Annotated in this window: 53 protein-coding genes (2 of these 53 running past the window's edge); 28 read left to right on the plus strand and 25 right to left on the minus strand. The window is 68.0% G+C overall.

Annotated features, from left to right (window positions below; all coding sequences use genetic code 11):
• On the plus strand, nt 1-400 hold the end of the coding sequence (locus FBZ89_RS21050; protein ID WP_145751873.1) for an efflux RND transporter permease subunit. 2717 nt of this gene lie to the left of the window's left edge; only the last 400 of its 3117 coding nucleotides appear in the window; the start codon falls outside the window, past its left edge; its stop codon occupies nt 398-400.
• A 164-nt stretch (nt 401-564) separates the two neighbouring features.
• Here the strand turns inward: FBZ89_RS21050 and FBZ89_RS21055 are convergent, their stop codons facing one another.
• From FBZ89_RS21055 to madL, 3 genes are read right to left on the minus strand one after another with little or no spacing between them, the layout of a single operon-like run.
• On the minus strand, nt 565-1287 hold the full coding sequence (locus tag FBZ89_RS21055; RefSeq protein WP_145751875.1) for a GntR family transcriptional regulator: 723 nt from the start codon (nt 1285-1287) through the stop codon (nt 565-567).
• A 6-nt stretch (nt 1288-1293) separates the two neighbouring features.
• A complete protein-coding gene (gene madM / locus FBZ89_RS21060) occupies nt 1294-2058 on the minus strand; it encodes a malonate transporter subunit MadM (RefSeq protein ID WP_040846233.1) in 765 nt (254 codons plus the stop codon).
• A 12-nt stretch (nt 2059-2070) separates the two neighbouring features.
• A complete protein-coding gene (gene madL, locus FBZ89_RS21065) occupies nt 2071-2496 on the minus strand; it encodes a malonate transporter subunit MadL (protein WP_040846234.1) in 426 nt (141 codons plus the stop codon).
• Nucleotides 2497-2667: 171 nt separating this feature from the next.
• On the opposite strand from madL, the gene mdcA reads away from it, so the two are divergent.
• From mdcA to FBZ89_RS21110, 9 genes are all read left to right on the plus strand, one after another.
• Nucleotides 2668-4314 (plus strand): malonate decarboxylase subunit alpha, encoded by a 1647-nt coding sequence (gene mdcA, locus FBZ89_RS21070; RefSeq protein ID WP_145751877.1) that lies wholly within the window; start codon nt 2668-2670, stop codon nt 4312-4314.
• 11 nt (nt 4315-4325) lie between these two features.
• Nucleotides 4326-4640, plus strand: a complete 315-nt coding sequence (gene mdcC / locus FBZ89_RS21075; RefSeq protein ID WP_145751879.1) for a malonate decarboxylase acyl carrier protein — start codon at nt 4326-4328, stop codon at nt 4638-4640.
• Nucleotides 4637-5548, plus strand: coding sequence for a biotin-independent malonate decarboxylase subunit beta (locus FBZ89_RS21080; RefSeq protein WP_145751881.1), 912 nt, complete (start codon nt 4637-4639; stop codon nt 5546-5548). Before mdcC ends, FBZ89_RS21080 begins: the two co-directional genes overlap by 4 nt.
• Nucleotides 5535-6257 (plus strand): biotin-independent malonate decarboxylase subunit gamma, encoded by a 723-nt coding sequence (locus FBZ89_RS21085; protein WP_145751883.1) that lies wholly within the window; start codon nt 5535-5537, stop codon nt 6255-6257. The genes FBZ89_RS21080 and FBZ89_RS21085 overlap by 14 nt, the downstream gene beginning before the upstream one ends.
• Complete coding sequence (mdcG, locus tag FBZ89_RS21090) at nt 6250-6876, plus strand: malonate decarboxylase holo-[acyl-carrier-protein] synthase (protein WP_145751884.1); 627 nt, start codon at nt 6250-6252, stop codon at nt 6874-6876. Before FBZ89_RS21085 ends, mdcG begins: the two co-directional genes overlap by 8 nt.
• Nucleotides 6873-7742, plus strand: a complete 870-nt coding sequence (gene mdcB, locus FBZ89_RS21095; protein ID WP_246172408.1) for a triphosphoribosyl-dephospho-CoA synthase MdcB — start codon at nt 6873-6875, stop codon at nt 7740-7742. Before mdcG ends, mdcB begins: the two co-directional genes overlap by 4 nt.
• Nucleotides 7739-8689: an acyltransferase domain-containing protein gene (locus tag FBZ89_RS21100; RefSeq protein WP_145751886.1), complete on the plus strand. Its 951-nt coding sequence runs from the start codon at nt 7739-7741 to the stop codon at nt 8687-8689. The genes mdcB and FBZ89_RS21100 overlap by 4 nt, the downstream gene beginning before the upstream one ends.
• A 69-nt stretch (nt 8690-8758) precedes the next feature.
• On the plus strand, nt 8759-9355 hold the full coding sequence (locus FBZ89_RS21105; protein WP_145751888.1) for a nitroreductase family protein: 597 nt from the start codon (nt 8759-8761) through the stop codon (nt 9353-9355).
• 261 nt (nt 9356-9616) lie between these two features.
• Nucleotides 9617-10882: an MFS transporter gene (locus tag FBZ89_RS21110; RefSeq protein WP_186457486.1), complete on the plus strand. Its 1266-nt coding sequence runs from the start codon at nt 9617-9619 to the stop codon at nt 10880-10882.
• Between the two features lie 81 nt (nt 10883-10963).
• On the opposite strand, the gene wrbA is transcribed toward FBZ89_RS21110, so the two are convergent.
• Nucleotides 10964-11566 (minus strand): NAD(P)H:quinone oxidoreductase, encoded by a 603-nt coding sequence (gene wrbA / locus FBZ89_RS21115; RefSeq protein ID WP_145751892.1) that lies wholly within the window; start codon nt 11564-11566, stop codon nt 10964-10966.
• A 215-nt stretch (nt 11567-11781) separates the two neighbouring features.
• Here wrbA and FBZ89_RS21120 point away from each other — a divergent pair, with 215 nt between their 5' ends.
• Both FBZ89_RS21120 and FBZ89_RS21125 read left to right on the plus strand, forming a co-directional pair.
• Nucleotides 11782-12639, plus strand: coding sequence for a TauD/TfdA dioxygenase family protein (locus FBZ89_RS21120; protein ID WP_145751894.1), 858 nt, complete (start codon nt 11782-11784; stop codon nt 12637-12639).
• 150 nt (nt 12640-12789) lie between these two features.
• Nucleotides 12790-13668, plus strand: a complete 879-nt coding sequence (locus FBZ89_RS21125) for an oxidoreductase (protein WP_145751896.1) — start codon at nt 12790-12792, stop codon at nt 13666-13668.
• A gap of 75 nt (nt 13669-13743) precedes the next feature.
• Here FBZ89_RS21125 and FBZ89_RS21130 read toward each other — a convergent pair whose 3' ends face one another.
• From FBZ89_RS21130 to FBZ89_RS21160, 7 genes are all read right to left on the minus strand, one after another.
• The gene (locus FBZ89_RS21130; RefSeq protein WP_145751898.1) at nt 13744-14448 is read right to left on the minus strand and encodes a cysteine hydrolase family protein; all 705 of its coding nucleotides are present in this window, start codon (nt 14446-14448) and stop codon (nt 13744-13746) included.
• A complete protein-coding gene (locus FBZ89_RS21135) occupies nt 14448-15278 on the minus strand; it encodes a TauD/TfdA dioxygenase family protein (RefSeq protein WP_145751900.1) in 831 nt (276 codons plus the stop codon). The genes FBZ89_RS21130 and FBZ89_RS21135 overlap by 1 nt, the downstream gene beginning before the upstream one ends.
• Before the next feature lie 6 nt (nt 15279-15284).
• Complete coding sequence (locus FBZ89_RS21140) at nt 15285-16394, minus strand: LLM class flavin-dependent oxidoreductase (protein ID WP_145751901.1); 1110 nt, start codon at nt 16392-16394, stop codon at nt 15285-15287.
• An 18-nt stretch (nt 16395-16412) separates the two neighbouring features.
• Nucleotides 16413-18731, minus strand: coding sequence for a TonB-dependent receptor (locus FBZ89_RS21145; RefSeq protein WP_246172410.1), 2319 nt, complete (start codon nt 18729-18731; stop codon nt 16413-16415).
• A gap of 251 nt (nt 18732-18982) precedes the next feature.
• Nucleotides 18983-20263, minus strand: a complete 1281-nt coding sequence (locus FBZ89_RS21150; RefSeq protein WP_186457487.1) for an MFS transporter — start codon at nt 20261-20263, stop codon at nt 18983-18985.
• Between the two features lie 187 nt (nt 20264-20450).
• Nucleotides 20451-21848 carry an amidohydrolase family protein gene (locus FBZ89_RS21155; RefSeq protein ID WP_145751905.1) on the minus strand — a complete coding sequence of 466 codons (1398 nt, stop codon included), beginning with the start codon at nt 21846-21848 and terminating at the stop codon, nt 20451-20453.
• An 11-nt stretch (nt 21849-21859) separates the two neighbouring features.
• Nucleotides 21860-23161, minus strand: coding sequence for a zinc-binding metallopeptidase family protein (locus FBZ89_RS21160; RefSeq protein WP_145751907.1), 1302 nt, complete (start codon nt 23159-23161; stop codon nt 21860-21862).
• A gap of 276 nt (nt 23162-23437) precedes the next feature.
• Between FBZ89_RS21160 and FBZ89_RS21165 the strand changes: the two genes are divergently transcribed.
• The 4 genes from FBZ89_RS21165 (at nt 23438) to FBZ89_RS21180 (ending at nt 27675) form a co-directional block, all read left to right on the plus strand.
• Complete coding sequence (locus tag FBZ89_RS21165) at nt 23438-24517, plus strand: acetamidase/formamidase family protein (protein WP_145751908.1); 1080 nt, start codon at nt 23438-23440, stop codon at nt 24515-24517.
• A 48-nt stretch (nt 24518-24565) separates the two neighbouring features.
• A complete protein-coding gene (locus FBZ89_RS21170) occupies nt 24566-25753 on the plus strand; it encodes an aromatic ring-hydroxylating oxygenase subunit alpha (RefSeq protein WP_145751910.1) in 1188 nt (395 codons plus the stop codon).
• Nucleotides 25754-25900: 147 nt separating this feature from the next.
• A complete protein-coding gene (gene ygiD, locus FBZ89_RS21175; RefSeq protein WP_145751912.1) occupies nt 25901-26692 on the plus strand; it encodes a 4,5-DOPA-extradiol-dioxygenase in 792 nt (263 codons plus the stop codon).
• 14 nt (nt 26693-26706) lie between these two features.
• Nucleotides 26707-27675, plus strand: a complete 969-nt coding sequence (locus FBZ89_RS21180; RefSeq protein WP_145751914.1) for a PDR/VanB family oxidoreductase — start codon at nt 26707-26709, stop codon at nt 27673-27675.
• A gap of 98 nt (nt 27676-27773) precedes the next feature.
• Here the strand turns inward: FBZ89_RS21180 and FBZ89_RS21185 are convergent, their stop codons facing one another.
• Complete coding sequence (locus FBZ89_RS21185; protein ID WP_145751916.1) at nt 27774-28799, minus strand: AraC family transcriptional regulator; 1026 nt, start codon at nt 28797-28799, stop codon at nt 27774-27776.
• Nucleotides 28800-28955: 156 nt separating this feature from the next.
• Nucleotides 28956-29945 carry a helix-turn-helix domain-containing protein gene (locus FBZ89_RS21190; RefSeq protein ID WP_211115302.1) on the minus strand — a complete coding sequence of 330 codons (990 nt, stop codon included), beginning with the start codon at nt 29943-29945 and terminating at the stop codon, nt 28956-28958.
• Nucleotides 29946-30174: 229 nt separating this feature from the next.
• On the opposite strand from FBZ89_RS21190, the gene pobA reads away from it, so the two are divergent.
• From pobA to FBZ89_RS31960, 4 genes are all read left to right on the plus strand, one after another.
• Nucleotides 30175-31380, plus strand: coding sequence for a 4-hydroxybenzoate 3-monooxygenase (gene pobA, locus FBZ89_RS21195; protein ID WP_186457488.1), 1206 nt, complete (start codon nt 30175-30177; stop codon nt 31378-31380).
• Nucleotides 31381-31438: 58 nt separating this feature from the next.
• On the plus strand, nt 31439-31579 hold the full coding sequence (locus tag FBZ89_RS21200) for a hypothetical protein (RefSeq protein ID WP_246172412.1): 141 nt from the start codon (nt 31439-31441) through the stop codon (nt 31577-31579).
• 266 nt (nt 31580-31845) lie between these two features.
• A complete protein-coding gene (locus FBZ89_RS21205; protein ID WP_145751919.1) occupies nt 31846-32604 on the plus strand; it encodes a pentapeptide repeat-containing protein in 759 nt (252 codons plus the stop codon).
• A 40-nt stretch (nt 32605-32644) separates the two neighbouring features.
• On the plus strand, nt 32645-32767 hold the full coding sequence (locus FBZ89_RS31960; RefSeq protein WP_281292036.1) for a hypothetical protein: 123 nt from the start codon (nt 32645-32647) through the stop codon (nt 32765-32767).
• An 82-nt stretch (nt 32768-32849) separates the two neighbouring features.
• Here FBZ89_RS31960 and pcaG read toward each other — a convergent pair whose 3' ends face one another.
• Both pcaG and pcaH read right to left on the minus strand, forming a co-directional pair.
• A complete protein-coding gene (gene pcaG / locus FBZ89_RS21215; RefSeq protein ID WP_145751921.1) occupies nt 32850-33452 on the minus strand; it encodes a protocatechuate 3,4-dioxygenase subunit alpha in 603 nt (200 codons plus the stop codon).
• Between the two features lie 3 nt (nt 33453-33455).
• Complete coding sequence (pcaH, locus tag FBZ89_RS21220) at nt 33456-34202, minus strand: protocatechuate 3,4-dioxygenase subunit beta (RefSeq protein WP_145751923.1); 747 nt, start codon at nt 34200-34202, stop codon at nt 33456-33458.
• Nucleotides 34203-34359: 157 nt separating this feature from the next.
• Here pcaH and FBZ89_RS21225 point away from each other — a divergent pair, with 157 nt between their 5' ends.
• A complete protein-coding gene (locus tag FBZ89_RS21225; protein ID WP_145751925.1) occupies nt 34360-35292 on the plus strand; it encodes a LysR family transcriptional regulator in 933 nt (310 codons plus the stop codon).
• Here FBZ89_RS21225 and pcaC read toward each other — a convergent pair.
• The 3 genes from pcaC to FBZ89_RS21240 all read right to left on the minus strand — a co-directional run bounded on the left by pcaC (nt 35289) and on the right by FBZ89_RS21240 (nt 37897).
• Nucleotides 35289-35678 carry a 4-carboxymuconolactone decarboxylase gene (gene pcaC, locus FBZ89_RS21230; protein ID WP_145751927.1) on the minus strand — a complete coding sequence of 130 codons (390 nt, stop codon included), beginning with the start codon at nt 35676-35678 and terminating at the stop codon, nt 35289-35291. The two genes, FBZ89_RS21225 and pcaC, sit on opposite strands and share 4 nt — an antisense overlap.
• Before the next feature lie 11 nt (nt 35679-35689).
• A complete protein-coding gene (gene pcaD / locus FBZ89_RS21235) occupies nt 35690-36469 on the minus strand; it encodes a 3-oxoadipate enol-lactonase (protein ID WP_145751929.1) in 780 nt (259 codons plus the stop codon).
• 81 nt (nt 36470-36550) lie between these two features.
• Nucleotides 36551-37897, minus strand: a complete 1347-nt coding sequence (locus FBZ89_RS21240; RefSeq protein WP_145751930.1) for a 3-carboxy-cis,cis-muconate cycloisomerase — start codon at nt 37895-37897, stop codon at nt 36551-36553.
• Nucleotides 37898-38207: 310 nt separating this feature from the next.
• On the opposite strand from FBZ89_RS21240, the gene FBZ89_RS21245 reads away from it, so the two are divergent.
• Both FBZ89_RS21245 and FBZ89_RS21250 read left to right on the plus strand, forming a co-directional pair.
• The gene (locus FBZ89_RS21245; protein ID WP_145751932.1) at nt 38208-39230 is read left to right on the plus strand and encodes a rhamnan synthesis F family protein; all 1023 of its coding nucleotides are present in this window, start codon (nt 38208-38210) and stop codon (nt 39228-39230) included.
• Between the two features lie 134 nt (nt 39231-39364).
• The gene (locus tag FBZ89_RS21250; protein WP_186457489.1) at nt 39365-40435 is read left to right on the plus strand and encodes a rhamnan synthesis F family protein; all 1071 of its coding nucleotides are present in this window, start codon (nt 39365-39367) and stop codon (nt 40433-40435) included.
• Between the two features lie 14 nt (nt 40436-40449).
• Here the strand turns inward: FBZ89_RS21250 and FBZ89_RS21255 are convergent, their stop codons facing one another.
• From FBZ89_RS21255 to FBZ89_RS21270, 4 genes are all read right to left on the minus strand, one after another.
• Complete coding sequence (locus FBZ89_RS21255) at nt 40450-42039, minus strand: tetratricopeptide repeat protein (RefSeq protein WP_186457490.1); 1590 nt, start codon at nt 42037-42039, stop codon at nt 40450-40452.
• Nucleotides 42040-42169: 130 nt separating this feature from the next.
• Complete coding sequence (locus FBZ89_RS21260) at nt 42170-43537, minus strand: HlyD family type I secretion periplasmic adaptor subunit (protein ID WP_246172414.1); 1368 nt, start codon at nt 43535-43537, stop codon at nt 42170-42172.
• A complete protein-coding gene (locus tag FBZ89_RS21265) occupies nt 43497-45701 on the minus strand; it encodes a peptidase domain-containing ABC transporter (RefSeq protein WP_246172416.1) in 2205 nt (734 codons plus the stop codon). Before FBZ89_RS21265 ends, FBZ89_RS21260 begins: the two co-directional genes overlap by 41 nt.
• Nucleotides 45702-45890: 189 nt before the next feature.
• Entirely contained in the window at nt 45891-47129 is a 1239-nt protein-coding gene (locus FBZ89_RS21270) for a glycosyltransferase (RefSeq protein ID WP_145751938.1), read from the minus strand.
• Between the two features lie 224 nt (nt 47130-47353).
• On the opposite strand from FBZ89_RS21270, the gene FBZ89_RS21275 reads away from it, so the two are divergent.
• The gene (locus tag FBZ89_RS21275; protein ID WP_145751940.1) at nt 47354-49162 is read left to right on the plus strand and encodes a class I SAM-dependent methyltransferase; all 1809 of its coding nucleotides are present in this window, start codon (nt 47354-47356) and stop codon (nt 49160-49162) included.
• 163 nt (nt 49163-49325) lie between these two features.
• On the opposite strand, the gene FBZ89_RS21280 is transcribed toward FBZ89_RS21275, so the two are convergent.
• Nucleotides 49326-50357, minus strand: a complete 1032-nt coding sequence (locus tag FBZ89_RS21280) for a zinc-binding alcohol dehydrogenase family protein (RefSeq protein WP_145751941.1) — start codon at nt 50355-50357, stop codon at nt 49326-49328.
• 141 nt (nt 50358-50498) lie between these two features.
• Here FBZ89_RS21280 and FBZ89_RS21285 point away from each other — a divergent pair, with 141 nt between their 5' ends.
• Nucleotides 50499-51362, plus strand: a complete 864-nt coding sequence (locus FBZ89_RS21285; protein ID WP_211115303.1) for a LysR family transcriptional regulator — start codon at nt 50499-50501, stop codon at nt 51360-51362.
• 3 nt (nt 51363-51365) lie between these two features.
• Here FBZ89_RS21285 and FBZ89_RS21290 read toward each other — a convergent pair whose 3' ends face one another.
• Nucleotides 51366-51887 (minus strand): MarR family winged helix-turn-helix transcriptional regulator, encoded by a 522-nt coding sequence (locus FBZ89_RS21290; protein ID WP_342780639.1) that lies wholly within the window; start codon nt 51885-51887, stop codon nt 51366-51368.
• Nucleotides 51888-52125: 238 nt separating this feature from the next.
• On the opposite strand from FBZ89_RS21290, the gene FBZ89_RS21295 reads away from it, so the two are divergent.
• A complete protein-coding gene (locus FBZ89_RS21295; protein ID WP_145751943.1) occupies nt 52126-52548 on the plus strand; it encodes an organic hydroperoxide resistance protein in 423 nt (140 codons plus the stop codon).
• A gap of 102 nt (nt 52549-52650) precedes the next feature.
• Here FBZ89_RS21295 and FBZ89_RS21300 read toward each other — a convergent pair whose 3' ends face one another.
• Entirely contained in the window at nt 52651-53691 is a 1041-nt protein-coding gene (locus tag FBZ89_RS21300) for a Gfo/Idh/MocA family oxidoreductase (protein ID WP_145751944.1), read from the minus strand.
• A gap of 318 nt (nt 53692-54009) precedes the next feature.
• Here FBZ89_RS21300 and FBZ89_RS21305 point away from each other — a divergent pair, with 318 nt between their 5' ends.
• Together FBZ89_RS21305 and FBZ89_RS21310 are read left to right on the plus strand one after the other, a co-directional pair.
• Nucleotides 54010-54411, plus strand: a complete 402-nt coding sequence (locus tag FBZ89_RS21305) for a DUF4870 family protein (protein WP_145751946.1) — start codon at nt 54010-54012, stop codon at nt 54409-54411.
• A 307-nt stretch (nt 54412-54718) separates the two neighbouring features.
• Nucleotides 54719-55293, plus strand: the 5' end (the start) of a protein-coding gene (locus tag FBZ89_RS21310) for a hybrid sensor histidine kinase/response regulator (protein WP_186457491.1). 1489 nt of this gene lie beyond the right edge of the window; only the first 575 of its 2064 coding nucleotides appear in the window; its start codon is at nt 54719-54721; its stop codon lies beyond the right edge, outside the window.

Here is a 55293-nt window from a genome sequence, read left to right on the forward strand (position 1 = left end):
GCTGTGGGCCCTGGGCTACAACATCAGCGTCGCGGTGGCCGTGGGCTTCATCGCGCTGGCCGGCGTGGCGGCGGAGACCGGGGTGGTCATGCTGATCTACCTGGACCACGCCTGGTCGGCCACCTTGGCCCGGCGGGGGCTGGAGGGCGCCCCGGCGTCAGCCGCCGACCTGCGGGCCGCCATTCTGGAAGGGGCCGTGGAGCGGGTGCGGCCCAAGATGATGACGGTGGTGGCCATCATGGCCGGCCTGCTGCCCATCCTGTGGAGCACCGGCGCGGGCTCCGAGGTCATGCGCCGCATCGCCGTGCCCATGGTGGGCGGTATGGTCTCCTCCACCGTCCTGACCCTGCTGGTGATCCCGGCGTTGTATGCCTTGGTGAAGCGGCGCTCGGTCGGATAGGGGCGCAGGGGGTGAGGGCGCGGTCGTCAAGACCGCGCCCCGCTTCCAAGAGGCTTCAGGCCCGCTTGCGGCCGGTGAGCATGGCCCGGCATTCCAGTGGAAAGACGATCGGACATTCTGGCCCGCGGCGCCCGGCTGGACGAGGCCATGCCGGGTACCGGCTATCACCGCCCGCCGGCACCGCCGGGATCGTTGGACACCTGGCCGATATGTTCCCCGATATAGCGTTCCAGCGCCGTGGCCGCGTTCAGCATGTGGGCGCGCATGCGGCGGGCGGCCGTCTCCCCATCCCCCTCGGCGATGGCGGCCATGACGCTGTCGTGTTCCTGGCGGGAATGGGCCATGCGGTCGCCGTGGCGCAGCTGGGTCCGGCGGAAGGCGTTCAGCCGCTTGCGCACCGCCATCGCCTGTTCCGCCATGAAGCTGTTGTGGGTGGCCCGGTAAAGGGTTTCGTGGAATTCCCGGTTGAAGGCGTCATAGGCATCGACGTCGCCCCGCTGCACCATCTCCAGGGAGTCCCCGTGCAACCGCATCAGGCGGCTGCGTTCCAGCGGAGTCATGCGATGCGTGGCGAGGCGCACGCACATGGCCTCGATCTCCGCCGTGGCCTCGAACATGTCCATGATGCGCTCGGGCGTCAGGCGCGTCACGACCACGCCCCGCCGGGGACGCATCTCCACCAGGCCGCTGACGGCCAGCTGGCGCAACGCCTCGCGCACGGGCGTGCGCGAGGCGCCGAACCGGTCAGCCAGATCCTGCTCGTCCAGTTGCATCCCGGCGGGCAGGTCGCCCCGGGCGATCTCGTCCGTCAGCGCGTCACGGATCCGGTCCGAGAGCAGCGCCCGTTCCTCGGACAGGCCTTCCGTCAGGTCGACGACCGCGCTCATGATGTCTCAGCCCCCCACGATGCCCCGGACGATAAGATAAAGGATCGACGGGGCGACAAGGCAACCTAGACCTGTATGGAAGGTGGCCGTCAAGGCGCCGTAGGGCACCAGCCGCCGATCGGTCGCCGCCAGCCCGCCGGACACGCCGCTGACCGTTCCCATCAGGCCGCCGAAAACCATGGCGCTGCGTGGGTTGTCCAGGCCGATGGCCTTGGCCACGATCGGCGTGCCGACCATGACCAGCACCGCCTTGAAGACGCCGGTGGCGATGGACAGGGCCATGACCGCCGAGCTGGCCCCCAGGGCGGCCCCGGTCACCGGGCCGACGATGTAGGTGACGGCGCCGGCGCCGATGGTTGTGATGGACACGGCGTCGGTGTAGCCGAAGGCGACCGCGATGAGGGAGCCGACGATGAAAGGCAGGATGGTGCCCAGCGCCAGGGCCAGCGCGCCGACCGCGCCCGCCTTGCGCGCCTGGACCACGTCCACCTCGAACGCCGTGGCCACGATGGCGAAGTCGCGCAGCATGGCACCGCCCATCAGGCCGATGCCGGCGAAGACCGGGATGTCCACGACGCCCTTGTCACCGCCCGTCCACAGGCCGGCGGCGAAGGCGGCCGCAAGCCCGATGACGATGGCGATGGCCGAGCCGTGGACCCGGCCGAACAGAAGACGCTTCGAAATCGCGTTCGACAGCCACATCACCAGGCCGACGACGGCGAACGCGGTCAACAGCGCGTTGGCGGACAGCGCGTGCTTCAGGATTTCCATGACCGTCCTCCGTCAGACCGTGGGCTCGCCGGCGGACGGCGTGCGCGCCCTGGCCTTGGCTTCGATCTCATCCATGGTTTCCCCCTTCTTGCCGATACGGCTGATCAGGGCGACGGTGGCGAAGCAGACCAGCACGGCGGCCACACCGGCGATGAGCACCAGCGGCCCGCTGCGCGCCGCCACCAGCACGTTCTGCTGGGCCGCCATGGCCACCACGATGGGAATGTAGAGGGCGCCCCAGAACTCGACCCCGAACTTGACGCCGGCGGTCATCAACCCGCGGCGGGTGAGCCACAGCCGCGCGGCGATCAGCAGCAACATGGCGATGCCCACACCGCCGACATTCGCCTTGACGCCCAGGGCCGACCCCAGCAGGTCGCCCAGGAAGCCGCCCAGAAGGGTGCAGATGGCCAGCAGCGCCACACCGGAGATGGTCATGGGCGACCTCCCCCGCACACCGGTCGATCAAAACGCAAAGCCGCCATCATATCCCTCCCGTGCATGCAGACTCTCTCGGTCCGCAGTTTTAAAAATACACGATATTGAATTTTTCGCAATTGAGGATACATTGACCTCGACAAATCCACCTTGCGCATACGAAGGTCGATCATGCGGGATTGGAACACCAAGGGCCGGGACAGACAGGCGCGGCTGGAAGCGGGCCAGCGCCTGGCCACGGGCAAGATCGTCGCCGCCCAGGACCTCATCACCTTCCTGGAGGCGATCCTGCGCCCCGGCGACCGGGTCTGCCTGGAGGGGGACAACCAGAAGCAGGCGGACGTGCTGGCCAAGGCGCTGGCCAAGGTGGATCCGGCCAAGGTCAACGGCCTGCACATGGTGCAGTCGGGCGTGGTCCTGCCCGAGCATCTGGACATCTTCGAAACCGGGATCGCCCGGCGGCTGGACTTCTCATACTCCGGCCCGCAGTCGGCGCGGATCGCGCGCATGATGTTCGGCGGCCAGATCGAACTGGGCGCCGTCCACACCTACCTGGAGCTGTTTGCCCGCTATTTCATCGACCTGACGCCCCAGGTGGCGCTGATCGCGGCGGTCAGCGCCGACAAGGACGGCAACCTGTATACCGGCCCCAACACGGAAGACACGCCCACCGTCGTGGAGGCCACCAGCTTCGGCAAGGGCCTGGTGATCGCCCAGGTGGGTGAGATCGTCGACCAGGTCCCGCGCGTCGACATTCCGGCCGATCAGGTTCATTTCGTGGTCGACGCCGGCCGTCCCTTCTATGTCGAGCCCCTGTTCACCCGCGACCCGGCGGCCATCACCGAAACCCAGATCCTGACGGCCATGCTGGCCATCAAGGGACTGTACGCCCCCTACGGCGTGCGCCGGCTGAACCATGGCATCGGCTTCAACACCGCCGCCATCGAACTGCTGTTGCCCACCTATGGTGAGCGGCTGGGCCTGAAGGGCAAGGTCTGCACCCATTGGGCGCTGAACCCCCACCCCACCCTGATCCCCGCCATTGAAAGCGGGTGGGTGGAGCAGATCCATTGCTTCGGGTCCGAAGTGGGCATGGAAGACTACATGCGCGCCCGGCCGGACATCTTCTTCACCGGTCCCGACGGGTCGTTGCGGTCCAACCGGGCCTTCTGCCAGACCGCCGGCCTTTACGCCTGCGACATGTTCATCGGCTCCACCCTGCAGATCGACCTGGCGGGCAACAGCTCCACCGTCACCGGCGGCCGGGTCGCCGGGTTCGGCGGCGCGCCCAATATGGGATCGGACGCCCGCGGCCGCCGCCATCCCAGCGCCCCCTGGCTGCGCGCCGGGCAGGAGGCGGATCCGGACGGTCCCCCGCCGCTGCGGCGCGGTCGCAAGCTGGTCGTGCAGATCGGGGAAACCTTCGGCGACGGCAACGCGCCAATGTTTGTGGAGCGCCTGGGCGCGCTGGAGCTGGCCGACAAGCTGGACCTGGATCTGGCGCCGGTCATGGTCTACGGCGACGACGTCACCCACATCGTCACCGAGGAAGGCATCGCCAACCTGCTGCTGTGCCGTGACAAGGATGAACGGGAACAGGCCATTCGCGGCGTCGCCGGCTATACCGAGGTCGGCCGTGCCCGCGACCGCAAGATGGTGGAACGGCTGCGCCAACGCAAAGTCATCCAGCGCCCCGAAGATCTGGGCATCGATCCGCTGGACGCCGACCGGGGCCTGCTGGTCGCCCATTCCATCAAGGACCTGATGATCGCCTCGGGCGGGCTCTACCGGCCGCCCAGCCGCTTCCGCAATTGGTGAGGCCCCGCCCCATGGAAAACCTGCGCTACGAACTCAGCACCACCGGGCCTGCCGGCGGCACCCGCGCCGTCGCCCTGGTGGGCGTCGTCGCCTCCGGCAATCTGGAAGTGCTGCTGGAACGGGGGGAGGCGCCCGACCGGTGCGTCATCGACATCGCCACCCCGGCCCACGGCTTCGCCGCCCTCTGGCAGGCGGTGACGGCGGACTTCGCCGCCCGCATGGCGGCGGGCGGGCTGCGCATCACAATCAACGACGGCGGCGCGCGGCCGGACACGGTGGCGCTGCGCCTGGCCCAGGGGGTGCGCCTGATGGAGAAGCCGGAATGACCAGTCCCTCCCCCACCCGCCACAGCTGGTATGAGGAGTCGGCCCGGGGCCGCCTGGCCCACCTGCTGGACCCCGGCAGCTTCACCGAATTCCTGGGCCCCGAGCGGCGGGAGTTCAGCCCGCATCTGGGCCTGTTCAACCTGCCGCACCAGCTGGACGACGGCATCATCGTCGGCAACGGCAAGCTGGATGGCCGGCCCGTTCTGGCGGCCGCGCAGGAGGGCCGCTTCATGGGCGGCGCCATCGGCGAAGTGCACGGCGCCAAGCTGACCGGGCTGCTGCGTGCCGCCCGCCAGATGAAGCGCGACGTGGTCATCCTGTTCGACACCGGCGGCGTACGCCTGCAGGAGGCCAACGCCGGCGAGCTGGCCATTTCGGAAATCATCCGCGCCACGCTGGAGACCCGGGCCGAGGGCGTGCGCGTCATCGGGCTGCTGGGCGGTCGCGCCGGCTGCTACGGCGGCGGCAGCCTGATCGCCGGCTGCTGCTCCGCCCTGGTCATCTCCGAACAGGGCCGGCTGTCCGTCTCAGGCCCGGAGGTCATCGAGACCAACAAGGGCGTGGAGGAGTTCGATTCCCGCGACCGGGCGCTGGTCTGGCGCACCATGGGGGGCAAGCATCGCTATCTGATCGGCGGCGTCGACCTGTTCGTCGATGACGACGTCGCGGCCTTCCGCGCCGGCGCGGTGGCGGCCCTGGAACGGCCCGCCGCCCTCAACCAGGCGGTGCTGGCGGCCGAGCAGGCGCGGCTGGAACGCCGGCTGGCGCGCTTCGGCGACGCGGCCGATGGCGCCGAGGTCTGGGCCCGGCTGGGCGTTCCCCATCCCGCCACGGTGCCGGACCTGGACACAAGCGCCTTCCTGACCATCGCGACCAGCAAACGGGAGGGCGCCGATGCGGCCCGTTGACATCCTTTCCTCGCTTTTCCCGGCCGGTCACCAGGTGACGGAGGCGGGCGGCCTCCTCAGCGGCAACGGCCGGCTTGATCCGCAGATCACGGTGGATGTCGTCGGCATCAGCGGCAAGACCTACCCCGGCGTTGACGAGGCCCTGGCGCTGGCCGGCCGCATCCTGTCCATCGCCGACCGGCCGGACCCGGCGCCCCTGTTGTTCCTGGTCGATTCCGGCAGCCAGCGGATGAGCCGCCGCGATGAGCTGATGGGCCTCAGCGAGACTCTGGCCCACCTGGCCAAGGCGTTGTGGCGGGCGGAACAGGCGGGCCACCGCACGATCGGGCTGCTGTACGGCGGCAGCGCCGCCGGCGCCTTCATCGCCACCGCCCTCGCCTGCGGATCGCTGGTGGCCCTGCCCGGCGCCTGGCCCGAGGTCATGGATCTGCCGTCCATGGCGCGCGTGACCAAGCTGTCGCTTGACGTGTTGAAGGAGAAGGCGGCCGGCACCCCCGTTTTCGCGCCGGGCCTGGACAACCTGTTCGCCACCGGCGCCATCGCGGAGATATGGGACCCGGCGCGGCCGCTGTGCGATCAGTTGAAGGCGCTACTGGCCGCCACCCGGGATGATGACGGGCGGGCGGGGTGGGGCCTGGAACGAGGCGGCCGGGTGAAGGCAGCCGCGATCGCGCAGGAAGTGCAACGGCTGGCGCTGGCCCATGGTTGACCCCGCCGCCCTGCGCCGCCACGACCTGGTCCACCTGTCCCCCGAGGCGTGGCGCGGCCAGGTGGCCGGCCTGGTGGAGGAGGTTGCCGATTGGGCGGATTTGGGCCGTCCAGCCATCTTCCGGCAGCGTGTCTGCGCGGACCCCGATGGCACCGTCCCGCTGGGCCTGCCCTTGCCGCCGGGCATGGGGCGCAAGCGGCTGACCCTGTCCTGTCCGCCCGCCGCCGTGGCCCGGGTGGCGCCGCCACCGCTGCTGCGCGACGCCCGGTCTTCGGCACCCGCCGCCTGGCGGCCGGTGATCGAGGCCTTGCTCAGCGAAGATCCGTCCTGGCGCTGTTTTGGCAGCCTGGCGTGGCAGCACCTGACCGGCCTGCCCTATCTGACCGATGCGTCCGACCTGGACCTGCTGATCGCGTGCGCCAGCGGCGCGGACGCGGCCCGGATCACGGCGGTGCTGGGCGGCATCGCGGCCTGGGCCCCCATGCGCCTGGACGCGGAACTGGTATCCGGGGATGGCGCCGCCGTGCAATGGCGGGAGTGGCTGTCGGACGCCCCGCACCTGCTGGCCAAGACCCGATCCGGGCCGGCCCTGGTCGCCCGGGAGGCGCTGTTCCCATGACGATGCCGCAGACAGCACCGGCCCGGCCGGCCTCCCCCATCCTGCACCCTGAACACCGCACCAGCCCGGACTGGATCGGCGGGCAGGCGGCGCGGGCCCTGATCCTGGAAGTGGAGACCTGGCCCAAACCCGGCCTGGTCAGCCATATCGACACCGGCGCGCACCGGGACATGGATGCGGCCCTATTGCGCCTCAGCGCCCGGACGCTGGAGCCGTACTTCGTCGCCTTGGCCGAGGCCGGTGCCGCCGACGCCGGCATGGCCCGCCTGCGCCTGATCGGGCTGGAGGCGGAGGCGGCGATGCGCCAGGCCACCGGTAATGTGAACACCCATCGCGGGGCCATTTTCGGCCTGGGCCTGCTGGCGGCGGCGGCGGGGTTGGCCGGGGCCTGCGACTGGCGACAAACCCTGGGAACCCTGGTCGCCGCGCGCTGGGGCCGCGAAATCACCGCCACACCGCAGGAAACCGCCAGCCATGGCGGCATCGTGGCGCGCCGCTATCGCGCCGGCGGCGCCAGGGAAGAGGCGGCCGCCGGCATGCCGTCCGTTTATGATGTCGCGCGCCCGGCCCTGCGCGAGGCGCGCCGCCTGGCGGCGGGTGATGAGGAGGCCGCGCGCGTCCATGCCTGCATGGCGCTGATCGCCACTGTGGAGGACAGCAACCTGCTGTATCGCGGCGGTGTCGACGGGCTGGCCTTCGCGCGGGCGGCGGCCCAGCGCTTCCTGCGCGACGGCGGCGTCGGATGCCGGCACTGGCGCTGGGCGGCCAAGGCCATCCATGACGACTTCGTCGCCCGCAATCTCAGCCCCGGCGGCTGCGCCGACCTGCTGGCCATGGCGCTGTTCACCGAGGCGCTGGAATCATGAGCCTGGCCCTGCTCTGCTCCGGCCAGGGCCGGCAGGATCGCGGCACCTTCGCCTTGCTGGCGTATGAGCCGGCGGCGCGTCCCATCCTGGATGCCGCCACCCGTCTGCTGGGCGCGCATCCCGCCGAGTTCTGCCGGACGGCACCGGAGGAGGCGCTGCACGCCAACCGGGAGGGGCAACTGCTGTGCGTGGCCCGCGCCCTGGCCGCCGCGGCCGCCCTGTTCCCGGACGGGGCGCCACCGGAGACCATCGTCGCGGGGTACAGCGTGGGCGAAATGGCGGCCTGGGGCATCGCCGGCGTGTGGCCGCCCGCCGACACCCTGGCGCTGGTTGACCGGCGGGCGCAGGCAATGGACTTGGCCGGCGGACCGGACGACCAGCTTGCCCATGTGCGGGGATTGGCGCGCGAAACGGTGGAGCGGCTGGCCCGGCGGTTCGACTGCGCCATCGCCATCGTCAACCCCGGCCGGTTGTTCATCGTCGGCGGAACCCGGGCGGCGACGGAGGCCTTCTGCGCCGCCGCCTTGGACGCCGGTGCCGCGCGCGCCGGCCCGATGAGCGTGCGCGTCGCCTCGCACACGCCGCGCCTGGCCGGCGCGGTGGCACCCTTCGCCGCGGCTCTGGCGGCGACACCCACCCAAGCCCCCGCCCTGCGCCTGATGACCGCCAGCGGCGCCACGCTGGTGACGCGGCCGGGCCAGGCGCTGGCCGGGTTGGCCGCGCAGCTGGCCGAAACCATAGACTGGGCGGCCGTGCTGGAGGCCCTGGCCGAACGCGGCGTGACCACGGTTCTGGAACTGGGGCCCGGCCGCGCCCTGGCGGACATGGCGGCGGCGGCCCTGCCCACCGCCGACGTGCGGGCTTTGGATGATTTCCATGGCCTGGCAGGCGCGCGGGCGTGGCTGAAGGGTCACCTGGGCCCATGTACGTCCGGCGTCGGGGAATGATAAGTCTCCATGATTCAGCGACCGCGCCGGGCTCTTGCGCCCGGCCATTGAATGGAGGCTTTCCCGGACATGACGACGGACGTACCTGAGCGCATCGCCGACCACCCCATCGACCCCGACATCCTGGCGCGCTGGTCGCCCCGCGCCTTCGACGGGTCCACGCTGGACGACGCGACGCTGGCCACCCTGTTCGAGGCGGCGCGCTGGGCGCCGTCGGCCTTCAACGCCCAGCCCTGGCGCTTCGTTTACGCCCACCGCGACACCCCGGAATGGGAGGCGCTGCTGTCCGCCCTGGTACCGCGCAACGCCGCCTGGGTGCAGCACGCCTCCGTCCTGCTGTTCGTCCTGTCCGATACCCTGTTCCTGGCGCCCGGCCAGACCGAACCGGTGCCGGCCACGACCAACAGCTTCGATGCCGGTGCCGCCTGGGCCCTTCTGGCCCTGCAGGCGCAGAAGCTGGGACTGCACACCCACGCCATGGCAGGCTTCGACCGCGCGCGCGCCACCGAGGTGACCGGGGCCGGCGATCGCTTCCGCGTCGAGGCGGCCGTGGCCATCGGCCGCAAGGGCGATCCGGCCACCTTGCCGGAACCGCTGCGCGCCCGTGAATTCCCCAGCCCTCGCCGTCCCCTGTCCGAAACCGTCCATCGGGGCCGCCTGCCCTGACCGCCGGGGAAGCGGCCGGCGCCACCGCCGCCGCTTCCCACCCGCGCTTCCCATTCCCCGCGAGCAAGTGCCCAGGCGCCCCTGATCAAGATCAGCGGGCGGCATTTGATATGCTGCACCGCAACGCATAGGCCGTGACCACCCAGGCTGGCCGATAAAAAATGCGACGGGCAGTTGGGTCCCTGCGGACCCTGGGCAGTTGGGTCCCACCGGGCCCTGACGGTGCCGATGCCGGCACCCTTCATAGAGGGGAATAGCGCCATGACCGTCCTCGACCCCGTGGCGGAGCCTGTTCCGGCCGCGCGCATGACGCCGGCCCAGGCCCGTGTCCTGTTCGCCGCCACCACGGGCAATTTCATGAGCGCCACGCCGGTGCTGTACACCGTGTTCGGCATGGTGCTGATCCCCATTTCCCAGGAATTCGGCTGGCCCCGGGCGCAGGTCTCGGGCGTGCTGGGCCTGGCAGCGCTGTGCGCGGCGGCGATGGCGTTTGCTACCGGGCCGCTGATCGACCGCTACGGCCCGCGCCGCCTGATCCTGATGGGCAGCCTGTCGTTCGCGGTGGCGCTGGGCCTGTTCTCCTTGGCGCCGGCCCGGGTGCTGCCGTTCTACGGCCTGTTCCTGCTGGCCGATATCGCCGCCGCCTTCGCCTCGCCCATGACCTACAGCAAGGCGGTGTCGGGCTGGTTCGACCGGGGGCGTGGGGCGGCGCTGGGCTTCGCCGGCGGGGTGGGCAATGGCCTGGGCGCCACGGTCATCCCCATCATCGGCGGCCTGCTGTTGTCGCGTTTCGACTGGCGGGTGACCTATCAGGGCATGGCGCTGATGGTGGGGGCCGTCGGTTTCCCCATCCTGCTACGGTATTTGCGCGATCCGCCGCCCGGCGGCGTACGGGACGCGGGGCCCGCGCGGGCGGAGAAAGTGACGGCCCCGGCCAAGGACCTGAGCCTGCGCCAGGCGGTCCGCACCCGCGCCTTCTGGATCATGGCGCTGGCCATCGGCCTGTGCGCGGCCTGCATGACGGCGATGTTCACCAACGTCGTGCCGGTGCTGACGGAGCGGGGCTTCGCCCTTGCCGACGGGGTGACGGTGGTGACCGTCTTCGCCCTGGTGTGCGCCGTGGCGCAATGGCTGATGGGCCTGGTGCTGGACCGCATCGCCACGCCCCTGATCCTGGTGCCCTTCTACCTGCTGGGCCTGGGCGGCCTGCTGCTGCTGCAATACGGGCCCAGCATGCCGTGGCTGGTGGCGGCCGGTGTCATGATGGGCTTGGGCCTGGGCGCGGAGTACAGCGCCTTGCCCTTTCTGGTGTCGCGCTATTTCGGTTTCCGCAGCTATGGCGCCATCGCCGGGGTGCTGTACGGCGGCATCAATGTCGGCATGGGGCTGATCCCCTTCGCCATGAACGCCATCTTCGACGCCTACCGGTCCTACGACCCGGCGCTGCACCTCATCCAGGGCCTGATGCTGGCGGCCACCACCGCCTTCCTGTTCCTGCCGGCGCATGACAAGCCGCTGGCGGACTGAGCCGGCCCATCCCTGTTCATACCCCCCATCCATGAAAAAAGGCGGGAAGCGATCCCGCCTTTTTCCGTTCCGGCACGCGCCTCAGCCGAACAGCTTGGCTGCCAGCTTGGCGACATGGGCGCCCTGGAAGCTGGCGATGCCCAGCTCGGCTTCCGACGGCTGGCGGGAACCATCGCTGGCCGACAGCGTGGTGGCGCCGTAGGGCGTGCCGCCCTGCACCGCGCCCAGCTCACCCAGGCGGGGCTCGGCATAGGGCACGCCCACCACCACCATGCCGTGGTGCAGCAGGCTGGTGTGGAAGGACAGGATCGTGCTTTCCTGGCCGCCGTGCTGGGTGGCGGTGGAGGCGAAGACGCTGCCGATCTTGCCGATCAGCTTGCCCTGGGCCCACAGGCCGCCCGTCTGGTCCAGGAAATTGCGCATCTGGGCCGCCATCATGCCGAAGCGGGTGGGCGTGCCGAAAATGATGGCGTCATAGTCCGCCAGCTCTTCCGGGGCGGCGATCGGCGCCTCCTGGTCCAGCTTGGCATAGGCCTTCTCCGCCACGTCGCGCGGCATCAGTTCCGGCACGCGCTTCACCACCACCTCGGCGCCGGCCACGGACTTGGCGCCGTCGGCCACGGCATAGGCCATCTTCTCGATATGGCCCCAGGTGGAATAGTAAAGAACAAGGATCTTCGCCATCGTCAGTCTCCAGGCGGGTTATGGGTGGCCGGCATATGCCATGGGCCCCGTGGCCCGCCAAGGCACGGGCCGCCTGAGGCAAGTCCCCGGGCAGTTCTGGACAAGACGGGCCGGATGGCCTTCCCTACCCTCACACTCGCGACGGACCTGGTGTCGTGGATGCTGGGACATCCCCATCGGACGGTCCGCGAGACAGGAGTAGTGAGGAGAGGTTAGTGGAAACCCTCGAAGCCCTGCGCACGCGCCCCCTGAAGCCCGGTTTCGGCGCGGAAATTCTGGACGTGGATCTGAAAACGGCATCGCCGGAGGAAGTGGGCCAGGTGGTGGACGCCTTCCACCGCCACGGCGCCATCCTGCTGCGCGGCCAGGATTTGGACCCCGCCGGCCTGAAGGCCTTCCTGGGCCGCTTCGGCCCCCTGGAGGGCCACACCCAGAAGCAGTTCACCCTGCCCGACCACCCCGAGGTCTACATCCTGTCCAACAAGGTGGTGGACGGTAAGCCCATCGGCGCCCACAACGACGGCGTGGGCTGGCACACCGACTATTCGTACAAGGCAGAGCCGGTGATGTGCACCATGCTGTACGCGGTGGAGGTGCCGGCCGAGGGGTCGGACACCCTGCTGGCCGATCTGTGCGCCGCCTACGACGCCCTGCCCGAGGAGCGGCGGGCCCAGCTGGACGGGCTGCGGCTGCACCACAGCTACGAATACTTCATGACCAGCCGCCAGTACCTGCGGGTGGACCAATTGAGCCCGGAACTGAAGGCGGAGAACCCGGACGTCGTCCACCCCCTGATCCGCACCCACCCCGCCGACGGGCGCAAGGCCCTGTGGGTCAGCACCGGCACGGTGAAGGAGGTGGTGGGCATGCCCAACCCGCAGGGGCTGGAACTACTGGACGAGCTGGTGGAATTCGTGACCCAGGACCGCTTCGTCCATGCCCACAAATGGCGGGTGGGCGACATCCTCATCTGGGACAACCGCTGCACCCTGCATACCGGCACCCTGTACGACGACAAGAAGTACACCCGCCTGATGCACCGCATGTGGGTGAAGGGCGACCGGCCTTTCTAAATTGCTCCATAGCCTTGGCTATCCTCGTTCCGCCCTGCGGTGCTCACTCCCGGGCTGACGGTCGCCGGCCTGCGGTTCAGTATGATGCGATCTCCGACGACTGGCCGTGGGCAGGATCCCACGGCCACTTTTTTACCGAAGGGGCGTTTGATGACGACGACAAGACCGCGCACCTGGCTGATCACCGGCGTCAGCTCCGGCTTCGGCCGGGCGCTGGCGCGGGCAGCGCTGAACCGGGGCGAGCGGGTTTGGGGCACCGTGCGGAACGAGGCCGACGCCGACGCCTTCCGCGCCCTGGCGCCGGACCTGGCCCGCGCGCCCATCCTGGACGTGACGGACGAGACGGCGGCGCACCGCGTGGCCTCGGCGGTGGAGGCCGACAGCCGCGGTATGGGTGGTGACGGCATCGACATCCTGGTCAACAACGCCGGCTATGGCCTGGTGGGCGGCGTGGAGGAGACCAGCCTGGCCGACGCCCGCGCGCAGTTCGAGGTCAACGTCTTCGGCGCGGTGGCCATGATGCAGGCCGTGCTGCCCTTCATGCGCGGGCGCCGGGCCGGGCACATCGTCAACGTCACCTCCGTCTCCGGCTTGGTGGGCTGGCCCAGCCTGGGCCTCTATTCCGGCAGCAAGTTCGCCCTGGAAGGCATCACCGAAACCCTGGCGCAAGAGGTGGCGCCCCTGGGCATCAAGGTGACGATGGTGGAGCCCGGCGGCTTCCGCACCGACTTCGCCGGCCGCTCGCGCAAGCGCAGCGAGGCGGACACCGACCGCCCCGACCTGGCCGCCGACTACGACGCCACCGTGGGGGAGTGCAAGCGCATCCTGGCCAGCCACGCCGGACAGGAGCGCGGCGATCCCGCCCGCGCGGCGCTCGCCATCCTGAAGGCCCTGGACGCGGAAACGCCCCCCCTGCGCCTGCTGCTGGGTGAGGATGCCGTGGGCTATGCGACGATGAAGCTGACCCGCCAGCTGGCCGACATCGAGGCCTGGCGCGCCGTGTCGGTGGATACTGATTTCGTGGCGTGACACCAGTGATGGTGGCCACGCCCCGTTCGCACCGGAACGCGGCGTGGCGCCAGCACCCTGTTCAGGGGGATTGAGTCACGCGTCGATGCGCGCCTGGTTCCACGCCGCCGCCACGTCCACGCTTTCCACCAGCAGGGCGCAGTTCTTCGACAGGGCGTGGAGCGCGCCCCAGTGCAGGGACGGCTCATAGGCGGCGCAGGCGTCGGCCACGATGAAGACGTGGAAGTCGCGGTGGAACGCGTCACGCACGGTGCAATCGACACAGCATTCGGTGGTGAAGCCGCAGACGACCAGGGTGTCGATGCCCCGGGCCCGCAGCCGCGCCTCGAAATCCGTGCCGGCGAAGGCGGAGAACAGCACCTTCTCCACCTCCATCTCGCCGCTCTCCGGCGCCACGCCGTAATAATCGGCGCCAGGGGTGCCGGCGCGGCAGATGCCTACCGCCTCCGCCGGCCAGCCCCGCCGCTCATAAAGGGCCTTCAGGGCCGCGCCATCCGTTTCCGGCCGGGTGATGACGCGGATGAAGACGGGTGGCACGCCGGCGGCGCGGGCGGCGGCCAGCAGCGGGCGGATGCGGTCCAGCGTCGGCTCGACAACGCCCAGATCCAGGCCCGCCTGGCCGATGGCGCCTTCGGGCGCGATGAAGTCCACCTGCGGATCGATGACCAGCAGGGCGGTGCGCTCCGGCCGGATCATGGGGGCCAACGCCGCCGCCGGCACCGGCGGGTCCAGCGTCAGGGTGACGGTCACGGCCCCGCCCTCTTTCAAGATGGTGGGCATCAGTAGGGCCTGTCCCCGGCGACGGTGACGCGGAAGCCGGAGCGGACGTTGGGGAAATAATCCCAGACGGCCAGATGCTGCACCGCGCGGTTGTCCCAGAAAGCCACCGAATGGGGTTCCCAGCGGAAGCGGATCTGGAAGTTCGGGTTCTTCACATGGTCGAACAGCAGCCCCAGCACGGCCTTGCTCTCCTCCTCCGGCACGCCCTCGATACGGGTGGTGTAGGAGGAGTTCACGAACAGGCACTTGCGCCCCGTCACCGGGTGGGTGCGCACCACCGGGTGGCTGTTGCAGGGGTAGCGCTTGTCGTAATCCTTGAACAGCGCGTGGTAGACGGGGTTGGCATCATGCACCGCCGTCAGGCCGTCCAGATAGGCCTTCATGCGGTCCGACAGCGCGTCGTAGGCGGCATACATGCTGGAGAAGCAGGTGTCGCCCCCCACCGGCGGCAGCGTGTGGATGTAAAGGATGCTGCCCAGCGGCGGCTCCGCGTCGCAACTGAGGTCGCTGTGCCAGTTCTCCCCCGCCACGTACTTGGAATTGGCGTCCGCGTGGATGGCCACGATCTCCGGATGGCCGTCGATGCCGGCAACGGCGGAATGGATGGCGAGGCGGCCGAAGTGCCGGCCGAAGGCCTTGTGCGCCTCGTGCGTCAGGGCCTGCTGATCGCGGAAAAAGATGACCTGATAGCGGGCGAAGGAGTCCTTCACCTCCGCCACCTGCAGGTCCGTCAGCGGTTGCGACAGGTCGATGCCCAGCAGTTCCGCCCCCAGCGCGACGGCGCTGGGCTTCACGCGGAAGCTCTGATACTCGCGGATGCCGTTGTCCATGGCGCGTCACACCTTAGTGGGAAAGGCCTCACGGATGGCCGGCAGCACCTCTTGGGCGAAGCGCGGCACACCCGTGATGTAGTCGGGGAAGATCAGCATCATGCCATCCAGGTCGCAGCCGCCCAGCATGTCGATCAGCTTGGCGGCGATCGTCGCGGGCGCGCCCACCAAGTGGCTGGACATGAAGCCGGACTTGGCCTTGGTGGTGAAGTCGTTCTGGCGGCCGATCTCCACGTCCAGGAAGCCGTAGGCCTTCATCATGCCGCGCCAGGCGCCCTCATCGAAGCCCTCGACGTACCGGGCGGCCAGGGTCTCGGCCTCCGCGTCGGTATCGCCCAGCACCAGGGTCATCATGGAATAGGTCTTGATGGCGCGGCCGGCCTCTTTCGCCATGGCCTTGGCCATGCCGCTGTTCTTGGCCAGCTCCTCCTTGCTGGAACCGGACAGGAAGATGGCATCCATCTCATTGATGGTGAAGGCCATGCCGCGCTTGCTGGACCCGGCGCAGACCAGGAAGGGCCGCGAGAACGGCTTGGGATCGGACTGGCAGTCGGTCAGGGTCACGTACTTGCCCTGGTAATCGACCGTGTCCTCGGTCCACAGCCGCTTGATGGCGTGCACCCATTCCTCGGCGAAGGTGTAGCGCTCGTCATGGTCCAGCTCGTCCCGCCAGGCGCCCATCTGCTCGAACTCGCCCTTGTACGAGCCGTTGACGACGTTCAGGCCGGCGCGGCCCTGGCTGATATGGTCCAGGGTCATGATCATCTTGGCGGTCACGGCCGGATTCTGCAGCAGGGTGTGAACGGTGGCCCACACCTTGACCTCCTTCGTCACCTCCGCCAGGCCAGCCATCATCATCTGGCTTTCCATGGCATAGCGCCAATGCTCGGTCGCGCCGCCGTAGCCGCGCCACTTGGCCATGGCCATGATGAAGTCGTAGCCGGCGCCGTCGGCCAGCTGGGCCACCTGGCGGTTATAGGCGTAGGAGCCGTCGATGCGCGGGGCGGAGGAGGACAGGATCCAGCCGCCGTTGGCGATGGGCAGGAAGATGCCCAGGTCCTTGCCGCCCGCGTCGGAGGGCAAGGGCGCGCGCTTCAGTTCGGTCGTCTGCGTCATGATGGAACCAGGCCTCCCTTAGAACGAGTAATTGACGCTGAACAGCATCTGGCGCGGCGGGATGTACTGGTTGCTGACCACGCCGCTGCCGTAGGGGTCGGTGTAGCGCCCGGCGATGCCGGCCCGGTCCAGCAGGTTGGTGACGGTGAAGGTGGCCCGCCACGGCCCGCTTTCCGGCACGTATTCGAAGAACAGGTTCACCTGGCTGTACGACGGCACATGATCGGTCCCGGCCTCGTTGAACACCCGCGCCTGGTAGTCGCTGCGGAACAGCAGCTCGGCCCGCGACACCAGGGTACCGTATGCGCCCAGGGTTTGCTGCCAGCTGGCGTTGACCCCGCCGGCGGCACCCGGCATGTCGGGCGGGGTGTTGCCCTTGACGTTGATGGACTGGGCGGCCCGGATGGCGAACCATTGCGCGCTGTAGGGATAGGTGATGCCGGCGGCCACGGCCTTGGCGGCGGCGGCATCGGCCAGGCGCCGGTCCAACGCCAGATAGCTGTCGGGAATCTCACCATCCATCAGGGTCAGGTTGGCGCCCAGTTCCAGGCGGTTGTCCAGCAGGCGGTACTTGGCCTCGACCTCCGCGCCCCACATGTTCACCTGGGGGATGTTGCCGATGCCGCCGCTGTAGGGCACCGGATCCTCCTCAATGTACTGCATGTTGTTGTACTTGGAGTAGAAGGCCGACAGGTTGACGTTCAGGTGATTGGCCAGGAAGCGGTTCTTGGACCCCAGCTCGAAGCTGTCCACCGTCTCCTTGTCGTAGCTGCCAGAGACGACCATGGCGCTGCTGGTGCCGGTGTTGACGCCGCCGGGCTTATAACCGCGCGACCAGCTGGCATAGACCATGTTGTCCGGCGTCAGGTCGAAATCGGTTTCGGCCTTGCCGGTCAGGGCGTAGACGTTGGTGGAGCGGGGCGACGGCTTGCCGTAATAGTCGGAGCCCCAGCCGTCATATTGGTCGACATTGTAGCGCACGCCGCCGGTGAGGCGCAGACGGTCGGTCAGGTGATAGGTCGCCTGCACGAAGGGCGCCACGCTGTCGCGGTCCACCGACGACAGGTTCTCATAGCTGAGGTTGGCTGGCAGGGCGGCCGGCGAGGTGTTGGTGGGCAGCACCGGCGTGGGATCGCTGCCGTTGGTGCCCTTGTATTCCACCACGTACTGGCTGCTGTGGGAGTGCATGTAGAAGACGCCGGCGATCCAGTCCAGGTCGGTCCCGGGGTTGGAGCTGAGCGTCACCTCCTCCATGATCGCGCGGCTCTTGGTATTCCAGGCCGCCACGGTGTCATAGCCGCCGAACAGCGCCACGGTGCTGCGGTCGCTGTCGAACGACTGCTTGGCATCCATGTACTGATAGCTGCTGATGGACTTCAGGTTGGCGAACGGCAGGGAGTAGTTGACCGTCAGCGTGTCGACATCCATGGCCAGCTTGAACTTGGCCGGAAAGTCCTGGGACACCTGGCGCGGGTCGCTGTTGGGGTCGTCCAGCGCCTTGAGCGCGGACCCATGGTGGTCGTCGTCGAAATGCTGGCCCGTCAGGGTGATGGTCAGGTTGTCGGTCGGCTGCCACAGGCCCGACAGCTTGTAGTTCACGTTGTTGGCGTCATCCAGGTCATAGCCGCCGGGCACGCCCGTGGCGGTGGAATAGCCGTCGTGGCTGGTCTTCTGCACCACGGCGCGGATGGCGGCGGTGTCGCCCACCGGCACGTTCAGCGCGGCCTTGCCCATGGCATAGCTGTAGTTGCCGAAGGTGGCGGTGGCGTCGCCGGACAGCTTGCCCAGTTCCGGCTGTTTGCTGATGACATTGATGGCGCCGCCGGTGGAGCTTTGCCCGAACACGGTGCCCTGCGGCCCGCGCAGCACCTCGACATGGTCGACGTCCAGGAAGCCCAGGTTCAGCGCGATGTTGTTGGGGATGTAGACGTTGTCGATGTGGAAGGAGACACCCGGCTGGGTGAAGAAGTTCTCCGGCGTCTGCGAGCCCACGCCGCGGATGGAGACGATGACCTCAGACCCGCCGCTGGGGGTGATCTGCAAGCCCGGGACATAGCCGTTCAGGCCCAGCGGCCCGGTGACGTTGCCTTTTTCCAGCGTGTCGGCGGAAACGGCGGTGACGGACAGCGCGGCCTTCTGCAGGTCCACCTGGCGCTTCTCCGCCGTGACGATGATGGGTTCCAGCGCGTCCAGCTCTGCGTCGCCGGCGGCACCGGCCGGGGCGTCCACCGGGGCGTCCACCGGGGCCGGCGGGGTTTGGGCGTAGGCGGAGGCGGCCGTCATCATCGCGGCCGCCAGAAATCCTTGCCAATAGCGCAGCTTGACATCTCTCAACATGCCCGACCCCCATTCTTTGGTAGATGACGATGTGCATCGTCTTGAGGACAAGCATGCGGGCATCCAGCGAAGTATTCTTGTTATAGGACGCCCGGGAATTTGCCTGAATTCACCATTCCCCATGCCCACCATGCACCCCTGCCACAGTCCATTATTTTGCTTTTACCGCCAGACGTGCGGACACCACCCGCAGCCTTTGCCGCGGATGGCGCCACCCCACCGGATTTAATGTTGTTATTCTTTGAACGTGTTCAGCTTGCGGGCACTTGGGCGACCGCACCCTGGGACCCATCATCCGGCGCGGCCGCGCGCCGGGCGAAAGGGCCGACGCCAGCCAGCACCGGCCGCCCCAGCAGCACCAGGGGCACGATGGCCGCCACCATCAGCACGGCGTACAGGTAGAAGATGGGGGCGAAGGTGCCGATCTGGTCGGCGATGGCGCCAGCCGCCACCGGCCCCGCCGCCGCCACGGTGGTGATGGTCCATACCATGCCCAGCACCTGGGACCCGATGTCCTTGCCGAAATATTCCAGCAGCAGGACGCTGGCGGCCAGGTAGGCCACGCCCCAGCCGATGCCGAAGGCCAGGGCGAAGGCCCCGATGCCGACCAGGGTGCCGGCATGGGCGAACAGGGCGATGCCGACGACCTGCAGCGCCAGGCCCAGGACCAGCAGCCGCCGGGTGGACATGATCTCGCACAGCGGCCCGGCGACGCCCTTCGCCACCGTCATGACCAGGGCCATGGCGGCCAGCGCGAAGGCCGCCGTGTCGGGCGCCACGCCCAGGATGCCCAGATGGTTCAGCGCCACGCTGTTGATGGTGGTGACACAGGCCATGGTCATGGTCATGGAGGCGGCCACGGCCAGGAACTGCGGCGTGGCGATGGCGCTGCGGTAGGTCCAGCCGGTCCCCGTGGCCTCGGCCGCGCTGATGGGCGCCCCCTCGGCATCCGCCGGCGCCTCGGCCTCGATGGCGCGGTCGCGCAGGCACAGCAGGTTGACCAAGGTGACGGCCACGGCGACGCCGGCCATCTCCATCCAATAGACGCGCCAGTCCGCGCTGAACGCGACGATGGCGCGGGCCAGCGGGGGGCCCACCACGCCGCCGAAGGCGCCGATCATAAGGTAAAGGCCGATCATGCGGGCCGAGCGGCGCGGGAACCAGCAGGCGATGGCGTAGATGGCCGGCACGTTGCCGGTCAGCGAATAGCCCAGGCCCAGCAACAGCATGGCCGCGTAGAAGGCCAGCAGGCCATGGGTGTACGAGGCCAGCATGTAGGCCGCCACCAGCACCAGCCCCCCCAGGGCCATGGTGTAGCGGGGGCCGATGCGCTTCATCAGCGTGGTGGGGAAGACGCTGGACAGGCCGCAGGCGATGCCCAGCAGGGAGAAGCTGAAACCGGCCGCTTTGAAGGACCAGTGCAGTTCGCCGACCATGGTGTAGAGCACCACGCCCAGCGAGGCGAACGTCGCGGCGTTGAGGAAAAAGAAGCTCAACGACACTGCCGCCAAGACCAACCACTCTCGCCGCATCAGGAAACTCCCGGGCTTATGGGTGTAAGTCATCACCGAAACGCTATCAGCCGATGCGGTCGCCGCGCTTGCCAACAGGCGAACAAATTCATGCCGAAAACGTTTGCCCACTGTGATGATAGGCACACTTAACGGTTCTATCGCCTAAAAAAACAGCGGTATTAAAAATGCTCAATAATTAACCAAATCAGCGTACCGGCCAGGCCGGGCGCGGGGTCAGGCCGGCGCGGGCCAGCAGCGCGGCCTGGGAGGCGCGCGCCTCCCGCCGCAGGGCATCCTCATCCACGCTTACGCAGCGGCCGTCCCGCACGACGACACGGCCATCGACCACCACGTCGCGGACGGAACGGCCGTCCGTGCCCCACACCAGGTGCAGGGCGGGATCGCCCACCACCAGGAAGGGGGCGGAATGGGGATCATGCACCACCAGGTCGGCCCGCTTGCCCACCTCCAGCGAGCCGATGCGGTCGGCCATGCCGATGGCCCGTGCCCCATCGATGGTGGCCAGCGCGAAGGCCGTATCGGCCCCGAAACGATGGGCGTCCAGGCTCATGTCCCGGGCCAGGCCCGCGGCCAGGGCGGCCGCCCGGTGGATGTCCGGCAGGTCGCCGGCGTTGGGCGCGTCGCAGCCCAGCGCCACCCGCCCGCCGCGCAAGACCATTTCCGCATGGCGTCCGGCCCGGCTGACGCCCTGGGCCAGGCGCAGATAGGCCCAAGGGCAATAGGCAACGGCGGTGTCACTGGTCAGCAGGGCGTCCATCTCGGCATCGTCCAGCCAGACGGCATGGGACAGCAGCAGGTGCGGACCCAGCACGCCCAGGTCGGCCAGGTGCAGCAGCGGCCGCCGGCGCGACCGGCGCAGATAGGCCGCCACATCGGCCTCGGTCGGGGAGATGTGCATGGTCATGCCCACGCCCCGCCGCCGCGCCAGGTCGGCGGCCCCGGCCAGCAGGGCGTCGCTGGCGAGGTCATGCCCCACCAGGGTCACCCACCCCTCCACCAGACCGCCTTTCGGCAGGCCGTCCAGCACGGCCGCCTGGCGGGCCAGCACCTCATCGGTGGGCGCGGCATAGGGGGCGTCGGCCACGTCCCAGCCCCAGCAGCCCACCGCCGCCCGGATCCCGGCATGGGCCAGGCCGGCGGCCACGCGGAAGGGATGGGCCACGGTGCCGGCCTCCACCACCGTGGTGGTGCCGTATTTCAGGGATTCCACGGCGGTCAACGTGGCCGACAGCTCATCATCATCGGCGGTGTGCGCCCCGTGGATGGGCACCGCCCAGCCGAAGATGGACTCGTCCGACGACTGCCGGTCGGGGATCAGGCTGCGCACCAGCGGGTCCCCCGTCAGATGCTGGTGCGCGTTGACCAGGCCCGGCGTGATCAGGCCGCCACCGGCTTCCAGCACCGGTGCCGCCGGCCAACGGGCCCGCAGCGCCTCGGCCCTGTCCACCGCGATGATCCCGCCGCCCGCGATGGCCACCCCACCCTGGCGCCAGACCGTGCGGCTGGCATCCATGGTGACGACGTCGCCGCCCAGCACCAGCAAATCGGGCACCAGCAAATCGGGCACCGGCGACGCGGGCATGGCGAACCCTGTCACGGCGCCCGGCCGCACAACGCCAGCGCCGCCATGGCGTACAGGCGCGTGCAGTCCATCAGGTCATCGATGCTGGGCCGCCAGCGGCGCGGCCCCATGGTCACGGATGGGATGCGGTTCATGTTGAAGACGTTGTGGTCGCGCCACATGCTGGAATAGACGGAACCGCTGATGGGCTGCGCCCCGCCCCGCACCCGGCCATGGGCATGGTCCAGCGCCATCCGCAACGGCCGCACCGCGTCCGGGTCGGCGGTGAAGCCATGGCGCACGGTGTAGGGCCGGATCGCGACGTCGCCGAAGCCGGCCTCGCGGAAGGCGCGCTTCAGGTCGCGATCCACGGCGGCGATGGTCTGCGCCGGGGTCAGCGCCACCTGGACATAGACGTTGCACACCTCGCTCGCCGCCCCCATGGCCTGCGGCGTGCCGCCCCGGATGGCGCCGATCTGCACCTTGGGCACGGCGGTGCCGCCGGGCCCCTCGAACCGGTGTTTCACCTCATACTCCCGCGCCCAGCGCTGGATGATCTCGATGGCCGGCGCCACCTTGACCAGGGGGCTGGGATGGTCGGCCAGCGCCTCGGGATGGGTCAGCAGCGGCGTGAACACCCCCTGGCCATAAATCGTGACGCGGAAGTCGGCATAGCCGCAGGCCGTCCAGTTGACGCCGAAGTCCGTGCCCTCGGCCGAGATGACGTAGTCCGGCGCCACCCCGCCGTGGGACATCAGGTAGCAGGCGCCCAACTCCTTGCCCAGATAGTCCACACCACCCCGCTCCTCCGCCGGTTCCGGCCCGATCTCACCCGGGCAGGCGGTCAGGTATAGGAGACCGCTGAGATCGATGCCCGCCTTCTTCAGGGCCTTGGCCGCCATCAGGAAGCAGGCCATGGGACCCCGGTCGTTGCCCACGGCATGGCCGAAAAAGGTCTCCCCCTCCAGCCAGGCGCCCAGCCACTGGGGATCCGCCACCGTTTCCGGGCGATAGGTGTACTGGTCCGTCTCATCATAAAACGGGCTTTCGGTGTCCAGGTGGCTGGTGAACAGCAGGTTGGGTCCGTCGCCCTTGCCACCATAGGTGCCGATGACGTTGAAGCGGTGCTCCAGCAGCCCGGCCTTGCGGGGGGCGAAACCGTTTTCCGCCATCCAGCCGTGGACAAACTCGCCGGCCTGTCGCTCCTGGCGCATGGGCGCGGGGATGCCGCACAGGTCCAGCACCAGTTTCACCAGCTCATCCCGGTCGATGGCCTTGGTGATGGCGGCGGCCTCTTCATCGGAAACCGCCAACGCGGCGTCGTGCATCGTCATACCCTATCCCCTGCCCCATGCGTTGCTTGGATGCGTTACTTGGCCCCGCCGTTGCGCGCGGGTGCTGTCAAGGGGGATCATAGGCGGCCCCGTTCCCCCCGCTCTTGCCGATTAACGCATGAAAGCTTGCCCGGGCGGAACCATGGGGTGGCGGCGGCGTGCTGGCGAAAGCGGCCATGCGCGTGCAGGCAAGATCGCCGCATCGGGCGGCCCTAAGGTTTTCCCCATGAGGGCGTCCCCGGCGGGGCCGCCCGGATGCTTGAACCAGGGGGACCCATGACCGTTCAATTGGATCGCGCCGCCGCGGCGGAACGGCACAAGATCCGGCCGACGCTGCACCTGCTGCCGGCCACGCCGCGCACCGTGCACTGGGGCTATTTCACCCCCGACCAGGCGCCGGCCCTGACGGTCAAGAGCAGCGACATCATCCAGGCGGAGGCCATCACCCACCATGCCGGCGACGCCCCGGACCTGATGATGGATGAGGCGGTGGCCCGCATCTTCAAGGAAATCCCGGAAGCCGATCGCAACCCGGGCGTCCACATCATGACCGGCCCCATTTATGTCGAGGGCGCCGAGCCCGGCGACATGCTGGAGGTCCACTACCTGAAGATGACGCCGCGCACCCGCTACGGTTCCAACCTGGCGGCCAACTGGGGCCACCTGTTCAAGGAGATGGGGGAGAAGGAGCGGGTGACGATCTATGAGATCGACGCCATGAGCCAGCAGGCCCACGCCCTCTACGCCTACGACTTTCCCGGCCGCTACGATGTGCCGGGCAAGATCACCAACTGCCCGGAATGCGACCGGCAGAAGGCCCTGCCCGGCGTGCGGGTGCCGGTACGCCCCCATCTGGGCACGGCCGGTGTGGCGCCGGATGTGGCCGGCCGGGTCAGCACCATCCCGCCGGGCCTGCACGGCGGCAACATCGACAACTGGCGCATCGGCGCCGGCGCCACGATGTACTATCCCGTCCAGATCGACGGCGCGCTGTTCTCCATCGGCGACCCGCACGTCTCTCAGGGCGATGGCGAGTTGAGCGGCACCGCCATCGAGGCCTCGCTGAACGTCCTGTTCCAGGTCTTCCTGCGCAAGGATTTCCGCTTCCCGTCCCCGCTGCTGGAAACGCCGGACTGCTGGATCGTCCATGGCTTTGACCCCGACCTGAACGTGGCCATGCGCAACGCCTCGGTCGACATGCTGAAGCTGCTGACCGAGCAGCAGAACCTGAGCCGCGACGACGCCTATTCGCTGATGAGCATCGCGGCAGACTTCGGCGTCACCCAGGTGGTGGACGGAACCCAGGGCATCCATGTGCGCATTCCCCGCGGCGTGTTCCCGCCGCGCGAGGACTGACGCCGCGACGATCAGACAAACAAGGGGCATGGCGTGGGGGTTCAAACGATGAAGCACTCTTTCCTGAATGATGCCTTTTTCAAAGGCCTGGACAGTTCGGCCCTGGGCGTGGAGGCGGCGGAGACCTTGCCGCCCTTGTGCTACACCGACCGCGAATTCTATGAGTTCGAGAAAGAGGCGCTGTTCAATCACGAATGGTTGTGCGTGGGCCGAGAATCCTGGGTGAAGGAGACGGGCGACTATTTCACCACCAGCATCATCGATGAACCCATCGTGGTGGCACGTGGCCGGGACGGCGTGATCCGCGCCATGTCCAGCGTCTGCCAGCACCGGGCCATGCTGGTGGCGGAGGGCCAGGGCAACACCCGTGCCTTCCTGTGCCCCTACCACCACTGGTCCTACGGGCTGGACGGCCAGCTGGTCGGCGCGCCGGCCATGGAGAAGACCTGTAACTTCGACAAGAAGGACATCAAGCTTCCCCAGTTCAAGGTCGAAGTCTGGCACGGCTTCATCTTCGTCAACTTCGACCTGGACGCCCCCGCCCTGGCCCCCCGGCTGGCGGCGCTGGAGGGGGTGATGGCCCCCTATTCCATGGCGACGCTGAACGGCCCGGCACCCGACCGCGACATCAAGTTCCCCTGGAACTGGAAGGTGATGTTCGAGAACAACAACGACGGCTATCACGCCAACCGCCTGCACGGCGGCGCCCTGCATGACTTCGTGCCCTCGCGCCTGGCGGCCTTCCCCGACGACCTGCCGGCCGACACGGCGGGCTATTACCGCACCAACGGCACCCTGCATGCCGACGCCAGCTTCAACCCCACGCAGAAGGCCATCCTGCCGGTCTTCCCCGCGCTGGGAGAGGCGGAGCGCAACCGCATGCTGTTCGTCAACGTGCCGCCCACATTGTCCCTGGTCATCACCAGCGACATGATCATCTATCTGATCCTGCGGGCGGATGGGGCGGAGACGCACCTGATGGACCAGGGCTATCTGGTGGCGCCGGGCGCGCTGGAGGACCCGCTGTTCGGCGACAAGCTGGCGATGAACAAGCATTCCACCGCCGCCATCATCGCCCAGGACCTGCATGTGGATGAGATGGTGCAGGTGGGCCTGCGCTCCCGCCACGCCATCCGCGGCCGCTATTCCTGGCAGGAACAGGCGCAGCGGGAATTCAACGGCTGGCTGGTGCGCCGCTACCAGGAGACCTGGGCCCGCACCAAGCCCGCCGCCTGAACCTTACAAGCGCGGCGCGAGGCGCGCCCCCGTGCCGCCAGGCCGCGACCGCAGCCGCCGGAGATTTCGGGGAAGCGTCAGCGGACCGGAAATCGAGGATAAGGCAACCGGCGAACGCCGGCTCCCGCCGCCTGAGGGACTAAAAAGATGACCACCGACCGCCTGCCCACCATCTTCTTCGGCCATGGCAGCCCCATGAACGCCCTGGAGGACAACGTCTGCACCCGGGAATGGGTGCGCCTCGGCACCCGGCTGGGGCGGCCCAAGGCCATCCTGGTCATCTCCGCCCACTGGTACACCCGGGGCACGGCGGTGACGGCCATGGAGCGGCCGCCCACCATCCATGATTTCGGCGCCTTTCCCCAGGCCCTGTTCGATGTCCGCTATCCGGCGCCGGGCAGCCCGGCCCTGGCCCAGCGCGTGGCGGAGGTGCTGGCCCCCATGCCCGTGATCCAGGACCAGAAGTGGGGCCTGGACCACGGCACCTGGTCGGTGCTGGTGAAGGCCTTCCCCAAGGCCGACATTCCGGTGGTGCAGCTGAGCATGGACGGGACCCAGCCGGCCGCCCATCATTTCGAGGTGGGTCGGAAACTGGCGACCCTGCGCGATGAGGGCGTGCTGATCGTGGGCACTGGCAATGTCGTCCACAACCTGGGGCGCATGAACTGGGACCCCAGCACCCCGCCCTATCCTTGGGCCGCCCGCTTCAACGACCTGGTGAAGCAGTGCGTCGCCAGCGACACGCCCCAGCCCATGATCGACTTCCAGAAGGCCGGGCCGGACGCCGCCGCCAGCATCCCGTCGCCCGACCATTTCCTGCCCTTCCTCTATGTGCTGGGCACCCGCCAGCCGGGCGACACCGTCACCCTGGTCAACGACCGGGTGGAACACGGCTCGCTCAGCATGCTAAGCGTCGCCTTCGGCGACCTGGCCGCCTGACGGAGTATGGGACGATGACCGGCGCCGATGACTGGTTCCCCGTACGCATCACCGCCAAGGTGCGGGATGGGGGCGACGTCTTCCTGTTCGACCTGGCCGACCCGGCGGGCGCCCCCCTGCCCGCCTTCCAGCCCGGCGCGCACATTGATGTGGCGGTGGATGGCACCGGCCTGACGCGCCAGTACTCCCTGTACAGCGCGCCGGCCGATATCCGCCGCTATGGCATCGCCGTGCAGCGGGAGGCCGAGGGCCGCGGCGGATCGCGCACCCTGTGCGACACGGTCGCGGCGGGCGACACCCTGCGCATCCGCCGGCCCCGCGCCCTGTTCACCCTGGCGGCGGGGGCGACCACGCACATCATGATCGCCGGCGGCATCGGCATCACGCCCCTGCTGTCCATGGCGTCCCACCTGGCGGGGGATGGCGGCGTCACCCTGCATTACCTGGTCCGCCGGCGCGACCGCGCCGCCCTGCTGGATGCCACCCGCCAGGCGGTGGGGCCGGAGAACCTGCACCTGCACGTGACGGCGGAAACGGGACGGCCCGATCTGGCCCGGCTGATCGGGCCGCCGGCACCCGGCCGCCATCTCTACCTCTGCGGCCCCGCAACGCTGCTGGATGCGGCGACCGCCACCGCCCAGGGGCTGGGCTGGCCGGAAAGCCATGTCCATCTGGAGCGTTTCGCCACCGATGCCGGGGCGAATGCCGGGGCCAACCGCCCCTTCCTGCTGCGCCTGCGCTCCACCGGTGCCGTCATCCCCGTCATGGCGGACCAGACGGCGGCCGAGGCCCTGGCCGGCGCCAATGTGGAATTGCCCATTTCCTGCGCCGAAGGGGTGTGCGGCGCCTGCATCACCGGCGTGCTGGACGGCACGCCGGAGCATCGCGACTGCGTCCTGACGGAGGCGGAGCATAAGGCCAATCGCCTGTTCACCCCCTGCTGTTCCCGCGCGGTCAGCGAAATGCTGGTGGTGGACCTTTAAGGGCGCCCAAGCCAGCCCCGATCCCTGACCATTTGAAATCGCCGCGATGCCAAACGGCGCCCCACAGCAGGGCGCCGTTTGATCGTACGGGAAGCGCCTTACTCCGCGAACTGATGGACGGTGGCACCCTCCGCGCCCACGCCGGGCGGCACCTGGAAATCGCCGTTGTCGTTATCGGCCAGGCCCGCCGATTGGCGGTACGCGCGCGGGGTGGTGCCATACCGGTCGCGGAAGGCGCGGCTGAAGTGCGCCGCCTCGTTGAAGCCCCAGCGGAAGCAGATCTGGGAGATGCCCAGATGGGCGAAGGTGGGGTTGATAAGGTCATGCCGGCAGCGTTCCAGCCGCCGGTTGCGGACATAGCCGCTGAAGGTCTGGTCGACCTCCTTGAACAGCTTTTGCAGATAGCGGGCGGAGCCGCCATATTCGTTGGCCACATCCTCCAGCGTCAGGTCGGGATCGCTGAGCCGGGTCTCGATGATCTGGCAGATGCGCTGCAGCGCCATGGAGCGGATACCGGCCGACCCGCGCGCCGTCTGCACCTGCGGATTGTCGGCCAGGGCCGTCATCAGGAACTCCGACAGTGCCATGTCGATAGGCCGCAGCGGACCTTCGGTCAAAGTGCCGAATGTTTCTGCCAAAGCCTTGAGCATTCCCGAAAGCACGTGCCCAATTCCTGACCGCCCCGGCAAATGCAAAACACCGAAAGATAGCGGCGTTATCAATCGAGGGTTGACGGCCGACTTGGGTATAAGAGCATAAAGGACCTGGAATTTGGTGCTGAAGGACAACGAGGCGGGGATTCCCGTCTGGCCATAGATGATATCCTGCGGCGCCAGCTCCAGTTTACCACCCGGATGAGTCAAGGTGGCGCTTCCCTCGATCAAGACAATCAGCCAAACGGCGTCCAATTTCTTCATCAGACGGCCGGATATTTCCTGCGGCGAGGAAGTGATGCGGGCGAATTCGATGCCAAGAGGTGACTTTAAGCAAAAAAGTTTGGCGAAGAAGTCTTCGTCTTCCGGCAAATGGTCCAGTGGAAGCTTCAGTTTTTCCAGCGCGTCGCGCCATACGTCGCGACGCTGCTCGACGGGGAACTGATCGGTGATCAAGTGCCATGCGGTCATCGGAACCCTCGCGCCCCCGTGTTGTCAGGCGACAGGCCGCCCCTGATAGGCGGCCGCGACTACCGGATTAAGCGCAACATTCGTACCGTTAAGAATCAAAATCATTTAGCCGGCAGGCGACCACACCCGCCAGGCGCGGGCCCGGCAAGCCGTTGTTCAGGTGTCGGCGACCGGGGACGCCAATGGGTCCGGCGGTTCCAGCGAGGCGGTATCGGCAACCGGCCAGTCCGCCATCAGCCGCCCTCGCCAGACACGGGGCGCCTCGCCGCTCTGCTTGTTGAAAAAGCGGGAGAAGTAGGCCGGATCCTCGAAGCCCAGTTCATAGGCGACGGCGGCGATGGTCTGGCCGCTGTAGAGGATCAGGCGCTTGGCCTCGGTCATCAGCCGGTCCTGGATCAGGCCGATGGCCGGCCGCCCCGTGACCGCCAGGCAGGCCGCGCGTAGAGTGGAGGAGGAGGTGCGCAACTCCGTCAGGTAAGCGTCCAGCGGCCGATGGCTGCGGTAGTGCCGCTCCACCAGGGCGCGGAAGGCCGCCACCAGCGCCACCTGGCCGGAGCGGCCGCCAGCCGCCGCGTTCATCGCCTCGGCCGGGCGTGCCACCCGCAGCATGGCGGCCAGTAGCACCAGCATATGCCCCTCCGCCGCCGCGCGACGGCCGGCATCTTGGCCGCGCAATTCACTTAAGATGCCGCCGGCGGCGGCCAGCACGGCGGCGAAGGCCTGCCCCTGCCCCGCCATGTCCAGGCAGGCGGGTTCCCGCGTCAGGACGGCGAAGGCGGGATCACGCTGGGCCAGGCCACGCAGAATGCGGTCGGACAGGGTGACGACCCAGCCTATGGTGCCGCGGGCGAAGGCGAAGCCATGCACCACGCCGGCCGGCACCAGGATCAGGGTGGGTCCATCGAAGGTCCAGGTGCGCTGGTCCGCCTGCACCCGGCCCCCGCCCGCGCGGATGGCCAGGAACTGCACCAGGTCGCCATGCTGGTGCGGGCGGATGCGCCAGTCCACCAGGCTGCTACGATCCTCGATCAACTCTACATGCAGGAAGCGGTCCTCGGCCGTGGCCGGCGCCTCGCCATACAGGGAAAAGACGGGAATGTCCGGACGGCTCATGACCGCCGCGTCGGCGTGGTGGAAAAATGCCAAGGATAGATCGATATGACCAATAACATGTATCGATAGGCTCGATGGTTCTGTTGCCATGCCACGTTAGGTGGGCAGATGGTTATCTTGGGCGATCGTTGCGAAAAAATCCAATTTTTGTGAACCCCCGTCCATTCCAGAAAAGCCACGCCCACCCCTATCGTTCCGGGGTCGGCCGGCCTGGTCCAGGCGGCCCAGGATAAAAATCGCCAGGCTCGGGAGGGCCCACCCCATGGTCGCAACACCCCGGATCCGCACCCAGATCCGCACCCAGGTCGGCATCATCGGCGCCGGTCCGGCCGGGCTGTTCCTGTCGGAACTGCTGCACCGGCACGGCATCGCCAGCGTCATTCTCGAATCCCGCACCCGGGAAGAGATCGAGGGCACCATCCGCGCCGGCGTGCTGGAGAACTGGACCGTCGACCTGATGAACCAGCTGGGCGTGGGGGAGCGCATGATGCGCGAGGGCCATTTCCATACCGGCATCACCCTGCGCTTCAAGGGGCAGAGCCATCACCTGGACATGGTGGAATTGACCGGCGGCAAGAAGGTGACGGTCTATCCCCAGCATGAGGTGATCAAGGACCTGGTGGCCCACCGCCTGGCCCAGGGTGCCGAAATCCATTTCGGCGTGAAGGACGTGGCGCTGCACGACGTCGCCACCGACCGGCCGTTCATCACCTACGCCCAGGCCGATGGCACGCCCGCCGTGCTGACCTGCGACTTCATCGCCGGCTGCGACGGCTTCCACGGCCCCAGCCGCCAGGCCATCCCGGCCGCGGCGCGCAAGGAGTTCCAGAAGATCTACCCCTATGGCTGGCTGGGCATCCTGACCGAGGCGCCGCCATCCCACCATGAGCTGATCTACGCCCGCCATGATCGGGGCTTCGCCCTGCTGAGCATGCGGTCGCCGGAGATCCAGCGCCTGTACATCCAATGCGATCCCAAGGACGACATGGCCCTGTGGCCCGACGCGCGCATCTGGTCTGAACTGCACCAGCGGCTGGAGACGGTGGACGGCTGGACCCTGACCGAGGGGCCCATCATCCAGAAGGGCATCATCGCCATGCGCAGCTTCGTCTGCGAGACCATGCGTCACGGCCGGCTGTTCCTGGCGGGCGACGCCGCCCACATCGTGCCGCCGACCGGCGCCAAGGGCCTGAACCTGGCTGTGGCCGACGTGCTGGTGCTGTCCCGCGCGCTGGAGAAATTCTACGCCAAGGGCGACAGCGCCGGCCTCGACGCCTACGCCGCCACCTGCCTGGCCCGCATCTGGAAAGGCGAGCGCTTCTCCTGGTACATGACCACCATGCTGCACACCGATGAGGCCGCCAGCCCCTTCGAGCATCGCATCCGCGAGGCCGACCTGGATTACGTCGTCAGCTCCCGCGCCGCCGCCACGGCCCTGGCCGAGAACTATGTGGGGCTGCCCATCTGACCACGCGATATAACCCACCCGGCGCGACGGCACCATCCGCCATTTCTGGTCAGGCGAGATGACCGGCGCCACCACGGATCCCGGCCAGGATCCGCGCGGCTCGCCCGACCCGGCGCCCTTGTGGATGGTGCTGGACTGCACACCCGGCGGGCGGCCGCCGTACTGGTATCCCAGGCTGGATTACACGCCCCAAGGTTAATTCGGCTGATACCGGAAGGACGGGTGCATTGGCGGACGCGCGGTGGGTTCTACTTCAACAGCGTCCCGCCCTCAGCCGATGGCCGCCCCATGACCCGTCCCCTCCGCCACGCCGCGACCGGCCTGTTGCTGGCCCTGGTGCTGACCCAATGCGCCTTGACCGCGGTGGTGCGGAACGAGCCGCCGCACCCTGCGCAGAAGGCACGATGACGCCAGGCCCGGCCACGTTATCCTCGGCCCCTTCCCGTGTTTGATTAGGCTGGCCGGATGGACATCGACACCTTGGAAGACCTGCTGGCCACCGGCCTGGTCCGCGACGCCCGCTTCACCGCCATGGACTGGCGTGACCTGGATGCCGCCGGCTGCCGGTTCGAGAATTGTGTTTTCGAGGACGTGCGCTTCACCGCCATCGACTTCAGCGACGCCCGCTTTCGCGCTTGCCACTTCATCCGCTGCCGCCTGTCGCACGCCAAACTGCGCGACGCGGTGCTGGAGGAGTGCCGCTTCATCGACCCGGAGGACAAGACCGCCGGCTGCACCCTGGCCTTCAGCGACCTGCGGGCCGCCCGCCTCAGCCGCTGCGACCTGTCCTTCGCCACGCTGGACCGTTGCACCCTGTTCGACGTGGAGGCGGAGGACTGCACCTTCTTCGGCGCACGCTTCCACCTGGTGGACTTCCACCACGCGCTCAGCCGGGCGCAAACGGTGCATCGCGCCACGTTCCGCGACTGCACCTTCGAATTGACCGACCTGTCGCGGCTGTCGCTGCGCGACGCCGTGATCACCCGCTGCCGCTTGCGGGAAACCGACCTGCACGCCACCGACCTGACGGACGCGGATTTGCGCGATAGCGACCTGTTCCAGGCCACCCTCACCGACGCCAAACTGGATGGCGCCGACCTGCGCGGGGCGGAGGTCAGCGGCTTGGACATCCGGCAGTTGGCCGGCTACGACGGCCTGAAGATCGCGGCTGACCAGCAGCACCTGTTGCTAGCCGCCGCCGGCATCGAGGTGTGCGAAGACTGATACAGGGAGACAGGGACATGGAACGACATACCGGCGGCTGGTGAACCTGGGATCCCTGGATACGCCTGACCAGTTCAAGCCGACCTATGAGAACTGGATCATCCGGCGCGAAGCCTGGCTGCCGCCCTTTCCGCTGAACCGCGGTTATGAGCGTGACCGGTAGACCGCCGGCCGCTACGAGGAATAGGGCCGGAAGAGACCCGGCCGGGCGAACCGGGCCTTTCCAGCACGTCGAAGGGAAACGGTCAGCAGTCGAAGAACACCGTTTCCTTCTCGCCCTGCAAATGGACGTCGAAGCGGAAGGTAGGCACCTCCGATCCGCCTTGGCCCCCGGCCTGGCGTGTGGCGATCAGGGTCTGACGGCGGTTCACCAGCTCGATGGACAGCAGTGCGGGGTCGGCGGCGTTGGCCTCGGGACGGTCATCGAAATAGATGCGGGTGTGCAGGTGGATGTTGATGCCGCGCGCGAACAGCAGCAGGGAGCAGTGCGGCGCCTGCGGCCGGCCGTCGATCCAGGGCGTGGCGCCGGGACGAACGGTCTCGAACCCCCACAGGCCCGTCTGCGGGTCAGCGCCCACGCGGCCCCAGCCCCGGAAGCCGGGGGCGTTATAAGTGCCGGTGCTGTCGGCCTGCCACAACTCCAGCATCACGTCGCGCAGGGGATGGCCGGAGCCGTCCCAGACCACGCCCTCGATGCGGATCCGCTCGCCTGGCACGCCGCCGCCCGCCAGGACGTGCAGCTTCTCCTGGGTTCGCAGGTTCAGGCCGGCGAAATGCGGCAGGCAGCCGATATGGACGTAGGGGCCGCCGGTCTGCGAGGGGGTTTCCTTCAGGTACGGGACAGGCATGGCTCAGTTCCCCTCCGGCCGGTTCTCAAAGAAGGTCGAGCGGCGGCCGCGCAACACGATGTCGAAGCGATAGACCAGGCTGTCGAAGGGCACCATCTCGTTCATGTCCAGCTTGGCCACCAGCATGTCCACCGCCGCCTTGTCGCGGATGGTGCCGATGATGGGGCACAGCGGGATCAGCGGGTCGCCCTCGAAATACATCTGGGTCACCAGGCGCTGGGCGAAGGCGTTGCCGAACAGCGAGAAATGGATGTGCGAAGGGCGCCAGTCGCTGTTGTGGTTCATCCAGGGATAAGGCCCCGGCTTGATGGTGCGGAAGAAATAGCGCCCGTCGTCGTCGGTGACGCAGCGACCGCAGCCGCCGAAATTGGGGTCCAGCGGCGCCAGGTAGCGATCGTTGCCGTGGCGATATCGGCCGCCGGCGTTGGCCTGCCAGACCTCCACCAGGCTGCCCTTCACCGGGCGCCCCATCTCATCCACCACGCGGCCGTGGACGATAATGCGCTCACCAATGGCCTCGCCGCCGGTGGTGATGTAGTTGCGGATCAGGTCATTGTCCAAGGGGTCCAGGTCACCGTGGCCGAACACGGGGCCGGTGCGCTCACCAATCGACTGGCGCAGGGACACCAGCGCCTTGCCCGGCGAGCGCAGGACGGACGTCTTGTACGGCGGCGTGAAGGCCGGCGGATGCCAGGCACGGTCGCGCCGGGTGAATTCTCCCCAGGGGAACTCTCTGGTATCGCTACTCATCTCAGGTCCCGTCCTCCCGGGAATTGGTTTTTGAGAGGCGGGCCACGATGCGGCGCCCACATCTTTCACCCCCACCCTAGAGCAATCGATGGTTCTGAAAATCCCATGCATGGGCATATAATCCATCGATATGGTTCATGGATAAGCCGGGGCCGGTATGGGCAGCTTCGATCATCTGGGCGTGGACGGCCACCTGTTGCGCCTGTTCGTGACGGTGTATGAGGAGGGGTCGGTCTCCGCCGCCGCCCGGCGGTTGGACATGGCGCAGTCGGCCGTCAGCCACGCGCTGAACCGCCTGCGCCGCCTGGTGGGCGACCCCTTGTTCGTGAAGTCCGGACGGCGCATCGTCGCCACCCAGCATGCGGAACGCCTGGTGCCCCAGGCGCGGCTGCTCATGGATGGGCTGAAGGCCCTCACGGCCGGCGACGGCTTCGACCCGGCGCAGGCCCGCTTGTCCTGGACGGTGGCGGCCAACGACTTCCAGCGCGACCTGCTGCTGCCCCGCTTTTACGCCCGGGCGGCGGCGCAGCTGGCGGACTTCCGCCTGCAGGTCATCCCTTCCGGCCGCCCCACCAACGAGATGCTGCGGGAGGCGCGCTGCGACCTGCTGATCTCCCCCGCCCCGCCGGAAGGGCTGGACATCATCCAGAAGCGGCTGTTCGACGACCGCTATGTCTGCGTCTTCGACGGCACGCGGCGGTCCGCCCCCGCCGGTGCCGCCGCCTTCCTGGCCGGGCGCCACGTCACCGTGGTCCACCCCTCGGCCGACCCGCTGAACTTCGACAAGGCGCTCGAGGGGCTGGGCATCCACCGCGACGTGGTGGTGTCGGTCGCCAACTTCTCAGGCCTGGCGCCCTTCCTGCGCGGCACCGATCTGATCGCCTGCATCCCCGGCCGGCTGCACAGGGTGGAACTGGCGGGCTTCGATGCCGCCCCCCTGCCCCCCGACCTGCTGGCCACGGCCCCGCCGGGCACCGACGCCCTGCGCATGTACATGGCCTGGCACCTGCGCGGCCAGCACGACCCCGCCCAGGCCTGGCTGCGCGGGCAGCTGGAGGCGGTGGCGCGGGAGATGGAGGACGGGGCTTAAGCCCCCGCCCCGTCCAGCGCCGCGAACACCTCCGCCGCCTGGTGGAAGGCGGTGTTGGCGGCCGGCACGCCGCAATAGATGGCGCTTTGCAGGATCACTTCCTTGATCAGGTCGCGGGACACACCGTGCTGCACAGCGGCGCGGACGTGCATCTTGAACTCCTCCCCCCGGTTCAGGGCGATCATCATCGCCAGGGTCAGCAGGCGGCGGGTGGGGTGGTCGATGGCGGGCCGTGTCCAGATCTCCCCCCAGGCATAGCGGGTGATGAGGTCCTGGAACTCGGTGTTGAACTCGGTGCGGCCGGCCAGCGCCCGGTCGACGTGGGCCTCCCCCAGCACGGACTTGCGGGTCGCGAGGCCCAGGTCGAAACGCTCTTTCTCATCCATGGGTCTGCTCCTCAGGCCAGGAAATCGATCACGGCGGCGGTGAAGGCGTCCGCCTGCTCGACATTCGACAGGTGCGCGGCCTCCAGCATCGCCAGCGTGCTGCCCTTGATGTTGGCGTGCAGTTCCCGCGCCTTCTCCGGCGGGGTGGCAGGGTCCTGAGTGCCGCCGATGACCAGGGTGGGCACGGCGATGGCGGGCAGTTGCGGCCGCTGGTCCATGTCGCGGATGGCGGCACAGCAGCCCACATACCCCTGCGGCTTGGTGGCCAGCAGCAGCCGGCGCACCCCGTCCACGGCATCCGGCTGGGCAGCCACGAAGCCGGGGGTGAACCAACGCTGGATCACCGCCTCGGTGACGGCCGCCATGCCCTGGGCCGCCACCAGGTCCATGCGCCCCTGCCAGCTTTCCGCCGGGCCCATGTAGGCGGCGGTGTTGGCCAGCACCAGGCGGTCCAGCCGCTGGCCGGCGTTGATGCCCAGCCACTGGCCCACCATGCCGCCCTTGGACAGGCCGCAGAACCGGACGCGATAAATGTCCAGCTCATCCAGCAGGCCCAGCACGTCCTGGCCCAGCCGTTCCATGGTGTAAGGGCCGGCCGGCGCATCGCTGGCACCGTGGCCCCGGCTGTCATAGCGGATGACGCGGTAGTGTTGGGCCAGGGCCGCCATCTGCGGTTCCCACATCGCCATGGCGGTGCCCAGCGAGTTGGACAGCACCAGGGGCGGCGCGTCGGCGGGACCATCGACGCGGTAGCTCAGATTGCAGCCATCATCCAGGGTAATCAACGGCATGGTGCGTCTTCCTCATGCATCGCGAGACGGGTGGGGGCGCGACCGCGACCGCCGATTGAGGGGGCATTTGATCGGCCTTGATCAAACATCACGTGAACGAGCCGCCAGGGCTCGGGCGACGAATTGCGGCGCCATGCCTAGGTAGCTGGCGGGGTCCAGCGCCACCGCCAGTTGGTCCGGCGACAGGTGGGCCATGACCTCCGGCACCGTGGCCAGCACCCCGCCCAGGCCGCGGCCCTCGGCCACCGCCTGGCGGCTGGCCTTTTCCACCAGGCTGTGCGCCGGCCCCCGGCCCAGGGCCTGCCCCAGCGCCATGACGACCGATTCCGACATCAGCAGACCCCGGGTGATGTCGAGGTTGGCGCGCATGCGGCCGGCGTCCACCTGCAGCCCGGCCATGGCGTCGGCCATGACGCGCAGGCCGCCGCCCACCAGGCGGAAGATTTCCGGCAAGGTCTCCCACTCCGCGTGCCAGCCGCCCAGGCCGCGCTCCTGCTCCTGCGGCAGGGCGGCGAACAGCGTGGCGACCAGGGGCGGCACGCGGGTGGCGGCCGACAGCGCGACGGCGCAGGCCACGGGATTGCGCTTGTGCGGCATGGCGGACGACCCGCCCTTGCCGGCCTCCGCCGACTCGAACGCCTCGCCCACCTCGGTCTGCATCAGCAGCGACAGGTCGCGGGCCATCTTGCCCAGCACGCCGGCCACCAGGCCCAGCGCCGCACCCAGCGCCACCAGCCGGTCGCGGTGGCCGTGCCAAGGCAAGTCGGGCAAGGCCAAATCCAAATCAACGGCCAGGGCCGCCGCGACATCCAGCCCCCGGTCCCCCAGGGCGGCCAGCGTGCCGGCGGCCCCACCGAACTGCAGCACCAGGCAGTCCCGCCCGGACGTGGCCAAGGCCCGGCGGGCGCGACCGACAGCGGCCATCCACCCGGCGGCCTTCAGCCCAAAGGTGGTGGGCAGGGCCTGCTGCATCCAGGTGCGCGCGGCCAGGGGTGTCTCGGCATGGGTGGCCGCCAGGCGGGCCAGATGCCCCTCCAGCGCGTCCAAGTCCTTGTCCACCAGTGGCAGGGCCTGGCGGATTTGCAGGACCAGGCCGGTGTCCATGATGTCCTGGCTGGTGGCGCCCCAATGAACGAAGCGGCTGGCGTCGGGATCAGCCGCGGCCACCCCCGCCGTCAGCGCCTTAACCAGGGGAATGGCGGTGTTGCCGGCCTTGGCCGCGGCATGGCCCAGGGCATCCAGGTCGAAACGCTCGGCCCGGCAGTGTGCGGCGATGGCGGCGGCGGCGGCCGGGGGAATGATGCCCAGCCCCGCCTCCGCCCGCGCCAAGGCCGCCTCAAAATCCAGCATGCCCTGTACGGTGGCGGTATCGGTGAACACCGCGTCCACCGCCCCGCCCCGGAACAGCGGGTCCAGCAATCCAGGCATCTCTCACTCCTCCCGCCGTTCTTGAAGGGCGGGGGCCACGATAGCACCGGATCGGCGGGAATGAGCCATGCCACGCACCAGGAACAGCTGTGCATTCCCGAACAAACGTTCTCCAGACGAACATCTGCTGCGACGCCATGGCCGCCCTCCGGTTCTCGACATTGTTTGGCCACACCGTCTCGGGCATAAAGGGGCGGGCGCTCGCCTTGTCGATCAGGCTTTTGGCGGCCGGCGCACGCCACCCCGATAGAGCGAGGCGGATGTGTGGTTAGCCAAAGGCGAGCCGGATGTGTGGTTAGGATGTGTTTGAGTGCGTGACCTGTTTCGCCGTATCGTCCGCCAAGTTGCCTATCGCAGCCGCCTGCTGATCACGCGTACGGCCGATTACGCCGAGTTGCTGCTTTTCCCCCCACCTCCTGCGGTGGGCCGGATCGAGAAAAGCTGGACCGGCCAGGTGCCGCTGGACGGCGCGGCCCGGGTGGCCGTCTTCATGCACTTCGCGCGAACCGACACCATCGCCCCCTATGTCCGCTATCATGTCCGCAAGCTGCGGGAAGCGGGTTTCGCCGTGGTCTTCGCCAGCAACACGCCCTGCCTGAGCGACCAGACGGTGGCGCCCCTGCTGCCGGACGTGGCGCTGGCCTTTTCCCGCCAGAACATCGGTTGGGATTTCGCCGCCTATCGCGAGGCCATTTCCCTGGTGCCGGGGTTGGAAGAGCGCGACATGCTGCTGATCACCAACGACAGCGTCTTCGGCCCCCTCTACGACCTGGATCCCCTGATCGCCCGCGCGACACCGGCCGAGGCCGACATCTGGGGCAGCACCGACAGCTGGGAGCGCCATTATCACCTGCAAAGCTTCTTCCTGCTGTTCCACCAGCGGGCGCTGCGCTCCGAGGCCTTCCGGCGGTTCTGGGACGGCGTCCGCTGCTTCCGGCGCAAGCATTGGATCATCGAGAAATATGAGATCGGGCTGACGCGGATGCTGCAGGACGGCGGGCTGCGCTGCAAGGCGCTGTTCCCCTACAACACCGTCACCGAAACATTCATGCGGTCCCATACGCCGCGAACCGCGCCGCCCAAAGCGGACAGGACATCACCGGCCGGGTACGCGCAAATGCTCGCCAACCGCATCAAGGCTTCCATTCCCATCAACCAGACCCATTTTTTCTGGTACGAACTGACCGTGGGCCTGGGCTTTCCTTTCATCAAACGCGAATTGCTGCAAAAGAATCCGGCCAACATTCCCAATGTTGATGATTGGGAACACGTTGTATCCAGGGTTTCCAACTATGATACCGGCCTGATCCGCGAGCACCTTTCACCACGGTAGCGTAGAAGTAGCGCCATTTCTTTCATGCGTCGACCTGGCGGGTTTGGCCCCCGCGCGATGGTCGACAGCTTTGCTTTCAGAACTCCAGCGTATCGCCTATAATGGGTATCCAAGGCGGGGGATTTATCGGTTTCATGTCTGACACGTTCCTTAAGATGCTCAAGAAGGGTGTCCGACTGCCGATGCTGTTGGTCGACGGCGCGGACTTGGCGCGCTGCCTGGCGGCACCCATCCTGCCCCGACTGGCCACGGTCAAGGCCAGCCTTCCCGGCCACTTGCCGCTGGACGGGGCCCGCAAGGTCGCCATCTTCAACCATTATGACCCACGCGGCATTGTCCATGACTATGTCGTCTATTTCGTCGCCAAGCTGGCGGAGGCCGGCTATGCCGTCATCTTCGCCAGCAACTGTCCCAAATTGTCGGCCAAGGAAACCGGCAAGGTGCTGCCGCATGTCGCCTGGGTGCTGAAACGGCGCAATATCGGCTGGGACTTCGGCGCGTTCAAGGACGCCATCGCCCTCATCCCGGACCCCGGCGCCCTGGACCAGTTGTTGATCACCAACGACAGCATCTACGGCCCCCTGCAGGATCTGGCGGAGGTGGTCCGCCAGGCGGACCCGGCCCAGGCGGGTATCTGGGGGTTGACCGACAGCTGGGACCGCCACTTCCACCTGCAGAGCTATTTCCTGATTTTCCATCATGCGGCCCTGAAGCATCCCAGCTTCTTGAAGTTCTGGAAGAAGGTTCGCTATTACCGGCGCAAGCGCTGGGTCATCCGTGATTATGAAATCGGCATGACGCGCTTCTTCCTGCGGGCCGGCATCCAGTGCCGGGCCCTGCTGCCCTACCGCAGCGTGGTTTCCGAAATTTCGAAGCCGCTGAACGAGGCGCTGGACCGGTCCAAGCAGCAGGACGCCGTGGTCGACAACCATGGCAACAGCCAAGGGCAGATTCTGCCCTATCTGCGCCAGCTGCAAAAGGCCATCAACCAGGGGCGGCCCCTGAACCAGACCCATTATTTCTGGGATTACCTGGTGGCCCGCAAGGCCAGCCCGTTCATCAAACGCGATCTGCTGCAGCGCAATCCCGTTGGCATCCCCTGCGTGCAGCGCTGGGAAGAGGTCATCCGCGCCTCCTCGCCCTCATACGACACCAGCCTCATCCTGCATCATCTGCAACTGTCAATGCGCAACCGGGTGCACTGAGGGGCGCGGCCCTATCAGCGAACCTCACCGCGAAAGGCGCGGGCCTCCAGGGCCTCAACCACCTGCGGCGCGCGGGGATCACCCGCCTTGGCCGCCCGGCGGGCCCACTCCAGCGCCGTTTCCACGCCCGCCGCGCCGTCATGGGCGGCGATCAACTCGGCCAGGGTGCTCATGGCTTCACCGCTGCCGGCGGCCGTGGCCTTTTCCAGCCAGGCCCGGGCCTCCGCCACGGCGGCGGCCCCCTGTGCCCCATGCGCCTGGGCCAGCAGCATGCGCGCCAGATTGACCTGCCCCGGCATATGCCCCTGTTCCGCCGCCCGCCGCGTCCACACAAGGGCGGCGGCATCGTCCTGCGGCAAGCCGGCCCCGGTCGCATAGGCACGCCCCACCCTGAACTGGGCCGACGCGCTGCCCTTCTCCGCAGCCTGGCCGTATAGGACCATGGCCTGGGCCTCGTTCTTCTCCAGGCCATAGCCGTGATAATGCAGGACACCCAGGTTGTAGAGGGCGTCGGCGTGGCCGGCTTCGGCCGCTATGCGAAAATAGTGGGCGGACTTGGCATAGTCCTGGGGGACACCCTCGCCGCCCAGGTGACAGATGCCCATGCGGAACTGGGCCGGAACGAAACCGCTGTCGGCCGCCTTGCTGAACCAACGCACCGCCTCGAACACGTCCTTGGGCAGTCCCCGCCCGCCGGCGTAGGCCAGCCCCAGCGCCATCTGCGCCCCGGCATGGTCGCGGTCGGCCGCCGCCTGATACCACTGCGCCGCCTCGATATCGCTGGGAACGCGGGCCAGCCGGCCGGCGTGAAGGTCCCCCAGCAGCGCCATGGCCTCGACATCCCCCTTGAGGGCGGCGCGGCGCAGCCAAGTCTCCGCCGCCGCGCCATCCTGGGCGACGTTCTGGCCGCGCATGTACATGACGCCCAACGACCGCTGGGCCCCCGCCACCTGCAGATCCGCCGCCTGCTTCAAGGCAGCCACGCCACGGTCCAAATCCTGGGGCGTGCCTTCGCCCAGCATGTAGGCCATGGCCAGGTAATAGATCGCGGTGGGATTGCCGACGGCCGCCGCTTCTTCATACAGACGCACCGCGGCGGCCGCGTCCGGCTCCCCCAGATCGCCATTGGACAGGATCATGGCCAGGCCCACCTTGGCCGCATGGCTGCCGGCGTCCGCAGCGCGGCGATACCACTCCGCGGCCCGCGCGGGATCGCCGTCAGACCCGCTGCGCCGCGACAGCAGCCAGCCCAGCAGTACCTGGGCCTCGACATGGCCCTGGATCGCCGCCTTCTCCGACCATAGGCGCGCCAACGTGACGTCCACCGGCAGGTGGAAGGTGCTGCCGGTGTCGCCTTCCGCCGGCGCGCGGCCATAGCCGTTGGCGTACAGCGCGCCCAGGCGCGCCTGGGAATTGGTGTCGCCCGCCTCCGCCGCGGCCGTGATCCAGCGGATCGCCGCCGCCGGGTCGGGCAGGACACCGCGCCCCTGCATCAGCGCATCCGCCAGCCCGCGCATCCCCTCGATTGACCCCGCCCGGGCCGCAGCCGCCAACGCCCGCGCCGCGGCGACATCATCGCCGCGGGCAGCCAGGCGGTAGGCCATGGCCAGGGACCAATCGGCGGACGACCGCCCGATCCGCCATGTGGCGGCCCGATCTATCAGCGTCGAAAAGCCGACCATGTCCCGCCGCGTAGCGCAGTGATCCCCCGGATGCCGTTCACGTGGATGCCGATCAAGGCTCGCGCATCCCCTCGGACGCCTGGCGCAGCACCGTTTCCATCAGGTACATCAGGATGGTGCGGCGCCCGACCATGATGTCGGCGCTGAGCGGCATACCCGGGACCAAGTGCACGCCATCCTTGCCGACATTGTGCAGCTTGACCTCGGTGATCTCGATCCGGCCCCGGAAGAAACGCCGCGAGGTCGGCTGGCCATTGTCCTGGCGGGTGAAGCTGTCGTCACTGACGCTGCGCAGAATGCCTTTGGCCGTCCCATGCTCGACGAAGCGATAGGCGTCCAGCTTGATCTCGACCTTGTCGCCCAGCTTGACATGGCCTTGGTCGGCACCGTCCAGGTCGACCTCCGCCTCCAGGGGCGCGTTGGCCGGCACCAGGGTCACCAGCATGTCGCCACTCTTGGCGACGGAGCCGACGGAAATGTCGCCCACGGCAAGGATGGAGCCGTCCTCGATGGCGCGCATCTCCACCAGGTCGTTGCGGCGTTCCGCCTTGGACAGGTCGTCCCTGGCCTTTTGCAGGTCCGTCCGCTTGCTGGACAGATCCTGGGCCAGGTCCGCCTGCCACTGGTGCAGGAAGGACTCCCGCTCCGATCGTATGGCTTCCAGGTCATGCGACGCCGACCGGGCCTGCTGCTCAGCGCTGGCCAGGTTGCGCATCATCTCGGTGCGGCTGTCCTGCGCCAGCAGGGTGTTCAGGCGGCTGCCGTATTCCTTCTTTTCCAGCTTGGCGCGCATGTCCTCGATTTCCGAGGTCACCGCCACGCGGGACTTGAAGTACTCCATGTCCCGCTGGCTGCGCACTATTGTGGACTGGGCTGACTCGATCTTCTGGTCGTAGTTCGCCAGTTTGGCCTTGTATTCCGCTTGGCGCGACCGCCAGACGGACAGCTGCAAGGCCGCCTGCGTGGTCGGATCTTCCCCGGGATCGTAGACCGCCTTGGCCTGCTCCGCCTCCAGGCGGGCGACCTCGGCCGTCAGCGACGCCACCTGGTCGCGCAGCTGCGAGGCGTCGGCGGACGCGAAGGTCGGGTCCAGCGTCACCAGCAGGTCGCCCTTCTTCACCTCCTGTCCCGGCCGCACCATGATGGACCGGACGACGGAGGTGTCCAGCGGCTGCACCACGATGCTGGGCGTGCGCGACACCACCTTGCCGGGGGCCGTCACCACCTCGTCCAGCTTCACCACGGAAACCAGGATCAGGGCGACGGCCACCATGGCCGACAGGGTGTACAGCGTGCTGCGCACCGGCTTGGGATACGGGGCCCCCACGACCGCGGCGATCTCCGACTGGAAGTCGTTGATCGCCTGGGCGACGACGGCGTCACTCCCGCGGGGCGTCGGGACCAGAGAGCGCGCGCTCATTGGGAACTCCGGAAGATTGATGGCGATTCTGCTGGAACCAGAGGTGACGATAGATATCGCACCGCTGGAGCAATTCTTCATGGGTGCCGACGTCGTAGACCCGTCCGCGCTCCATCACCACGATCATATCGCAATCCACCAGCGAGGTCAGGCGATGGGAGATGACCACCATCGTCCGGCCTTCGGAGATGCGCTGCAGGTTGCTGTTGATGATGGCTTCGCTGTCCGGATCCAGGGCGCTGGTTGCCTCGTCCAGGATCAGGATGGGCGGATCGACCAGCAGGGCGCGGGCGATGGCGATGCGCTGGCGCTGACCACCGGAGATATTGGTCGACCCCTCGGCCAGGAAGGTGTCGTAGCCGCGCGGCAGGCGCTCGATGAACTCCTCGGCGCCGGCCATGCGGGCGGCCTCGATGATCTCCTCGAACGAGGCGTCGGCCCGGGCGGCGCCGATGTTCTCACGCACGCTGCCACTGAACAGGAAGTTGTCCTGCAGCACGACGCCCAGGTTGGACCGCAGGTGGCTGATGTCCATCTGCCGCAAATCGACGCCGTCGATCTTGATCAGGCCATCGTAATCCTGGTGCAGGCCCTGCAGCAGGCGGGTCACGGTGGTCTTGCCCGAGCCGCTACGCCCCATCACGCCGACGACGCTGCCCCGCGGGATGTCGACGGTGACCCGGTCCAACGCCTTGTTCTGAGCGCCGGGGTAGCGGAAGCTGACATCCTCGAAGCTGATGTGCCCATGGAACCGGGGGCGCAGGCCATGGTCCGACCGCAGTTCTTCCGGCGGGATGTTGACGATGGAGGCGACCTGGCCGATGGCGCCGCGCACTTCCTGCAACTGCTGCAGCATGGAGGCAATCTGGACCAGCGGCTGGGTGGCGCGACTGGCCAGCATGGTGAATGCCACCAGCGACCCGGCGAGCGCCGCCTGGTCGGACGACAGCGCCATATAGCAGCCCAGCAACAAGGTGCCGGAATAGGTCAGCTTCTCCAGCGGCTGCAGGATGGTCTGGGGCTGGTTGGCGACGAGCGCCAGGTTGCGATGGGCCTTCACCGCCTGGGCGCCCCGCATGTCCCACCCGCGCCGCTTGCTGCCCTCCAGCGCCAGCGACTTGATCGTCCGCATGCCATGGATGCTTTCGATCATGAAAGAGTTCTTGCGGGTTTCCGCCTCCACAACCTTGCCGTGGTATCGCCCGATCACCGGCATGTACAGCAGAACGACCAGGAACATGACGCAGGCGATGCCCAGCACCCACAGGCTGAGGATCGCGTTCATGAAGAACATGGCCGGGATGATGATGACCAGGGTCATCGTGTCGAGCGCGGTGCCGAACAGCTGGCCCGTCAGGAAGTTGCGCACACGCCAGATTTCGTTCAGGCGGTGGTTGATGAGGCCCGTGGACAGGCCCTCGAACACCTCGATGGGCAAGCCCAGCAGGCGGTCATAGACGAAAGCAGTCAGGCGGCCGTCGATGCGGGCGGTGCCCTCCGCCACCAGGTAGCGGCGCAGCCAGCCGAAGGCGGTGTCGAAAACGACCACGAACCCCACGCCGACGGCCAGGACCACCAGGGTGGACATGCGCTGGTGCACCAGGACGCGGTCGACCACGACCATATAGACCAGCGGCGGCACCAGGGCGAAAACGCTCATGATCAGCGCGGCCAGGCCCACGTCACGGAAGATGCGGCGCTCGCGCAGCACCTCACCCACCAGCCAACCCAGCCCGAACAGGCCCCGCTCCTCCGCCTCGGTGTTCTTCGGCTTCATCAGGACGACGTCGCCGGCCCAGATCTCATCCAGCGCGATCTCGTCCAGGGGGCGGATCTGGTTGGCCTGGCCCGGCTCACGGACATAGATGATGGGCGGGGAAACGCTGGGCGACACGCCGGTCAGCACCAGGGCTGTCCCGTCCTTCAGGCACAGGATGGCGGGAACCGCCCGGCCCAGGCGCATCAGCTGCCGCCAGTTCATGCGGACGGCCCGGGCCTGGAAGCCCTTCTCGTCGGCGGCATGCACCAGGACGGCGCGCTTGACCTCACCTTCACCCTCGGCATAGGTCCGAACCAATTGCTCTCGCGAGAGATGGACGCCGTGGTGCTGCGCCACAAGCAGCAATGCGGTGAGCATCGTGTGGTCCACGATGGCCCCGTTCATGGTCGATGAATCTGCGCTCACGTCATCCGCCGTACAGAACCCCATTATGCCGGCCTGTTCCCCTTTCGGGCAGGGGCCGACCCCCTTTGCGCGCGACCTTAGCGCACTCATAAAAGAAACGGCAAATTCTACATATGCCTGGTCTGGATTTTCTGCTCCGTTAATGCGTCATTTAAATGAAACGACGAATTAAATCCCTGCCGGCGCAGGACATCCAAACCGCGCCAGGGCCTGGCGCCAGGCGGGGACAGCCTGGGTGCGGGCGTCGAATCGCGCCCTCACCATCTCCCTCGCCTTTTGCCGCAGGGGCGCCAGCGCCGCCCCGCGACCCAGCGCCTCCACCACCCGGCTGGCCAGCATGCCCGTGTCGAAGAACGGGAACAGCAGCCCGTTCACCCCATCCCGCACCACCTCCGCCACCGGCGGCGTGTCGGAGGCCACCAGCAAGGCGCCACAGGCCATGGCCTCCAGCATCGACCAGGACAACACGAAGGGATAGGTGAGATAGACGTGCACGCTGGACAAACGCATCAGGTCCAAAAATCGGCCGTGGTCCACCGGCCCCAGGAAATGCACACGGCTCGAGTCCAGTGCCGGCCCCACCTCCCCCAGCAGGTGCTCGCGCCAAGACCCTCCGCCGGCGGGCGGCGGACCATAGCTGACGCCATCCCCCCCGGCCACCGCCACCCGGGCCCGGGGCCGCCGCCTCAGGATTTCCGGCAGCGCGCGCATAAAGACGTGGAATCCCCGGTAAGGTTCCAGATCCCGTGCCACGTAGGTCACCACCTCGTCCCCCTGCGTGAGGACCGTGCCGTCGGGCAGGGCGAGGGCCGGCACCGGTCCGGGACAGGCCAGGTCGGTGTCTATTCCCTCATGCATGACCTGCAGGCGATCGCGGAAAGCCGCCGGATGAAGCGAGCGCTGCCATTCGGTCGGGCAGACGCCTAAATCCACGGCCTCCAGCCCCAGCAGGTTGACGACGTTCAGCGTGCGCACACGCGCGAGATCGTCCAGGGTGACAGGGAAGAGCGGGTCGAAACCCACGTCCGCCCCCCGGCTATGATAGTAAAACTCAAAGTAACCAACCAGCGGAACGTCCGGCCACAAATCCTTCAGATAAAGCGTATCGCCGAAACCGCAATGGCCAATGATCAAATCGGGGCGATATCCTTGCTGCGCCATCCCCACGGCGTCCCGTAGCGCGCACTGACCGCGGATGACATGGTCGGCGGCGCTCAACAGATAAGGATGGGTGCCGGCGGCCACGGCCGGCATGTCGCGGTAAAGCTGCGGGGTCAGCCCCGGCAGCCGCCACTCCTCCCGCTGTCCCAGTCCGCGCACCTCGACCCGCGGATCGGCCAACAATGACAAGGCCAGGGGACGGAACTGACCGGGAAAGTCCTTGTGCAGCAGCAAAACCCGAAACATGCCTGTGCGCTTCCCATCATCCCGGCCGCCAGCGCCCCCCGGCCCCAGCCCATCGCGCATTCTCATGGATGGTCGCCGGGCTTGTCCATGCCCATCGGGTCCACGCCGCCCATCCGCCGCAGACGGGCGCTGGACAAAGCCGCCGGCCCTCGGGCACAACCGGACGGACAGCCCCTGGCACGCCATAAGGCGGAGGGACGCATTGCAGAACGGAAGCATTTCGCATGGACATCCGCTGGCCCTCCGCCGACGCCCCGACCATCGCGGCCCCCTGCCCGGTCTGTGGCGACACGGGTCCCCATGCGCCAACCCTGACCGTTCCCTGGGGCGGACCGCATGACCCCGATTGGGTGCTGCTATGCTGCCGGCGATGCACCGTCCGCTTCTCCACGGACCGGACGGTGGGCGACTACAGCCACGACACCGGCGTCTTCATCGCCGCCACGGACCTGTATCTGGAAATGGGCGCGGGCCTGGACGTGATGCTGGAGCCCATGGGCTGGCTGAAGCCGGGCGAGGGCCGCCTGCTGGACATCGGCGCCAACATCGGCTTCATCAGCGACTATGTCGAGGTGGCGCTGGGTTGGAAAGCCAAGGGCTACGACCCCTCCCGCGCGTCGGAGCTGGGCCGCCAGTGGCTGGGCCTGGACATCGTTCCGGACTATTTCACCGAAGACACCCCCCTGCCCGTCACCTATGACGTGGTGGCGGCCTTCGAATTGCTGGAGCATGTGCCGAACCCGGTCCCCTTGCTGAAAACGCTCAGCCGGGGCCTGAACGACACGGGCATCCTGGTGCTGACGACACCGGACGGCGGGGTGCTGAAGCCGGAAACGCCGGCTTCCATGATGTGGCCGATCATCAGCCCCGGCTCGCACATGACCCTATTCACCGCGGCCTCGATGGAAACGGCACTGCGCGCGGCGGGCTTCACCCACGTCAGCGTGGCGCCCGTGGCCGGCATCCTGCGCATCCACGCCTCACGCGTGCCATTGCCCCCGGGCGTGAAGGACGGCTGTGACCGCGCCCTGTTGCGTGAATATCTGCGCCGGCGCCTGACGCCTGAGCGTATGCCCAAGTACGACCGGCTGGAGAACGGCTTCCGTTATCGCCTATTCAAGGAACTGGTCAACTTCGGCTTCCCCGAGGAGGCGCAGGAGGTGTTCAAGCGGATGGTGGAGCAGGTCCGCGCCCGCTTCGGCATCGACCTGGATAACCCGGAGAGCCTGGTGGTGCCGCCCAACCCGGTGGACCTTGAGGAATTCACCCGGCGTGAGCCCGGCAACCTGATGACCTCGCTGCATTTCAAGTCCATCCTGGTCAACAACGCCGATAATGACGCCGCCCGGTCGGCCTGCTACGCCGCCGCGGCCGTCTTGGCGGGCGTGACGCTGCGCCGGGTGCTGCAACGCCTCAGCATGGATAATGGCGAGGCCGGCACCGCCATCCCCGCCGCCTTGCGCCTGGCCCTGCAAAACCTGGCGGTGCAGGGCGCGGACATCCGGCCCCTGCTGACCCTGGTGGAAGCGACGGAGTCCACCAGCGGCTTCATGCTGACCCCCACGGACCGGGACGCCCTGCGCGGAGAGCTGAAGGCCACCCTGGCCACCCTGGGCATGCGGCAGGCGGAGACCCTGGACCAGCCGGTCGAGGTGTTGCCGGGCGACGATTGCGTCACCCGCCTGATCAACCTGGCCCGCCCCGCCGCCTACCAGGCCGCCCGGCAGGCGGCCATCGACACCATCGGCAGCAATCGTAAACCGGCCAAAGTCCTGGCCCTGCTGGACCAGGCGGTGAACGACCCGCTGCTGCGCGACTGGCCGGACACGGTCACCTTGTGCGCCAAGGTGGCCCTGATCCGCCTGGTGCGCCTGCGGGCCCATCGCCTGGCCGCCCGCGTCTACGAACGCTGGGGCGACCCGTCCTGGAACGGGGACGCGCCGGTGGCCGCCGCCCTGGCCCTGATGGCGGAATCCCGCTATCCGCTGCCCATCCGGCTGTACCGCCGGCTGCGGCAGCGGCTGGCCGCCTGAGGTCAAAAGGGCGGCCACAACTCCGCCGGGCGGCGGGTGAACCAGCGCCGGCCGGCCAAGACGAACCCATCGAGAATGCGGCGGGCAATGCTCCGCCGTGTGGGGACCCGGTGCATGGCCGGCCTCCTGCTGGAACAAAGGTTGGTTACAGGAATCCGGCCACTTAAAAGCCGGATAGCACCAGCTTTCCCCGGACCGTGCCGCTTTCGACCACGGCATGGGCGCGGCGCAGGTTGGCAGCGTTGATGGGGCCCAGATCCTGGGTCATCGTCGTGCGCAGCACGCCCGCATCCACCAGGCGCGAAACCTCGCCCAGCAGCTCATGCTGGGCGATCATGTCCGGCGTCTGGAACATGGAGCGGGTGTACATGAACTCCCAGTGCAGGGAGATGCTCTTGCGCTTCAGCAGGGTAATGTCCACTGGCTGGGCGGGGTCGTCGATGAGGGCCAACTTGCCCTGCGGCGCCATTAGGGCGGCGATGGCGGGGAAGTGCTGCTCCGTCGCCGTCAGGCTCATGACATGGGTGGCGCCGCCGGGCGCGATGGCCCGCACCTGGGGTTCCAGCGGCTGGCGGTGGTCGATGACGTGATGGGCGCCCATGGCCAGGCTCCACGCCCGCGTCTCAGGCCGGGAAGCGGTGGCGATGACGGTCAGAGCGGTCAGCTGACGCGCCAGCTGGGTGGCGATGGAGCCGACACCGCCGGCGCCGCCCACAATCAGCAGCACGCCGGCCGTGCCATCATTCCCGGCGCCGGCCGGCAGCCGGGCCACGCCCATGCGGTCGAACAGCATTTCCCAGGCCGTGATGCTGGTCAGCGGCAAGGCCGCGGCCTCCGCCGTCGTCAGGCTGGCGGGCTTGGGGCCCACCAGGCGCTCATCCACCAGATGGAATTCGGCGTTGGTGCCGGGGCGCTCCAGCGCGCCGGCGTAGTAGACGGCGTCACCGGCCTTGAACAGCGTCACCTCCGGACCGGTCGCGACCACCGTGCCCACAGCGTCCCAACCCAGGATGCGCGCGGCGCCCTCCACCGGGGCGGCGTTGCGACGGACCTTGGTATCCACCGGGTTGACCGAGATGGCCTCCACCCGCACCAGCAGGTCCCGACCGGTGGCCACGGGGGTGGGAAGCTCCAGATCCACCAGGCTATCGGCCTGGTCGATGGCTTGGTTCTGGTAGTAACCGACGGCTTTCATGATGAACGACCTCGTTGGTTTGAGCCGCCGCCAGCGGCGGCGTGCACTCCCTCAAGGTTGCCTATTCCGATCTGATCATCAATTGACAGAGCCAAAGACACGCTATTCAAATATGAATAGATATCGGTGGGAAGAAGTCCGATGGATTGGGACGATCTGCGTTATTTCCTGGCCATCGCCCGGCACGGCACCCTGTCGGGCGCCGCCCGCCAATTGGGCGTCAGCCAGCCCACGGTGGGACGGCGGCTGGAAGCGTTGGAGACCCGGCTGGGAACCCGCCTGTTCCAGCGCACGCCGACCGGCTACGTCCCGACCGAAGCGGGCACCGGCCTGGTGGCCGGGGCGGAGCGCATGGAGACGGAGGCGCTGGCGGCGGAGCGGGCCGCCACCGGCCTGGACGTGGGGTTGGAGGGTGCGGTGCGCGCCACGTCCCCGGAATGGGTGGGACAGTGGCTGCTGGGCCCCCATCTGGCGCATTTCCACGATGCCCACCCCGGCATCACGGTGGAGTTGGTGACCGACGCCCGGCTGTACAGCCTGACCCGGCGGGAGGCGGACGTGGCCTTCCGCTTCCACCGCTTCGACCAGAACGAGATCGCGCAGCGCCGGGTGGCCACGGTGGGTTTCGGCCTTTATGCGGCGCCAGCGTATCTCGCACGGCACGGCACGCCGGATTTCACCCGCGGGGCCCCCGGCCACAGCCTGATCCTGATGAACGAAAGCTTCGGCGGCTTGGGCGACCTGCCCTGGCTGCTGGCCCTGGCGCATGACGCGCGGCACGCCCTTCGGACCAACAGCCGCGACCTGCAGGCCGTGGCCTGCGCCGGCGGCGCGGGGCTGGCCGCCCTGCCCCATGTCATGGCCCAGGCGCGTGGACTGGTGGCTGTGGACACGCCGACCCCGGCCCCACCGCGCGAAATCTGGGCCGGCGTGCATCGCGACGCCCAGCGCACGCCGCGCATCCGCGCGTTCCTCGATCACATGGCGCAGGCGATGGCCCGCTAGGCGTCAACCGTCCTGGTCCGCCGGGCCCAGATTGGCCGCCAGGCCAGCGCGCAGTTCATCCACCTGGACCTTCAGCGCCTTGAGACCGTCCAGGTTGAGCCCGGTGGCGCACAGGATGGCCTGCTGCACCGTGCCCAGGTGATCCTGCAATGCGCGGCCGGCCCCGGTCAGGGTGACGCGGACCAGGCGCTCGTTCTGCGGGTCGCGCTGACGGCTGACCAGGCCTGCCGCCTCCAGCCGTTTCAGCAAGGGCGTCAAGGTGCCGGAATCCAAATCCAGCTGCTCGCCGATGGCCTTCACCGTCAGCCCGTCCCCGGACCACAGCACCAGCATCACCAGGTACTGCGGATAGGTGAGCCCCAGCCGGTCCAGCAGCGGCTTATAGGTGCGGTTGAACAGGTGGGCGGCGGAATAGATGCTGAAGCACAGCTGGTTGCTCAACAAGGTGGCCTGGTCGGCGGCCCCCTTGCCGGGGCCCGCCTTCTCCATACCTTGATGCGTTGTGTCCTGGTGGTCCTGGGCCATGATGACGCCCTCACTTCTCCGGCGGCGCCCAGGGAAATGGACGCGCGATCTGCGGCAGGCTAGCACCCACCAACGAATTGCGCGCAATCTATTTGCGCATGTCGATCATGCCATCTGACGAATTGCGCACAATTCGTTATCGCGCAATTCTCATCTCACCGGCGCCGATGACCCAGCCGAACCCCGGCGGGACCGGCCCCAAAAGTTGACCCAACCAGTTGAAACCACGGAGACGATCATGCCCATCCTCTACACCACTTCCGCCACGGCCACCGGTGGCCGTGAAGGCCAGGCCAAGTCCATCGACGGCGTCCTGGACGTCAAGCTGACCACGCCCAAGGAATTGGGCGGCGCCGGCGGCAACGGCACCAATCCCGAGCAGCTGTTCGCCGCCGGTTATTCCGCCTGCTTCCTGAGCGCCCTGAAGTTCGTGGCCGGCAAGGCCAAGGTGAAGGTGCCGGAGAATGCCACCGTCAGTGCTCAGGTGGGCGTCGGCCCGCGTGAGGATGGTACCGGCTTCGGCCTGGACGTCGCCCTGACCATCACGCTGCCGGGCATCGACGCGGAAACCGCCGACAGCCTGGTGCAACAGGCCCACATCGTGTGCCCTTACTCCCACGCCACCCGGGGCAACCTGGACGTTCGCCTGAACGTCGCCTAAGGGGTCTTCCAGGCGCCGGCCCCCTCCCGGTGTCCTGAAGGAAAGGCCGGCATCGCCTGACCGCGATGCCGGCCTTTCCCATTTCATCAACGCCTTGCGCGCTTATTCGTATGCGATGTCGCAGGACAGGCCAGGCTGGCGCGCCGCCTCGATGGCGCGATGGACCAGGGCCAGTGCCTCGAACGCCGGCCCCGGCCCAAAGGCCAAGGGCGCCTGGCCGGCCAGGGCGTCCGCCACGTTGCGGTAGAAGTCCTGGTAGCGGCCGGCCTCCAACGCCACCTCCTCCCGCACCACCGCGCCGGCGCGCTCGGTATGCAGCAGGGCGGGCGTGGCCACCACGGCCCAGCCGGCATCGCCGGGCTTCACGCCGGCAGCCATTTGCGCCTCTTGCACGTCGCCCTTGGGAATGACTAGGGAACCCTTGTCGCCATGGGCCACCAGCACCGGCCCCGGCTCGCGCACATAAGTGCTGGACCGCAGGATGACCCGGTGGTCGGCATAGCGGAAACGGACATCGAAATAGTCCGTCGCCCCCTCCGCCCGGCGCAGTGAGCGCATTTCCGCCGCCACCGACAGGGGGCGGCCGAACTGGCGCAGCATACCGTCGACCAGGTGGACGCCCAGGTCGAACCAGGTGCCGGCGCCCGGCTGCTCATCCTCTTTCCAGGCCTTGTGCGTCACGTGGGCGCGGTACCGGTCGTAGTGCCATTCCACCTCCACCAGGCGGCCCAGGTCGCCACGGGCGAGGTGCCGGCCCAGGGTCAGGTATTCGGCATCCAGGCGCTTGTTGTGGAACACGGCCAGCAGGCGGCCCGCCGCCCGGGCCTGGGCCATCAGGTGGCGCCCCTCTTCCAGGGTGATGGTCATGGGCTTTTCCAGCACCACGTGCTTGCCCGCCGCCAGCGCCGCCTGGGCCATGGGGAAATGCAGGGCGTTGGGCGTGTTGACCACCACCAACTCAACGGCCGGATCGTCCAGGATGGCCTGGAAGTCCGCCACCACGCGAGCCCCCACCGGTTCCGTCCCATCGGCGCCGGAGCGCCGCAGGATGGCCTGCAGCGACAGGGCTGGTTCCGCCAGGATGAGAGGGGCATGGAACACCCGGCCGGACAGGCCGTAGGCGCACAGGGCGGTGCCGATCATCGTCTACGCTCCTCCTTCAGGTGGGAACACTACATTAATCTGCGATTTACAGTATCCGCCGCCCAGAGATCAAACAAAATTGCCTATTAATGAATTAACATTGCAACCTAATCCATAATTTCCAATCAAAGTTCTCAAATTTGGTGGCGCGCAAGCACGATGGCCCTATATGACTTTTCCAGGAAGATGTCGCATGTATCGATATTGGAATGGCGGCGATCATTTAGCCCTTCATCAAATGCCTATTCTGAAGCCATATTTCCGGATTCCTAGTCCGAAGCCCTAATTTTGTATTCACCCAATCCCAAAGGACGCGTGATGAGCTTTGCCGGGACCCCCGCCACCGCGCCCGCTCCCACCGCGTCCACCCCCATTGCACCCATCCCCATTGCACCCATCCGGGGCGACAAAGCCCGGCTGTGGTCCATCCTTGTTCATCTGCTCTATTTGGTGGGGGCGTTTCCGCTGGGCCTGGTCATGGCCTACATCAAGCGGCCGGACTTCGCGGGCACCATTTACGAAGGCCACATGACCTTCGCCATCCGCACCTTCTGGATCTGCGTGCTGTTCACCCTCTGCGCCCTGGCGCTACGGGTGGTGGGCATGGAATTCATCACCCTGTTCATCGGTAGCATCTGGGCCGTCGTGCGGGTGGTGGTGGCCCTGACCCGCGCCATCGACGCCAAGCCCATCCTGAACCCCCAAGGCTGGGTGATATAACGACGGACGGCCGCCAGCATCGCCGTGGCGACCGACGCAAGCCCACGGGTGGCGCGCGGGGCCGTATCCGATCACGGGCCCCTGACCGCCGGCGGCGGTAACGCTTTATATACCGTTCCCAGGCAATAACGCATTCAAGGCGTGGTGCCCCACCGGCACGATGGTATAATCCTTTAATGTTTTTCCAGCAGAACCATTGGCCGCAGCCAGGTGGTTCCGCCAAGAACATGGCGCGCCGGGGGATTCGGCGCCTACCGTCCGCGTCGCCACGCGAAACACTTGGGACGGAACATTTGGGGGCATGTCTATGCGGGTGGTTTTCCCCGGTTTATGCTTCAGCACCGATGATCAAGGCGTCGCCTTCAGCCACAATCCGTGGCTGGTGCTGCTGTCATACCTGACTGCCGTCTTCGCCTCCTTCGTCGCCCTGAACATGGCGGAACGCATGACCGGTTCGACCGGCCGGTCCCGCCTCGCCTGGCAGCTGGGCGCTGCCTGTGCGCTGGGCGGCGGCATCTGGGCCATGCATTTCATCGGCATGCTGGCCTTCCAGGTGGCCCTGCCCGTGGCATGGGAGCCCACGCTAACCCTCGCATCGCTGCTGACCGCCATCGTTTTCGTCGCCCTGGGCCTGGAAGCGGTGCGCCACGGCCGCACCAGCGTCACCCGCTTCACCCTGGCCGGCACGGTGGTGGGCCTGGGCATCGCCGTCATGCATTACACCGGCATGGCCGCGATGGAGGTGCCGGGCCGGATCGCCTACCGCCCCGACCTGTTCGCCCTGTCCATCTTGGTCGCCATGGCCGCCGCCACGGTGGCCCTGATGCTGTCCGTCAGCCTGAAGCATGGCTGGCACCGCGCGCTGGCCGCCCTGATCATGGG

This window comes from Nitrospirillum amazonense, from assembly GCF_007828045.1.
GTDB classification, from domain to species: Bacteria; Pseudomonadota; Alphaproteobacteria; order Azospirillales; family Azospirillaceae; genus Nitrospirillum; species Nitrospirillum amazonense_C.

What these genes read in the sequence shown, in the direction of transcription:
- FBZ89_RS21055 (WP_145751875.1), bottom strand. Translation starts at nt 1,287, where the DNA reads ATGAGCGCGGTCGTCGACCTGACGGAAGGCCTGTCCGAGGAACGGGCG.
- madM (WP_040846233.1), bottom strand. Translation starts at nt 2,058, where the DNA reads ATGGAAATCCTGAAGCACGCGCTGTCCGCCAACGCGCTGTTGACCGCG.
- madL (WP_040846234.1), bottom strand. Translation starts at nt 2,496, where the DNA reads ATGACCATCTCCGGTGTGGCGCTGCTGGCCATCTGCACCCTTCTGGGC.
- mdcA (WP_145751877.1), top strand. Translation starts at nt 2,668, where the DNA reads ATGCGGGATTGGAACACCAAGGGCCGGGACAGACAGGCGCGGCTGGAA.
- mdcC (WP_145751879.1), top strand. Translation starts at nt 4,326, where the DNA reads ATGGAAAACCTGCGCTACGAACTCAGCACCACCGGGCCTGCCGGCGGC.
- FBZ89_RS21080 (WP_145751881.1), top strand. Translation starts at nt 4,637, where the DNA reads ATGACCAGTCCCTCCCCCACCCGCCACAGCTGGTATGAGGAGTCGGCC.
- FBZ89_RS21085 (WP_145751883.1), top strand. Translation starts at nt 5,535, where the DNA reads ATGCGGCCCGTTGACATCCTTTCCTCGCTTTTCCCGGCCGGTCACCAG.
- mdcG (WP_145751884.1), top strand. Translation starts at nt 6,250, where the DNA reads ATGGTTGACCCCGCCGCCCTGCGCCGCCACGACCTGGTCCACCTGTCC.
- mdcB (WP_246172408.1), top strand. Translation starts at nt 6,873, where the DNA reads ATGACGATGCCGCAGACAGCACCGGCCCGGCCGGCCTCCCCCATCCTG.
- FBZ89_RS21100 (WP_145751886.1), top strand. Translation starts at nt 7,739, where the DNA reads ATGAGCCTGGCCCTGCTCTGCTCCGGCCAGGGCCGGCAGGATCGCGGC.
- FBZ89_RS21105 (WP_145751888.1), top strand. Translation starts at nt 8,759, where the DNA reads ATGACGACGGACGTACCTGAGCGCATCGCCGACCACCCCATCGACCCC.
- FBZ89_RS21110 (WP_186457486.1), top strand. Translation starts at nt 9,617, where the DNA reads ATGACCGTCCTCGACCCCGTGGCGGAGCCTGTTCCGGCCGCGCGCATG.
- wrbA (WP_145751892.1), bottom strand. Translation starts at nt 11,566, where the DNA reads ATGGCGAAGATCCTTGTTCTTTACTATTCCACCTGGGGCCATATCGAG.
- FBZ89_RS21125 (WP_145751896.1), top strand. Translation starts at nt 12,790, where the DNA reads ATGACGACGACAAGACCGCGCACCTGGCTGATCACCGGCGTCAGCTCC.
- FBZ89_RS21130 (WP_145751898.1), bottom strand. Translation starts at nt 14,448, where the DNA reads ATGCCCACCATCTTGAAAGAGGGCGGGGCCGTGACCGTCACCCTGACG.
- FBZ89_RS21135 (WP_145751900.1), bottom strand. Translation starts at nt 15,278, where the DNA reads ATGGACAACGGCATCCGCGAGTATCAGAGCTTCCGCGTGAAGCCCAGC.
- FBZ89_RS21140 (WP_145751901.1), bottom strand. Translation starts at nt 16,394, where the DNA reads ATGACGCAGACGACCGAACTGAAGCGCGCGCCCTTGCCCTCCGACGCG.
- FBZ89_RS21145 (WP_246172410.1), bottom strand. Translation starts at nt 18,731, where the DNA reads ATGTTGAGAGATGTCAAGCTGCGCTATTGGCAAGGATTTCTGGCGGCC.
- FBZ89_RS21150 (WP_186457487.1), bottom strand. Translation starts at nt 20,263, where the DNA reads ATGCGGCGAGAGTGGTTGGTCTTGGCGGCAGTGTCGTTGAGCTTCTTT.
- FBZ89_RS21155 (WP_145751905.1), bottom strand. Translation starts at nt 21,848, where the DNA reads ATGCCCGCGTCGCCGGTGCCCGATTTGCTGGTGCCCGATTTGCTGGTG.
- FBZ89_RS21160 (WP_145751907.1), bottom strand. Translation starts at nt 23,161, where the DNA reads ATGACGATGCACGACGCCGCGTTGGCGGTTTCCGATGAAGAGGCCGCC.
- FBZ89_RS21165 (WP_145751908.1), top strand. Translation starts at nt 23,438, where the DNA reads ATGACCGTTCAATTGGATCGCGCCGCCGCGGCGGAACGGCACAAGATC.
- FBZ89_RS21170 (WP_145751910.1), top strand. Translation starts at nt 24,566, where the DNA reads ATGAAGCACTCTTTCCTGAATGATGCCTTTTTCAAAGGCCTGGACAGT.
- ygiD (WP_145751912.1), top strand. Translation starts at nt 25,901, where the DNA reads ATGACCACCGACCGCCTGCCCACCATCTTCTTCGGCCATGGCAGCCCC.
- FBZ89_RS21180 (WP_145751914.1), top strand. Translation starts at nt 26,707, where the DNA reads ATGACCGGCGCCGATGACTGGTTCCCCGTACGCATCACCGCCAAGGTG.
- FBZ89_RS21185 (WP_145751916.1), bottom strand. Translation starts at nt 28,799, where the DNA reads ATGACCGCATGGCACTTGATCACCGATCAGTTCCCCGTCGAGCAGCGT.
- pobA (WP_186457488.1), top strand. Translation starts at nt 30,175, where the DNA reads ATGGTCGCAACACCCCGGATCCGCACCCAGATCCGCACCCAGGTCGGC.
- FBZ89_RS21200 (WP_246172412.1), top strand. Translation starts at nt 31,439, where the DNA reads ATGACCGGCGCCACCACGGATCCCGGCCAGGATCCGCGCGGCTCGCCC.
- FBZ89_RS21205 (WP_145751919.1), top strand. Translation starts at nt 31,846, where the DNA reads ATGGACATCGACACCTTGGAAGACCTGCTGGCCACCGGCCTGGTCCGC.
- pcaG (WP_145751921.1), bottom strand. Translation starts at nt 33,452, where the DNA reads ATGCCTGTCCCGTACCTGAAGGAAACCCCCTCGCAGACCGGCGGCCCC.
- pcaH (WP_145751923.1), bottom strand. Translation starts at nt 34,202, where the DNA reads ATGAGTAGCGATACCAGAGAGTTCCCCTGGGGAGAATTCACCCGGCGC.
- FBZ89_RS21225 (WP_145751925.1), top strand. Translation starts at nt 34,360, where the DNA reads ATGGGCAGCTTCGATCATCTGGGCGTGGACGGCCACCTGTTGCGCCTG.
- pcaC (WP_145751927.1), bottom strand. Translation starts at nt 35,678, where the DNA reads ATGGATGAGAAAGAGCGTTTCGACCTGGGCCTCGCGACCCGCAAGTCC.
- pcaD (WP_145751929.1), bottom strand. Translation starts at nt 36,469, where the DNA reads ATGCCGTTGATTACCCTGGATGATGGCTGCAATCTGAGCTACCGCGTC.
- FBZ89_RS21240 (WP_145751930.1), bottom strand. Translation starts at nt 37,897, where the DNA reads ATGCCTGGATTGCTGGACCCGCTGTTCCGGGGCGGGGCGGTGGACGCG.
- FBZ89_RS21250 (WP_186457489.1), top strand. Translation starts at nt 39,365, where the DNA reads ATGTCTGACACGTTCCTTAAGATGCTCAAGAAGGGTGTCCGACTGCCG.
- FBZ89_RS21255 (WP_186457490.1), bottom strand. Translation starts at nt 42,039, where the DNA reads ATGGCCTACCGCCTGGCTGCCCGCGGCGATGATGTCGCCGCGGCGCGG.
- FBZ89_RS21260 (WP_246172414.1), bottom strand. Translation starts at nt 43,537, where the DNA reads ATGAGCGCGCGCTCTCTGGTCCCGACGCCCCGCGGGAGTGACGCCGTC.
- FBZ89_RS21265 (WP_246172416.1), bottom strand. Translation starts at nt 45,701, where the DNA reads ATGAACGGGGCCATCGTGGACCACACGATGCTCACCGCATTGCTGCTT.
- FBZ89_RS21270 (WP_145751938.1), bottom strand. Translation starts at nt 47,129, where the DNA reads ATGTTTCGGGTTTTGCTGCTGCACAAGGACTTTCCCGGTCAGTTCCGT.
- FBZ89_RS21275 (WP_145751940.1), top strand. Translation starts at nt 47,354, where the DNA reads ATGGACATCCGCTGGCCCTCCGCCGACGCCCCGACCATCGCGGCCCCC.
- FBZ89_RS21280 (WP_145751941.1), bottom strand. Translation starts at nt 50,357, where the DNA reads ATGAAAGCCGTCGGTTACTACCAGAACCAAGCCATCGACCAGGCCGAT.
- FBZ89_RS21285 (WP_211115303.1), top strand. Translation starts at nt 50,499, where the DNA reads ATGGATTGGGACGATCTGCGTTATTTCCTGGCCATCGCCCGGCACGGC.
- FBZ89_RS21290 (WP_342780639.1), bottom strand. Translation starts at nt 51,887, where the DNA reads ATGGCCCAGGACCACCAGGACACAACGCATCAAGGTATGGAGAAGGCG.
- FBZ89_RS21295 (WP_145751943.1), top strand. Translation starts at nt 52,126, where the DNA reads ATGCCCATCCTCTACACCACTTCCGCCACGGCCACCGGTGGCCGTGAA.
- FBZ89_RS21300 (WP_145751944.1), bottom strand. Translation starts at nt 53,691, where the DNA reads ATGATCGGCACCGCCCTGTGCGCCTACGGCCTGTCCGGCCGGGTGTTC.
- FBZ89_RS21305 (WP_145751946.1), top strand. Translation starts at nt 54,010, where the DNA reads ATGAGCTTTGCCGGGACCCCCGCCACCGCGCCCGCTCCCACCGCGTCC.